Origin of the sequence: Streptomyces massasporeus, from assembly GCF_014648995.1 — a bacterium.
Classification (GTDB): Bacteria; Actinomycetota; Actinomycetes; order Streptomycetales; family Streptomycetaceae; genus Streptomyces; species Streptomyces massasporeus.
The window spans coordinates 1-57,671 of the sequence record NZ_BMSE01000003.1 but is presented as its reverse complement, the minus strand read 5'-3'; the positions used below and the strand labels follow the sequence as shown (position 1 = coordinate 57,671).

Here is a 57,671-nt window from a genome sequence, read left to right as displayed (position 1 = left end):
CGTACAGCGACTTCAGCCGCTGGGTCTGCGACTCGTCGGGCCCGTCGGACGCCGCCGGAGAGCGGTCCCGGCCCTGCCAGGCCGCCGCCGCCATCAGGGTGATGGCGGCGAGCAGCGGTCCGTACGGCACCAGCGCCACGACCAGGATCACGGAGGCCACCAGGAACAGCAGCGCCCCCCGTCTCTCCTTGGGGGTCTCGGCCCATCTGCGCCGCCCGGCCGCTGCCAGCCGGCGCAGACCCCGCGTGATCGTGATCAGCGGGTGGAGGACGTCCGTGGCGCTGTCGGCGGCCGTCCGGGCCAGCTCCCGGCTCCGGGCGAGCTGTGCGCTGCCGTTGCTCAGAATGCGGGGGAGGGGGCGCCGGGCCACTACTGCCTCCAGTGAGTGCGTACGGGCGGGATACGTACGGCGGACGGGGTCGTCAGAACTTGATTCCGCCGAGGAGGCTCGCCAGGCTCTCGCCGCCCGCCTTGATGCTCGGAGCGATGGCCGTACTCGCCAGATAGAAGCCGAACAGCATGGCGACCACGGCATGCGACGCCTTCAGTCCGTCCTTGCGGAAGAAGATGAAGACGACGATGCCGAGCAGGACCACGCCTGAGATGGAGAGGATCATTTGAGTTCTCCTGGTTCGCGGGGACAGTCACCATGAGTACTTCCAGGCTCACAGGATGTATCCATACGATAAAAGGTGCAACTGGGTGAAATTCGGACTATTTCCCCCGTGCGGCGGAGTGGTCCCGGGTCCGGTGCAGCCGGGCTGTTGCGCTTGTCCGGGTCTGTGCTGATCTTTACCTCGGGCACATCGGGTCATGTGCCGCGCGAGCCAGTACCCTGGCGATTCACTCGTACGGCTGCGCCCCTTGCAGGCGTACGCACCGGAGGCGATGCGTAGTGGAGAGGCGGTCCGTCCGATGACCGAAGTCCCCGACCCCGAGGTCGTGGAGCTGGCGACCAAGATCTTCGATCTGGCCCGGCGGGGACAGACCGAGGCGCTCGTGGCGTACGTCGACGCGGGTGTTCCGGCCAACCTCACCAACGACCGGGGCGACTCGCTCGTGATGCTCGCCGCCTACCACGGCCACTCCGACGCGGTGCGCGCTCTGCTGGAGCGCGGTGCCGAGGCCGACCGGATCAACGACCGGGGCCAGACCCCGCTCGCCGGAGCGGTCTTCAAGGGCGAATCGGACGTGATCAAGGCTCTTCTGGAGGGCGGCGCCGACCCGTCCGCCGGCACGCCCTCGGCGGTCGACACCGCCCGGATGTTCGGCCGGACGGAATTGCTCGAACTGTTCGGCGAGCACTGAACCGACAGGTCTGACCAGCAAAGACACAGAAAACGGGGGAGGCGGTACAGGGCCGCCGAAATTTCGGTCGCGGCAGACGAGAGTGCCGAGTCATCATGACGACGTGGTTCACGGACGTGATGGTTGGGCAGGTGTTGCCGCACCGCGCGGGCCGTGACGCGGTCCGCAAGGGCCACCGACGAGAGGCAGAGGAAGATGGTCTACAGCAAGCAGGAAACGGCGGGCACTCCGACGTGTTGTCGCGCGGCCAGGTAGTACACGTCCCCGGTTGCGTCGACGCTTGATGTGAGGCTGTTTCCCATGTTCGATCCGGTCATAGCGCCCAGCGGTACGCTGCTCGGCCTGCTTCAGCGGGGCCGCGGCGACGGCACGCTGCACGCGCTCACCGCCCCGCGCCCCGAGGCGCTGGCGGCGCTGAACCACTGTGTGCTGCGCGATCCCCGCCACGACTGGCAGGTGGAGAACCGCTCCCTCTACTACGCCCGCCTCTTCCTCGACCTGGGCGGCGAGCTGGACGAGGTCGAGGCCCATCTCTTCTGCGCCGAGGACGTCCTCGACGGCGACGAGTCACGCACGGGGCTCGCCCTGGCCGTTCTCGGGCACCTCGCCTCCTACGGCAGGCGGGACGCGCTCGAGCTGCTGCGCAGGTACGCCGCCCACGGCTCCAACTGGGCCTGGGCCCTCGACGAGCTGGCCCTCAGGGACGACGACGCGGGACTGCGCGCCCTCGCCGCACCCGTCCTCGCCCGGTTCCCCGCGGACCCGGAGGGCGATGCCGAGCTGGCCGCCACCGTCCGGGACGCCTTCGAGCCCCGGCCCTGGCGGCTGTGGGCCGAGGATCCGCGCGAATCCGTCGCCGCACGCGTGCGTGCCGCCCACGAGACGGGCTGTTTCGACCGCTGGCAGCGGCAGATGCGACCGTCCGGCCCCCGCCCGGGCTGGAGCGTGCAAGCCGTCTTCGAATGGGCCCAGCAGGGCATCGATCGGGGTGCCGCCCTCCATGTGCCGGCCGCCCGCTGCCTGACCGCCGTGGCGGGCCCCGAGGACCGGGCCGAGATCGTCCGGGCGGCGCGGGACGGCACCGACGGAGCCCGCTGCACGGCCCTCAGGTACCTCGCCGACGGCAACGATCCCGAGGCCCTCGATCTGATCGAGGGCGCCGTGGCCACCGGTTCGACGCTCGTCGTGGACGCCGCCGTCGACGCCTTCGAGCGGATGCGCTCGCTGGCCGCGGTGGACCGGGCGCGCCGCTGGGCCCGGCGGCCCGACGCGCTCGGCGCCGCCGCCGGCCGCGTCCTCGCCTGCCGGGGCGGAGTCCAGGACCGCGACCTGGTCCTCGCGGCGCTACGGGAGGCCGTACGGGGCGAAGGCCCCGATGCACCGACCCTCTGGACCCTCGTGGACGGCACCGGACGGCTCGGCATCGCCTGCGCCGCTCCCGTGCTGCGCCACGTCTACCGCGAGACCGCCTCCTCCCATCTGCGCGGCCGGGCCGCCCGGGCCCTCGCCGCCACCGACCCCTCCTTCGCCACCGGCTTCGCCGTCGAGTGCCTGTGGGACTGCGAGGAGACCACCCGGGAGATCGCCGCCCGGCACGCCGAGACGGGAGACGCCCGCGTCGTCGAGCGCCTGCGCCGGCTCGCCGCCGACCCGGCCGAGGAGGCCGAGGTGCAGACGGCCGTACGCAGCCGGATCGGTCCCGGGGAGACCGCTGTGTGACCCCCAGCCCGAGGGGACGCGGGGGCGGATTCACGCCTCCAGGGTGAACGTGGGGTGACCCGCGGGTCAGGAGGGCATGGCCACCCCCTGACCTGCGCGGGTGCACCTCAGAACGCTCATAGGACGTTCCTCGGCCGGACAGATCCACGTTGACGCGGCCACGTCCGGCCCGGCGACAACACCGGTATGCGTGTCGTCATCGTGACCGAATCCTTTCCCCCCGACGTGAACGGCGTGGCCCACTGCGCGTTCCAGACCGCCCGGCACCTCGTCGAGCGCGGTCACGCCCCCGTCGTCGTCGCCCCGGCCCCGGCGCCCGGGCACAAGCCCGACGCCTTCGCGCCGTGCCCCGTCGTCCACGTCCCCTCCCTCCCGCTCCCCGGCTACCCCCAGGTCCGCGTCGCCCTCCCCAGCCGCCGCCTGGCCGCCACCCTCGTCGAGCACCGTGCCGACGTGGTCCATCTCGCCAGCCCCTTCGTCCTCGGCGTACGCGGCATGGCCGCCGCCGCCCGCCTCGGCATCCCCACCGTCGCCGTCTACCAGACCGATCTGGCCGGCTACGCCCGCACCTACATGGGCGCCGGAGAGGCCGCCGCCTGGCGGCGCATCCGCTCCGTCCACGGCGCCGCCGACCTCACCCTCGCCCCGTCCAGCGCCGCCCTGGACGACCTGGCGACCCACGGAGTGCCCCGGGTCGAGCTGTGGCCGCGCGGCGTGGACACCGAGCGCTTCCGGACCGACCGGCGCGACGAGGCCCTGCGCCGCGAACTCGCCCCGAACGGCGAGCTGATCGTCGGCTACGTCGGCCGGCTCGCCCCCGAGAAGCAGGTCGAACTCCTCGCCGGTGTCTGCGGCCTGGAGGGCGTCCGGGTCGTGATCGTCGGCGACGGCCCCAGCCGGCCCGGCCTGGAACAGGCCCTGCCCGGCGCCGTCTTCCTCGGCCGGCGCACCGGTGACGACCTCGCCCGGGTCTTCGCCTCGTTCGACGTCTTCGCGCACACGGGCCCCTTCGAGACCTTCTGCCAGACGGTCCAGGAGGCCATGGCCAGCGGCCTGCCGGTGGTGGCGCCCGCCGCGGGCGGACCGCTGGACCTGGTCGCCCACGGGCACACCGGGCTGCTCGTGCCGCCGCGTGACGCGACCGCGGTCCGGGACGCGGTGCGGTCCCTGGCCGCCGATCCCGGGCTGCGGGCCGCCTTCGGCGCCGCCGGACGCGCCACGGTCGAGGGCCGCACCTGGGCGGCCGTCGGCGACCGGCTGATCGGGCACTACACGAAGGTGCTCGCCGGGCGCAGGACGGCGGTGGCGGCATGAGCGACGTCCGTCGCGGCAGCGACCGCCAAGCGCTGCGGATCGTCCGGCTCGCCAACTTCGTCGCCCCCTCCTCCGGCGGACTGCGCACCGCGCTGCGCGAACTCGGCAAGGGCTTCAGGGCCGCGGGGCACGAACCCGTCCTCGTGATCCCCGGCGAGCGCATGAGCGACCACGAGACCGAGCAGGGGAGGGTGATCACCCTCCCCGGGCCGCTGCTGCCCGGCACCGGCGGATACCGCGTCCTCGCCGACAAGCGTCGGGTGGCCCGGCTCCTGGAGGAGCTCGGGCCGGACCGGCTGGAGGTGTCCGACCGCACGACCCTGAGGTGGACCGGCAGGTGGGCGCGGCGCGCCCGGGTCCCGTCCGTGATGGTCTCCCACGAGACGGCCGACGGGGTGCTGCGCACCTGGGGCGTGCCCGAGGGAGCCGCCCGGCGCGCCGCCGACGCCCTCAACGTCCGTACGGCCCACACCTACTCGCGCGTGGTGTGCACCACCGAGTTCGCCGAGCGCGAGTTCGTGCGGATCGGCGCCCGCAACGTCGTCCGGGCGCCGCTCGGCGTCGACCTGGTGCAGCGGCACCCGGCGCTGCGCGACCCGCAGGTACGGGCCCGGCACGCGCGCGAGGGCGAGACGCTGCTCGTGATGTGCTCGCGGCTGTCCGTGGAGAAGCGGCCCGGCACGGCGCTGGACGCCCTGGAGGCGTTGCGGCGGCGCGGGCGGCGGGCCGTGCTGGTGGTGGCCGGAGACGGTCCGCTGCGCTCCCGGCTCGAACAGCGGGCGCGCGAGAGCGGCCTGCCGGTGACCTTCCTCGGGCACGTTTCCGACCGGGGACTGCTCGGCGCGCTCCAGGCGTCCGCCGACGTGGCCCTGGCGCCGGGGCCCGCCGAGACCTTCGGGCTCGCCGCGCTGGAGGCCATGGCCTGCGGCACGCCCGTGGTGGCGAGCGCGTCGTCCGCGCTGCCGGAGGTGATCGGCTCCGCCGGGGCCGTCGCCGCGGACCACGGGGAGGCCTTCGCGGACGCCGTGGACCAGCTGCTGGAACGCCTGGAGGCGGACCGGCGCGAGGGGGCACGCGCGCGTGCGGAGTGCTTCGGCTGGGACGCGGCGGTCGACGCGTTTCTCGCCGCGCACGACGCGGCCGTCCCGGTGCGTCCGGCCCGGCCGTTCGTGCCCGGGGGCGTGGCATGAGACCCCCGCGGGTCGAGGGGCCCCCGCGGTACGAGGGATCCTCGCGGTTCCGGCGGCCGCTGCGGTTCGTGGCCCTCGGTGACTCGCTCACCGAGGGCGTGGGGGACCCCGTCGGTGACGGGGTGTGGCGTGGCTGGGCCGCGCTGCTCGCGGACGGGCTCGCCGAGGAGCCGGTCGGGTTCACCAACCTGGCGGTGAGCGGCTCACAGACCCGGGACGTGCTGGAGCGGCAGCTGCCCGCCGCGCTGGCGCTGCGGCCCGGCCTCGTGTCCGTCGTCGTCGGCGTCAACGACACCCTGCGCTGCACCTTCGACATCCGGGCCGTGGCCGCCCGGCTCGACCAGGTGTACGCGGCCTGCACCGAACCGGGGGCGGTCCTGCTCACCGCGTGCCTGCCCGACCCGGGCAGGATGCTCGGCCTTCCGGGGGCCCTCGCCAACCCACTCGCCCGGCGGCAACGGGCCGTGAACACGGTGGTGCACGCCCTGTCCGAGCGGTACGACGCGCTGCACCTGCACGCGTGCGAGGGCGAGTGGACCACCGACCGTGCCCTGTGGAGCGCGGACCGGCTGCACCCCTCAGAACGCGGACACCGGCAACTCGCCCTGCGCTTCCACACGCTGCTCGCCGAGCGCGGCCTCGCCACGGGGCCCGCGCCCTCGCCCGAGCCCGAGTTCCCCGCCCCGACGACCTCGGCGAGCCTGCGGTGGCTGGCCACGGCCGGCACCGGCTGGGTGGCGCGCCGCTGCACCGACCTGCTGCCCCAGCTTCTGACCCTGGCCGCCGACGAACTCCGGCACCGCGCCCGGGGCACGAGCGCCCGGCTCGACCTGAGGGCCTCGGCCGCGGTGTCCGCCGCGCTCGGCGCCCTGCCGGTGCCGGAACAGGCGGACGCGGCCTAGGGTCGATCGTCCGGGTCACCTGCGACCGCGGGGCCTAGCGGCGGCGTACGGCAAGGAAGCGAACCGGTGTGCCCGGGACCGCCTGGGCCGCGGCCGGGAGGTCGGCGGCGCGGACCACGGCGATCACCGGGTAGCCCCCGGTGGTCGGGTGGTCGGCGAGGAAGACCACCGGCCTGCCGTCCGGCGGGACCTGCACGGCACCCAGCACCATGCCCTCACTGGCGAGTTCGCCCGGCCGGGCCCGCTCCAGGGCGGGTCCCTCCGTGCGCAGCCCGATGCGGTTGCTCGCGGAGGACACCCGGTAGGCACGGGAGCGGAAGGTGTCCACGGCCTCCGGCGTGAACCAGCCGTCGCGCGGGCCGAGGGTCACCCGCAGCACCAGCTCGGCCGGTGGCGCCGGCTGCGGGGCGACATCCACACGCGCGTGCACGCCCGACGGCCGTCCCAGGGGCAGCACCGTGCCGACCGTCAGAGGGGCCGGGCCGAGCCCCGACAGCAGGTCCGTCGACCGGCTGCCGAGCACCGCCTCGACCGCGATGCCTCCGGAGACCCCCAGGTAGGCGCGTACGCCCGACTCGGCGGGTCCGACGTCCAGCAGTGCCCCCGCGGGCACGCGCACCGGCGCGCCCCAGGCGACGGGACGTCCGTCCACCGTCACCCGGCAGGGCGCGCCCGCCACCGCCACCGTGACGGCCGAACGGGGGCGTACGGCACAGCCGTCGAGGGTCGTCTCCAGCACGGCCGCCGCGGGCGGATTGCCGACGAGCCGGTTGACGAGGTCCGCGGCGGGCCGGTCCAGCGCTCCGGAGCGGGGTACGCCGAGATGGGCGTGTCCGGGGCGGCCCGCGTCCTGCACGGTGGTGAGGGCACCGGCCCGGACGACGGCGAGGGCGCGGTCCGTCATGACTTCGCCTCGGGGACGAACCGCACGCGCGTGCCCGGCGACAGCAGCGCGGCCGGCACGCGCGCGTGGTCCCACAGCACGGCGTCCGTCGTGCCGATCAGCTGCCAGCCGCCCGGTGACGAGCGCGGATACACGCCCGTGTACGGGCCCGCCAGGGCGACCGACCCCGCCGGGACGGCCGTGCGCGGAGTGGCCCGGCGCGGGACGTCGTAGCGCGCCGGCAGGCCGGTGAGGTAGCCGAATCCGGGTGCGAAGCCGCAGAAGGCGACCCGGAACTCGGTATCGCCGTGGATGCGGGCGACCTCCTTCTGCGGCACGCCCCAGTGGGCGGCGACGTCGGCCAGGTCCGGGCCGTCGTACCGCACCGGGATCTCCACGATGTCACGCGCGCGTGGGGGAGCGGGCGGCAGCTCGGCGGCGGTCAGTTCGGCGGCCAGCCGGGCCGGGGCGTCGAGGCCGTCGAGGAGGACCGTGCGGGCCGCGGGCACGATCTCGCGGGCCGCGAGGGAGCCTTCCGCGCGGCGCCGCAGCAACTCCGCGTGCAGGGCCTGGGCCTCGTCGCCCGAGGAGACCTCGACGAGCAGGGCGTCCTCGCCGACGGACAGCACCTTCATGCGAAGGCCTCCACCCGGACCCCGCAGGCCGCCAGGCGCTCGCGGACCCGGCGGGCCAGGTCCACCGCGCCCGGGGTGTCGCCGTGCAGGCACAGCGACCGCGCGCGTACCTCGATGCGCATCCCCGTGTGGGAGACGACCTCACCGGACCGGGCCAGGCCCAGTGAGCGCTCCACGACGGCGTCCGGGTCGGTGACCACGGCGCCCTCCAGGGTGCGCGGCACCAGGGTGCCCGCGTCGGTGTACGCCCGGTCCGCGAACGCCTCGGTGACGACCGGCAGTCCGGCCTTCCCCGCCAGCTCCAGCAGGCGTGAGCCGGGCAGTCCGAGGACGGGCAGCGCGGTGTCCGCGAGGAGCACGCCGTCGACGACCGCGGCGGCCTGCTCCTCGTCGCGCACGACCCGGTTGTAGAGCGCGCCGTGCGGTTTGACGTAGGCGACGCGGGCACCGGCCGCCCGGGCGAAGACCTCCAGGGCGCCGATCTGGTAGGCCACTTCGGCCGCCAGCTCGGCGGACGGCACGTCCATCGCGCGCCGTCCGAACCCGGCCAGGTCCCGGTAGGACACCTGGGCGCCGATCCGGACGCCGCGCTCGGCCGCCAGCTCGCACACCCGGCGCATCGTGACCGCGTCCCCGGCGTGGAAACCGCAGGCCACGTTGGCGCTGGTGACGACGGACAGCAGCTGTTCGTCGTCGGTGAGCCGCCAGCGGCCGAATCCCTCGCCGAGGTCGGCGTTCAGGTCGATCGAGGTCATGTGCCGTGTCTCCTGTCAGGCCACGCGGTACTGCTCGTCGCGGGCGTCGGTGAGGAACATCTGCCCCGGGGCGTGCGTGAGGGCGAACGGCGGACGCGAGGCCATCACGGCCGCCTGCGGGGTCACTCCACAGGCCCAGAACACCGGGATGTCGTCCGGTTCGGCGTCCACCGGGTCCCCGAAGTCGGGGAGGCCGAGGTCGTCGATGCCGAGGCCCGAGGGATGGCCGCAGTGCACGGGACTGCCGTGCACCGCCGGCATGAGGCTGCTCTCCCGGATCGCCGCCGCCAGCTGCCGGGGCGGCACCGGCCGCATGGACACCACGAGGGGCCCGTGCAGCCGCCCCGCCGGACGGCATTGCCGACTCGTCACGTACATCGGGACGTTGCGGCCCTGCTCGACGTGGCGGATCGGAACACCCGCCTCGCCGAGCGCCCACTCGAAGGTGAAGCTGCACCCGATGAGGAACGACACCAGGTCGTCCCGCCAGTGGGCCCGCACGTCCGTCGGTTCGTCCACCAGCTCGCCGTCCCGCCAGACCCGGTAGCGCGGCAGGTCGGTGCGCAGGTCCGCGCCCTCGGCCAGCACGGTCGTCCAGGAGCCGGCGTCCGTGACGTCGAGGACCGGGCAGGGCTTGGGATTGCGCTGGCAGAACAGCAGCATGTCGTAGGCCCAGTCGGCCGGCACCGAGATCAGGTTGACCTGGGTGTGGCCCGCCGCGACCCCGGCCGTGGGGCCCGTCAGGCCCTCCCGGAAGCGGGAGCGGGCCGTTCCGGGGCTCCACGCGTGCGCGTCCTCGTCGACGAGGACCACCGGACGGTCCTCGGTGCCGGTGCCCGTGCGGTTCACGCGAGTTCCTTTCCGCGCGTCTCCGGCAGCCCGAGCAGGGCCAGGGAGCGCGCCGCCGACGCCCCAGCTGTCGGCCAGGAACCCGACCATCGTGGGGAACACGGCACCCACCGCGCGCCCGGTGTTGTACGTGAAGCCCTGCCCCGTCCCGCGCACCGCCGTCGGGTACAGCTCGCTCAGGTAGGACCCGAAGCCGCTGAAGATCGCCGACATGCAGAACCCGAGCGGGAAACCGAGTACCAGGAGCAGGGTGTTGGCGCCGCTCGGGATGTTCGCGTACGCCAGGATGCAGAGCGCGGAGAGCAGGGCGAAGAGCCAGATGTTGCGCCGCCTGCCCAGCTTGTCGGTGAGGTAGCCGCCGGTCAGATAGCCGATGAAGGCGCCCGATATGAGGAACGTCAGATAGCCGCCGGTGCCGACGACCGACAGGTCGCGCTCGGACTTCAGATACGTCGGCACCCAGGTGGCCAGGGTGTAGTAGCCGCCCTGGACGCCGGTGGAGAGCAGTCCCGCGAAGAGGGTGATCCGCAGCAGGCCGGGCTTGAAGATCGCCGCGAACGAGCCCTTCTCCGCGCTCTGTTCACGTGCCGCGGCCGCCTCGGGGGCGTCGTGCACACTGCGCCGCAGCCAGATGACGAGCAGCGCGGGCAGCGCCCCGGTCCAGAACATGATCCGCCAGGCCAGGTCGTCGCCGGCCACCGAGAAGACCAGGGTGTAGACGATCACGGCGAGGCCCCAGCCCACGGCCCAGGAGCTCTGGATCGCGCCGAGCGTGCGCCCGCGGTTCTTGGCGCTCGCGTACTCGGCGACCAGGATCGCGCCGACGGCCCACTCGCCGCCGAAACCGAGCCCCTGGAGCGCGCGGAAGACCAGCAGCGTCTCGTAGTTGGGCGCGAAACCGCAGGCGACGGTGAACACCGCGTACGTGATCACCGTGACCATCAGTGCCTTCACCCGGCCGACGCGGTCCGCGAGCACGCCCGCCAGGGCGCCGCCGACCGCGGAGACGACCAGCGTGACCGTGGTGAAGAGACCGGTCTGGCCGCTGTTCAGGCCGAAGTAGGCGGACAGCGCGACCATGCTCAGCGGCAGCGTGAAGTAGTCGTAGGAGTCCAGGGCATAGCCGCCGAAGGCACCCGTGAAGGCGCGGCGGCCACGCGGGCCCAGGGCGCGCAGCCAGCCGAACGCCCCGTCGTCCGAGGTGCGTTCGGTGGTCGCGGGGCGTGGGTCGTCGATCTGGGCCTGCGGTGGAGGGGTCGTGCTCATGGGCACCTCGCAGAGGGAGGACGGAGGGTGCTTCGGGGTGAGCCGTGCCGTACGGAGGCGTTCGGCGCCGCGGTGGGGAAAGCGGTGGGGAAAGCGGCCCCGCCGCCGCGACGCTGTGCGTAGCACCGTAGAGGATTGTTCAACGATCCCTCAATACCCATGTTGGTTCGTTCTTGGGATCTGCGATTGAATTCCGGCATGGCAGAGCAGCTGAAGGACCTCGCCGACGACCGGGCCCTCCTCGGGCGCACCAGCACCGCGGAGCGGGTCTCGGACATCCTCAGGAGCCGGATCGCCGAGGGCTACTTCCCGCCCGGCACGCGCCTGTCGGAGGACAGCATCGGCGGCGCGCTCGGCGTCTCCCGCAACACGCTGCGCGAGGCGTTCCGGCTGCTCACGCACGAGCGTCTGCTCGTCCACGAGCTGAACCGGGGCGTCTTCGTCCGGGTCCTGACCGTGGAGGACGTCGAGGACATCTACCGCACCCGGCGGCTCGTCGAGTGCGCCGTGGTCCGCGGTCTCGGTGAGCCGCCCTACGGCCTGGACGGGCTCGCCGGAGCGGTCGAGGAGGGGCGGACCGCGGCCCGGGAGGGTGACTGGAAGGCGGTGGGTACCGCGAACATCCACTTTCACCGGGAGCTGGTCGCTCTCGCCGCGAGCGAGCGCACCGCCGAGCTGATGCGGAGCGTTTTCGCCGAACTGCGGCTGGCGTTCCATGTGGTGGACGAGCCGCAGCGGCTGCACGAGCCGTACATCGCGCGAAATGTCGCGATTCTTGAGGCTCTTCAGGGTGGGGACCGCGAGAAGGCCGAGGGCCTGCTCGCCGGATACCTCGACGACTCGCTGGAGCGCGTGGTCGAGGTGTACCGGCGGCGGGTGGGCGAGGACGGCTGAGGGCGCCTTAGGGCGGCGGCTCAAGGGGTCGGCGAGGGGGGCGGCTCCGGAGGTCGGCGAGGGCGGCCGAGGCCGACGGCCCAGGGGGCGTACCGCGTCGTTTGGGTTGTTGTCAGACCCAGGACCTAGTCTGTGCACCGTGACTTCGCCTGCATCGACGGACAGCGTTCCGCCCCAGCTCAGCGCGGGGCCGCGCCCCGCCCCGGGGCCGGCCGCCGACGAGGGCCTGGCGCGGCGCCTGCGCGCGCTCGCCTGCACCGCGCCGTTGCACGACCTGGACGCGCGCAAGGCGAACCTGGCCGGCGCGTACTCGGTGTACGGCATGGCGGAGGTCGCCCTCGCGGCGATCGACCTGGTCACCCTCAACATGGACTTCGACACGGGCGCGGACCACGACCAGATCGTCGCCCGGCTCATCCCGCGCATCGCCGCCCAGGCCCCGCAGCGCCCCACCGCCGAGCACGAGCGGGTGGCCCGCTGGGTCCTGGAGAACCTGATCAACGTCGGCAGCGTCGACCGCGGCTTCCGCGCCGTGTACGGCACGTTCGGGGCGGACGGCACCTACGTGCGCCGGGACTACGACTTCAAGCTGATCGAGGAGGTCCCCGGCCCCGGCGGCACGGTCTACCTCCGTACGACGGACGAGGCGGTCAACGTCCTCGTCGGCGCCCTCGACACGGACGTCACCAGCGCGCAGATCGCCGCAGAGGTCAAGCTGGAGGTGCTGATCAGCCGCGGCCGGCTCGCCGACGCCCAGCTCGCGGCCGAACAGGCCCGCTACCGGACCGTGCAGTACTCGGAGACCCTGCGCCGCGCCCTGGACGCCACCCGGCGCAACGTGCGTGCGGTGGACTGGCTCTCCACCGTGCCCGACATGATCGCCGAGGCGCTGGAGCACGTCGCCGACCGCTACCGCCACGAGAACGCGATCCTCACCAACATCCGCAAGGCGCGGGACGAGTCCGAGGACCCGGAGCACAAGCGCCGCGCCGCCGAGCTCGTCGACATCGTCAAGGACTGCATCCGCCGGCACACGCAGTTGCAGTCCCGGCTGCTGGAGGCCGGACCGCTGTTCCGTGCCGAGCAGGACAGGCAGGCCTTCGCCACACCGATGACGACGTCGGGCATAGACCTCTACGGGCATCTCGTCTCACCCGTGCTCCCGCTGCCTCTGGAGCAGGCCGTCCGCGTCACCGACGCCTTCTTCGGCCGCGGCACCGGGCTGCGCACGCCGGTGTCCGTCCGGGTCGGCGACCTGGTCGACATACTGCTGACGCCGCCGGTGGAGCGGGAGCACCTGGGTGCGGAGATGCCCGAGCCGGACCTGATCGCCACGCCGGACGACAGCCGGTTCAGCGAGGAGCAGATGGCGGCGGCGCAGGAGCTGCTCGACCTGCCGGCGGACGCGCCGCGCCGGTTGTCGGGGCTGCTGGCGCAGGCCCGGAGGCAGGACCCCGAGCTGCCGTACCTGGTCGCCCTGCTGGCGGTGCACGCCGCCAGCCCGCCGGTCGGCACGGCCTATCGCCAGGGCGAGCAGAAGCTGCTGTTCGCCGTGGACGACGGGACAGAACTCGACGACCCGGAGTTCGGCGGGGCCGACCTGATCGTCGGCACCGCACTGCTGGACGCGGCGGGGATGGCGGCGGACCGGACGGAAGCAGCATGAGTCAGTACGAGTGGCACAAGGAGTCCCGACCGTGAGCGAGCATGTCGAGTGGAGCGAGCCGGACGGACCGGCGCCCGCGGCCGGCGCCGCCGTCACTCCCGCCGACGCCGCCGACGCGGCCCGGCTCGTGTCGTTCGGGCTGCAGCCCAAGCTGCAGCCCGCCCGCGACCAGGAGTACGCGGACCTGCTGCGGCGCTACCGCGAGGACCCGCCCTTCGCGCGGCTCGCCGACGCCGTGGCGACCGGGCTCGGCCTGATCGTGCTGGAGGTGTCCCCCCGCGCGGGCATGGCCGTGACCGCCGCCGAGGACTCGGTGTTCGCCGTCCGCATGGGCGACTACGCGCGTCGTACGTCCGCCGACGGCGGCGACCGGTTCCTGCACGGGCTCGCCCATCTCGCCGTCGCCGCCATGGCGTTCCCGCGCCCCGAGGACCTCGCCGACGACGGCTACATCGGCCGCGTCTCGGTCAACGGCGTCGACGCCTTCGTGCGCCAGGCCTGCCGCCGCCTGGAGGAGCGCGCCGACGAGCAGGGCGAGAACACCGACCCGGCGACCGACGCGCCCGGTCTGGAGGCCGCCTGGCGGATCTGGGTGCGGCGCAGCGCGACCGGTGCCACCAAGGACGCCCGCCGCCTGGCCGGTTCGACCACCGGCATCGTCGCCAAGGCCGTCGCCTTCCTCACCGACTCCGGATTCCTGCAGCGCACCGGCGACGACCACGGCGGCACCTACCGCACCACCGCCCGCTACCAGCTCCAGGTCCGCGACATGGCCGGCAGCGCCGCCATGGCCGAGCTGCTGGAGCTGGGCGTCGTCCCGGTCACCGACGGCACGCCGACTCTGCTGCCCGCCGAGGAGAGCGACGACCTGGAGCTGGTCGCCGACGCCGGGCTGCCGTTCCACTCCTCCTGAACTCCCCATCTCACGAAGACTTACGAGAGTCCGCCATGTACGAGCTGTCCCGGGTCCGCCTCTACTCGATCGGGCCCGCCGGTGCGCGCTACGCCGACACCGTGCTTGACCTGCGGGGGGTCGGCGAGATCGTGCCCGACCCCGCGCCCACACAGGCGGAGTTCTTCGAGGACGAGCCGGTCGGCCCGCCGCGCCGGCCCGCGCCCGCCGGTGTGCTCTTCCTGGAGAACGGCGGCGGCAAGTCGGTGCTGCTCAAGCTGATCTTCTCCGTGATGCTGCCGGGCCACCGCAACACCCTCGGCGGCGCCAGCTCCGGCGTGCTGCGCAAGTTCCTCCTCGCCGACGACTGCGGGCACGTGGCGCTGGAGTGGCAGCACGTGCTGACCGGCGAGTGCGTCGTCGTCGGCAAGGTCAGCGAGTGGCGCGGGCGGCAGGTCTCCAACGACCCGCGGAAGTTCGCCGAGGCCTGGTACTCCTTCCGGCCCGGGCCCGGACTGAGCCTGGACGGTCTCCCCGTGGCGGAATCCACCGCCGTACGGGCCCCGGTCGAGGGCCAGTCCAGTGCGCGCGGGCGACGCCGCACCATGAAGGGCTTCCGCGACGCCCTCACCGAGGCGGGCAAGAACTACCCGCACCTGGAGGTGCACTGGGAGGAGACCCACGACCGCTGGATCGAGCACCTCGGCGACCTCGGCCTCGACCCCGAACTCTTCCGCTACCAGCGCGAGATGAACGCCGACGAAGGAGAGGCCGCCGGTCTCTTCGCGGTCAAGAAGGACGCCGACTTCACCGACCTGCTGCTGCGCGCCGTCACCGACACCCGCGACACCGACGGGCTCGCCGACCTGGTCAGCGGCTTCGGCAACAAGCTGGGCCGACGCGCCGAGCTGATCGCCGAACGCGACTTCACCGCCGGGTCCGTCGACCTCCTCGGCCGGATCGTCGAGGCCGCCGAGGCCCGATCCCGCGCGCGTGACATCCACGCCGGAGCCGAGCGCCGCACCCGGACCCTGGCCCGCAGACTGTCCGCGCGTGGCGTGCGGGAGCGGGTCCGGGCCGCCGACCTGGCCCAGCGGGTCACCGCCGCCGCGTACGCCGTCACGCACGCCGAGGCGGCCCGCGAGCGCAGTGCGCTGATCTCCGCCGAACTCGCCTACCGGCACGCCTCGCTCGCCCTCGCCGGGGCCGAGAAGTCCGCCGCCGCGCAGAAGCGCGAGCTCGCCGACGCCCGCACGCTGTACTCGGCGTGGCAGGCCGCCGAGGTCGTGCTGCGCCACCGCGCCGCCTCCGACCGCGTCACCCGCGTGTCCGCCGCCATCCAGGAGGCCGAGCGGGACGCCGCCCCCGCCCTGGCCGCCCGCTCCAAGGCCGCCGTCGACCTCGTACGGGCCCTGCACGCCGCCGCGGAGAAGGCGGAGAGCCACGCCAACGAGGAGGAGGAGCGCTCCGCCGCCCTCCAGGAGGTCAGCGACGCGGCCTACCGCGACTCCACCGCGGCCGCCACCCAGGCCCAGCGCGCCCGCAGCGAGATCGGTCACCTCAAGCAGCGCCTCGCCGAGGTCGAACAGGAGACCGCCGAGGCGGTCCGGGCCGGCTGGCTCGACGACTCAGCGCCCGACGCCGACCCGGCCCGCGCGGCCCTGGCCGCCAGCGACGCGGAGAAGAGCGCCGTCGCGGCCTGGGACACCGCCCGCGAGGCGTCCCGCCGGGCCTCGGAGCACGCACGCGAGGCCGCTTCCACCGAGTCCCGCGCCGAACTGACCGCGGCCCGCGCCGCCGACGCGGCCACGGCGGCGGAGCGCTCGTACGAGGCCGAGCGCCGCACCGCCGAGGCACTGGCGGGCGAGGAACGGCTGGCGGAACTGCTCAGCCTGACCCCGCAGACCCGCCCGGGCATCCCGCAACCCCGCCACGGCACGGACGGTGAGCCCGTCGCGCACCCGGCCGCCGGCGAACAGGGCCTCACACCGGAGGAACTCGACCGCTTCGCCGACGACCTGCGCGACCTGCTCGACGACGCCGTCTCCTCGGCCGAGCGGCAGCTGTTCGACCTGCGCACGGCCGCCGCCGACGACTCCCGCATCCTCGGCGCGCTCGGCGACGGCGGGCTGCTGCCGCCCGGCCCGGACGTGCTGGCCACGGTCGAGTTCCTCGGCGAGCACGGCATCCCCGCGCTGCCCGGCTGGCGCTATCTGGCCCAGGCCGTCGACCCGGCGGACCACGCGCGCGTGCTGGCCGCCCGGCCCGAACTCGTGGACGGCGTGATCATCACCGACCCCGACTCCCACGCACGCGCCCGGGAGGCGCTGGGCGACGCGGCGCTGCTGCCCCGTTCGGCCGTGGCGGTCGGCACCGCAGCCGCCCTGCTGGCCCCGACGCCCGCCCCGGATTCCGACAGCGGCGACGTGTTCCTCGTGCCGCCGAACCCGGCCATGCACGACGAGCACGCCGCCGACGAGGAGCGGCAGGCGCTGCGCGCGCGGGCCACCGAGCGGGACGAGGAGATCCGCACCCTCGCCGCCCGGCTCGGCAAGGACCGCGAACTGGCCGCCCGGCTCGCCTCCTGGCGCACCGGCTGCCCCGCCGGCCGGCTGACCGAACTGGCCCGGGCGGCCCACGACAGCCGCGCGTTCGCCGAGGAGTCGGAGGCCGAACTGGCCGAGGCCCGGACCGTGCGGGCCGAGGCCGACGAGGTCGCCGCCGAGGCCGCGCGCGTCCGGGACGAGCGGCAGGAGGCCGCCCAGAAGGCCCGCCGCTCCGCCGACGCCCTCGCCGGGCTCGCCTTCCGGCTGCGCGAACGGGCGGGCTGGCAGGTCAAACTGCGCGAACTGGCCGACGAGGCGGCCGAGTCCGAGGCGAGCGCCCAGTCCTGCCTGGAGCGGGCCCGGGCCGCCGACGAGGACCGGCGGGCCGCCCAGCGCGCCGCCGACGACACCCGCCGTACCGCCCGCGCGCTGCGCGCCGAGCGTTCCGAGATCGCGGGCGCACCCGACGACGTGCCCGCGGACGAGGACCAGACGCCCAAGGCCTCCCTGCCTGCCCTGCGCGAGGCCTACCGGGCCGCGTCCCAGGTGTACGAGAAGGTCGGCGTGGGCGCCGACCTGCGAGCCGAGCAGGCCCGTGCCGAGAGCGACGAGAGCGCGGCCCGCGCGGAGCTGGACCGGCTGAGCAACAAGGTCCGCACACGCGCGGAGCAGCTCCTCGAATCCCCCGACGGCTCCGACGGACCCAGCCGCCAGGCCGCCGCCGCCCGCGCCGAGGAGCTGGTGCAGCTCCTGGAGACCCGGATGTCGACCGCGAGCGAGCAGCTGGGGCGGCTGCGCGGCGAGGCCGAGCGCCTCGCCCCCGCCGACGACGGCGAGACGCACACCGAGCTGCCCGAGGAGCTTCAGCCGCGCGACGCCGAGCACGCGCAGACCCTGCTGCGCACCGCCACGGCCGAACTCGCCTCCCACACCGAGGCGCTGAACCAGGCACGCGAGGCACACGCCGAACTCCTCGACGCCCACCGCGCCGCCGAGGACGCGGCGAGCGGCTTCGACGAGATCGCCGCCATGCTCCGGGACCTGCTGCGCGAACACGCCACGGACGAGGAGCACGAGGAGCCCGAGCCCTACCCCGGCAGCCCCGAGGAGGCCCGGCAGTCGGCCGCGGAGGCCCGTCGCTCCCTGCGCGGCTGCGCCGCCGACCTGTCCGCCGCCGAAAGCGCCGTCCGTGAGGCGAGCGACATCCTCGTCCGGCACGCCAACTCCACGCGCTACGAGCAGGTCCGCACCCCCGCCCGCCAGCAGATCCGTGAACTGCCCGCCTCCGCGCTGCCCGAGCACGCCCAGAAGTGGGCGGACGCCTTCGCGCCCCGGCTCCGCGTCCTCACCGACGAACTGGAGCAGCTGGAGCGCAACCGCGACTCGATCGTGGACCGCCTGCGCGGCCTGGTCGAGTCGGCCCTGGCCACCCTGCGCTCCGCGCAGCGGCTCTCCCGGCTCCCGGAGGGCCTCGGGGAGTGGTCCGGGCAGGAGTTCCTCCGCATCCGCTTCGAGGAGCCCGACCAGGTCACCCTCACCGAGCGGCTCGGCGAGGTCATCGACGAGGCGACCCGCGCCGCCGTCAAGAAGAACTCCGACCTGCGGCGTGACGGCATGTCCCTGCTGCTTCGGGGTGTCGCGGCGGCGCTGGAGCCCAAGGGTGTCGCCGTCGAGATCCTCAAGCCCGACGCCGTGCTGCGCGCCGAGCGCGTCCCCGTCGGGCAGATGGGCGACGTCTTCTCCGGCGGCCAGCTCCTCACCGCCGCCATCGCCCTCTACTGCACGATGGCCGCGCTGCGGTCCAACGACCGGGGCCGCGACAAGCACCGGCACGCCGGCACGCTGTTCCTCGACAACCCCATCGGCCGCGCCAACGCCACGTACCTGCTGGAACTCCAGCGGGCGGTGTCGGACGCCCTGGGCGTGCAGCTCCTGTACACCACGGGCCTGTTCGACACCACCGCGCTGGCCGAGTTCCCCCTGGTCATCCGCATGCGCAACGACGCCGACCTGAGGGCCGGCCTCAAGTACATCAGCGTCGAGGAACACCTCCGCCCGGGCCTGCCGCAGCAGGCCCGGGCGGGGGAGGCGGTCCACAGCGAGATCACGGCGACCAGGATGTACAAACGCCCCGTGTCATGAGCGTGAGGCGTCCTCCCTCAGGAGATCCGCGCACTTCTCGCCGATCATCATGGTCGTGATGCACGGGTTGACGGTGACGAGGTCGGGCATGACCGACCCGTCGGCGACCCTCAGACCCTCGACCCCCTTGACCCGCAGCCGCGCGTCCAGAGGGGCCGACGGATCGTCGTCCGCCCCCATCTTCACGGTGCAGGACGGGTGATAGACGGTGTTGTGCGTCTTGTGGATGTAGTCGAGCAGCTCGTCGTCCGTGCGCACCTCGGGCCCGGGCGCCAGCTCGGCCCCCGTCCAGCCGCCCAGCGCGGGCTGCCCGGCGATCCGCCGGGCCAGCTTCAGGCCGTACGTCATCACCCGCACGTCGTGCTCGTGCGTGAAGTACCGCGGATCGACCTTCGGCTTGTCCCGGTAGTCCCGGGTCCGCAGCCGTACCGTCCCCCGGGACCTCGCCCGCGTCACGTTGGGCGTGAGGCAGAACGCGTTCTCCGAAGTGGGATAGCCGTGCCGGGCGGTGTTCATGTCGAACGGCACGGACCCGTAGTGGAACATCAGGTCCGGCCGGTCGAGCCCGGGCTCGGTGTCGTAGAAGATGCCCGCCTCCCACCACTGGCTGGACGTGGTGGTCATGGGCTGCCGGGCCTCCCACATGATGACGCCCTCGGGGTGGTCCTGGAGGTTCTCGCCGACGCCCGGGGCGTCCACGACGACGTCGACGCCGACCTCGCGCAGATGCCCGCCCGGCCCGATGCCCGACAGCATCAGCAGTTTCGGTGAGTCGATCGCCCCGCAGGACACGATCACCTCGCGCCGCGCCCGTACGGTCCGGGTGTGGATCAGATCCGGGTCGAGGTACTCGGCGCCCACACAGCGCCGCCCGTCGAGCAGCAGCTTCTTGGCGCGTACGCCCGTGCGCACCTCCAGGTTGGGGCGTTTGCCGAGGATGGGGTGGAGATAGGCGACCGAGGAGGACTGGCGGATGTTGTTCTCGTCGGAGTTGATCTGGAACCAGTTGGCGCCCCGGACCACCGTGCGGCCGGTGTTGAAGGCGACCGTGGGGATGCCCACCTGCTCGCACGCCTGGAGCAGGGCCGTGCCGCACGGGTCGTCGCTCTTCAGCGTGCGCAGCTTCACCGGGCCGGTACGGCCGTGGTGGTCACCCGGGGCGTCGTTGTTCTCCAGCCGGCGGTACAGCGGGAACACGTCGGCAGCGCCCCAGCCCGTACAGCCGCGTGCCGCCCAGTCGTCGAGGTCCTCGGCGGGGGCCCAGAAGGCGATGCAGGAGTTGTGGGAGGAGCAGCCGCCGAGCACCTTCGCCCGGGCGTGCCGCATGAAGCTGTTGCCGCTGGCCTGCGGCTCGACCGGGTAGTCCCAGTCGTAGCCGGACTCCAGCAGGCCCATCCAGCGCTCCAGCCGCAGGACGTCGTCGTCGCCGACATCGCTCGGGCCGGCCTCCAGGACGCACACCGTGACGGAGGGGTCCTCGGAGAGCCGGGCCGCCACCACGTTGCCCGCGGTGCCGCCGCCGACGACGACGTAGTCGAACTCATGCGTACTCATGGGTCCTCCTTCAGCCTTCATTCGGCCGCCGGGGTGGCGACGGGAGCGGGGTCCGTGGCCTGCGAACGGTGCTCGGCGAGCACGCCGGTGCGGTGCCGCTGCACGAACCAGTAGTAGGCGAAGCCGCCGCCGGCGATGACGGCGACGAACAGCACCGCGCCCCAGCGCAGGTACCAGTGGTAGGGAGCGGCGGCGTTGTAGACCGCGGCCCGGGGCCAGATCAGGTTGAGCGTCATGGCCGCGCCCCACACGACGGCCAGGATGTTGACCGGCAGGCCCCAGCGGCCCAGGGAGAAGCGGCCCTCGCCCGCGGGCTGCCACGTGCCGCGCAGGCGGGCGACCAGCAGCGGCACCGTGACGCCCAGGTAGGCGAGGTAGATCATGATGATGCCGATGCTGGTGACGACCGTGAAGATCTGCGGCTGGCGGATGTTGACCACCAGGATCGCCAGCGCCAGGATCCCGATGATCACGGTCGGCAGGACCGGCGTCTGGAACTTCGGGTGGCACTTGGCCAGCTTCGCGGACGCGGGCAGGTTGTTGTCGCGGGCCATCGCGAACGCCAGCCGGACCGCCGCCGTGTGCACGGCCAGGGCGCACACCGTCACCGCGATCAGCACGCACCACAGCATGGCCTTGCCGGCCGTCGGGCCGAGCACGTCCAGCACGATGTACTGCAGGCCGTCCGTGGACAGCTTCTCGCCCTTCAGGCTGGACACGCTCATCAGCGCGAGCAGCAGGATCAGGCCGCCCAGCACGAAGGACGCGACGATCGCCCGGATGATCGCGCGCGGCGCGTTCCTGGTCGGGTCCAGGGACTCCTCGCCGAGCGAGGCGGCGGTGTCGAAGCCGTACATGACGTACGCCGAGGCCAGCGAGGCCACCAGGAAGGCGCCCAGGTAGCCGTTTCCGTAGCCCGCGCCGGTGCCGTGCGTCTCCATGACGACCTGCGGGCCACGCGTGATGTGGACCGCGAACAGGACGATGAGTACGACGGTGGCGATCAACTCGATGAACACGCCCGCCGTGTTGATCCGTGCCATCAGCTTGACGCCGAAGGCGTTCACGAGGGTCGTGAACAGGATCAGCACCGCGGCCAGGATGACCGCGTTGGTCGCCACGTCGTAGGTGCCGGTGCCGTCCCCCACGAACTGGAAGAACGACGAGATCTGCGGCAGCGTCAGCTGGTAGGCCAGTGCGACGGCCGATATGGAGACGATCGAGGCGATCAGCATCATCCAGCCGGCGAGCCAGCCCAGATGCGGATTGCCGATCTTCTTCGACCAGTTGTAGACGGAGCCCGCCACGGGGTAGCGGGCGGCGAGCTCCGCGAAGCACAGGGCGACCATGAACTGGCCGACGAAGACCATCGGCCACGACCACCAGTACGCGGGGCCGCCGCTGCCGTAGCCGAAGTAGAACAGCTGGAAGGTGCCGGTGAGGATCGAGATGTAGCTGATCCCGGCGGCGAAGGTGTGGAAGTTGCCGAGGGTGCGCTTGAGCTCGGGTCTGTAGCCGAACTCGGTGAGTTCGGCGTCGTCCCGGCCGTGTGGGTCGGTCGACTCTGCAGTTGTTTTCATGGGCGGTTCCTCAATCGGTGTGCCTCAGGGCGGCGTGGATCAGTCGAACCAACCCTGGGGGGTGGGACGGGTGTTGCGCCAGATGTGCTTCGTCTCGCGATATTCGGCCAGCCCCGCGGGCCCCAGTTCGCGTCCGAAACCGGACTGCTTGAATCCGCCCCACTCCGCCTGCGGGACGTAGGGGTGGTAGTCGTTGATCCACACCGTGCCGAGCCGCAGCCGGGCCGAGACCCGGGCCGCGCGTGCCTCGTCGCTCGTCCACACCGCGCCGGCGAGGCCGTAGACCGTGTCGTTGGCGAGGCGTACGGCCTCCTCCTCGCTCGTGAACCGCTCGACGGTGAGGACGGGTCCGAAGGATTCCTCCCGGACCACCGACATCCCCGCGGCGCACTCGTCCAGCACGGTGGGCAGGTAGTAGAAGCCGTCGGCCAGATCCGGCCGGTCCGGGCGGGATCCGCCGCAGCGCAGCACCGCGCCCTCCGCCACGCCCCGCGCCACGTACGCCTCGACCTTGGCCCGGTGGGCGGCCGAGATCAGCGGCCCGGTCTGCGCACGGTCGTCGAACGGACCGCCCAGCCGGATGGCCTTCGCCCGTCGCACCACCTCGTCGACGAACCGGTCGTGCAGACGGTCCTCGACGAGCAGCCGCGCCCCCGCCGAGCACACCTGCCCCGAGTGCAGGAACACGGCGGTCAGCGCCATGTCGACGGCCGTCTCGAAGTCGGCGTCGGCGAAGACGACGTTCGGGTTCTTGCCGCCGAGTTCGAGGGCCACCTTCTTGACCGTCGCGGCGGCGGTCGCCATCAGGCGGCGGCCGGTCTCCAGGCCGCCGGTGAAGGAGACCAGGTCCACGTCCGGATGGTCGGCGAGCGGGGCGCCCGCCTCCGGTCCCGCGCCCAGGACCAGATTGCCCACGCCCGGCGGAAGTCCGGCCTCCGCCAGTAGGCGCAGGAGGTGGATCGCGGTGTGCGGGGTGAGTTCACTCGGCTTGAGCACGAAGGTGTTGCCCGCCGCGAGGGCGGGGGCGACCTTCCACGCCGTCTGTAGGAGCGGGTAGTTCCAGGGGGTGATCAGCCCGCACACGCCGACCGGCTCGTGCACCACCCGGCTGTCCACGTCGTCCCGGCCGGTGTCCACGACCCGGCCGTGCTCGCTCGCCACCAGCCGCCCGAAGTAGCGGAAGCAGTTCGCGATGTCGTCGATGTCGTACGCACTCTCCACGAGCCGCTTGCCCGTGTCCAGGGACTCCGCGCGGGCGAGGGCGTCCTTGTCCCGCACCAGGAGGTCGGCGACGCGCAGCAGCAGATCGCCGCGCTCCTGCGCCGGGGTCCGGGGCCAGGGCCCCTCGTCGAAGGCCCGGCGGGCCGCGGCGATCGCCTCCGCCGTGTCCTTGCCGCCGGCCTCGTCCACGACCCCGACCAGGGAGCCGTCGGCCGGGCAGCGGATCTCACGGGTGCGCTCGTCGAGGGCACCCCGCCACTCACCGTCAATGAACAGGTCCGGCATGCGCGCCTCCCAGCCGCTCGACGAGCCATTCGTGGAAGATCTGGATGTGGTGCTCGTTGGGGACCAGCACACCGCCCTTGCGGTAGGCACGGGAAGCCATCGCCGGCTGCGTCCGTTCACAGGCTTCGAAGTCCTGGACGTTGACGCGGTGAAAGAGCTCCACGGACTTCGCCACGTCCGCCCCGGACTCCACCACCTCGGGCGCGTACAGCCAGTCGCACTCGACGACCGTGCGGTCCTCGGCGAGCGGGAACATGCGGTGCAGGATGACGTGGTCCGGGACGAGGTTGACGAAGACGGTCGGCTTGACCGTGATGGCGTAGTAGCGGCGGTCCTGCTCGGCGCTCACCTCGGGCAGCCTGCCGAAGCCCTCGCTGCCGTCGACCGTGAAGCCCTTGACCTCGTCGGCGAACTCCGCGCCGTGGCCCACGAAGTACTGGGCGGCGTATCCGTCGGCGAACTCCGGCAGCACCTCGGTCAGTTCGGGGTGGATCGTCGCACAGTGGTAGCACTCCATGAAGTTCTCGACGATCAGTTTCCAGTTCGCCTTCACGTCATAGGTGATGCGTTTGCCGAGTGCGAGGTTCTCCGTGCCGTAATGATCGATCGCGGCGACGTCGCCGAGCCGCTCGACGGCCGCGTGCAGGACCGTCTCCTCGAAGGAGGGCGGCTCGTCCGCCAGGCACACCCAGGCGTAGCCCAGCCACTCGCGCAGGGCGACATTGATCAACCCGTACGCGACACGGTCGACGTCCGGCATCTTGATCAGGTTGGGAGCGGCGATCAGCTTGCCGTCGAGGTCGTACGTCCAGGCGTGGTAGGGGCACTGGAGCGTGCGGCGGATCTCGCCCGACTCCTCCATGCACAGCCGGGCCCCACGGTGCCGGCAGACGTTCAGGAAGGCGCGCAGTTCGCCCTTGCGGGTCCGGGTGACGATGACGTTCTCGCGACCGACCTGGACGGTGCGGAAGGCGCCGGGGCGGTCCAGGTCGGCACTGCGGACCGCGCAGAACCACACCGCCTCGAAGACGCGTTCCTGCTCCTGCCGGAAGACGTCCGGGTCGGTGTAGTAGTGCCCGGGGAGGGTGGCGATCAGGCTCGGGGTACTCGGGGTACTCGGGGTGCTCGGGGTGCTCGGGGTGCTCGGGGTGCTCGGGGTGCTCGGGGTGCCCGAGGTGGTCGGGGTGGTCGTCACGTGCGTGCTCCTCAGAGAGGCCAAGGCATGCCCCCTAGCGGCGGATGCGCGTCATCTTCGGGTCGAACAGCGGCTCGTCGGCGACCGTGGCCGGGACCTTCTCGCCGACGTACTCGATGTGCACGCCCGTGCCCGTGGGAAGACCGGCGGGCAGCCAGGCGTACGCGACGCAACGGCCGAGCGTGTAGCCGTACGACGCGCTGGTGACGTAGCCGGCCGGGAGGCCGTCGACGTAGACGGGCTCCTTGCCGAGGACCACGGCGGCGGGGTCGTCGAGGAGCAGCGGGGTGAGGCGCCGGGTGGCCTCGCCCTTCCCGGCGAGCGCGGCCTTGCCGACGAAGTCGTCCCGGTCCATGCGGACCGCGAAGCCGACACCGGCCTCGAGCGGGTCGTGCTCGTCGGTCATGTCGACGCCCCAGGCGCGGTAGCCCTTCTCCAGGCGCAGGGAGTTGAACGCCGACCGGCCCGCCGCGATCACGCCGAGCTCCCGGCCCGCCTCCCACAGCGTGTCCCAGAGCCGGAGCCCCAGGTCGGCGGTGGTGTACAGCTCCCAGCCGAGCTCGCCGACGTAACTCAGCCGCATGGCCGTCACCGGGACGTGCCCGATGTACGTCTCCTTGGCCCGGAAGTAGCCGAAGGCCTCGTGGGAGAAGTCGTCGGGGGTGAGCGGCTGGACGAGGTCGCGGGCGAGCGGCCCCCAGACCCCGACGCAGCACGTGCCGGAGGTGATGTCCCGGATGTGAATGTCCGCGGGCGCGTGACGCAGCAGCCAGTCCAGGTCGGCGGGGGAGTTGGCGCCGACCTGGAAGCGGTCGGGGGCGAGGCGGGCCACGGTGAGGTCGGAGCGGATGCCGCCCGAGGCGTCGAGGAGCAGGCTGTAGGTGACCGCGCCGGGCTTCTTGCGGAGGTTGTTGCTGGTCATGCGGTCGAGGAAGTCGAGAGAGCCGGGGCCGGTGACCTCCAGGCGGCGCAGCGGCGTCATGTCGTAGAGGGCGACGCCCTCGCGGGTCGCCTTCGCCTCGGCAGCCGCGACGGGGGACCAGTGGCGGGCCGACCAGGAGTCACGCGCGGGCAACGACCCGAGAGCTTCCACGAGCGGGGCGTTCGCCTCGTACCAGTGCGGGCGCTCCCAGCCGCCGCCCTCCAGGAAGTACGCGCCGAGCTGCTGCTGTCGGGCGTGGAAGGGGCTGACGCGCAGGGGCCGGGGCCGCTCCATGGGCTGGAGCGGGTGGATCACGTCGTACACCTCGACGAACTGCTGCGCACCGCGTTCGAGGACGTACGACGGTGAGCGCTGCGCCTCCTCGAACCGTGTGAGGTCGCACTCGTGCAGGTCGATCGAGGGCCGCCCGTCCACCATCCACTCGGCGACGGCCTTGGCGACGCCGGCGGAGTGCGTGACCCAGACGGCCTCGGCCAGCCAGAAGCCGCGCAGCCGCCGGGACTCGCCGAGGACCGGCATGCCGTCGGGGGTGAAGGAGAAGACCCCGTTGAAGCCCGCCTCGATCTCGGCGTCGCGCAGGGTGGGCATCAGCTGCCGGCAGTCGGCCCAGCTGGGGGCCCAGTCCTCCTCCGTGAAGGGGTAGGAGGACGGCATGTCCATGTTCCGGGCCCGGGCCTCGTCGTACGGCAGCACCGCGAACGGGTCGACGGGCAGGGGCCGGTGGGCGTAGGAGCCGATGCCGATGCGGTCGGTGTGCTCGCGGAAGTACAGGTCGCGGTCCTGGAAGCGGAGGATCGGCTTCGAGGCCTCCGCGGTGGCGCCGCTCAGCTCGGGGAGCGGCCCGGTCCTGGCGTACTGGTGGGCCAGCGGCTGGAGCGGGACGTCGATGCCGGCCATGCGGCCGATGACCGGCCCCCAGAAGCCGGCCGCCGAGACGACGTGGTCGGCCGGGAAGGTGCCCCGGTCGGTGACGACGCCGGTGACCCGGCCGTCCTCCCGCTCGATGCCGGTGACCGTGTGCCGTTCCAGGAAGCGGGCGCCCCGCGCGCAGGCCCGGGCCATCTGCGCTCGGGAGGCGAGCAGGGCCCGGGCGAGACCGTCGTCCGGAGTGTAGAAGCCGCCGAGGACCAGCGACTCGTCGATCAGCGGCCACAGTTCCTTGCAGCGTGCGGCACTCACGATTTCGCCGCGCACGCCCCAGGAGGCGGCGTAGCCGGCCCTGCGGTGCAGTTCGGCGAGGCGTTCGGGGATGGTGGCGAGCTCCAGACCGCCGACCTGGTGGAAGCAGGAGACGCCGTCGACGTCGAGCGAGGTGAACTTCTCCACGGTGTAGCGGGCGAGGGCGGTGAGGGTCTTCGACGAGTTGGTCTGGAAGACGAGGCCGGGGGCGTGCGAGGTGGAGCCGCCGGGGGCGGGCAGGGGCCCCTGTTCGAGGACGGTGATGTCGGTCCAGCCGCGGGCGGTCAGTTCGTCGGCGAGGGAGCAGCCGACGATGCCGGCGCCGATGACGACCACGCGGGGGATTTCGGGTGTGCTGGACATGCCCCTCCTTGCCGGGACGGGTGCGCGTTGCCAGGACGGGTGCGCGTTGCCGGGACGGGTGCGCGTTGGGGGAGTGGGGCGTTGGGGCTGAGCGGGTACTGGGGTGGGGCCTCGGGGCTGCGGACCTGCGTGGGATCCGGAGGCTCAGGGAGCGGGGGGTGTGCTCACAGCACGACCACCGAACGCAGCACCTCACCCCGGTGCATCTTCGCGAACGCCGCCTCCACCTGGTCCAGGGCGATGGTCTCGCTGACGAAGGCGTTGAGGTCCAGCAACCCGTAGAGGTACTGGTCGATGAGGTATGGGAAATCGCGGCTCGGCAGGCAGTCGCCGTACCAGGACGACTTGATCGCGCCGCCCCGCGAGAACACGTCGATCAGCGGCAGTTCGACCTTCATCTCGGGGGACGGCACCCCGACCTGGACCAGCAGACCGGCGTGGTCGCGCATGTAGAAGGCCTGCCGGAAGGTCTCGGGGCGGCCCACGGCGTCGATCGCGATGTCGACGCCGAAGCCACCGGTGAGCTCCCGCACCGCCTCGACCGGGTCCGTGCCCCGTGAGTTGACGGTGTGCGTGGCACCGAACTTCTCGGCCTGGTCGAGCTTCCTGTCGTCGATGTCCACGGCGATGACCTTCATGGCCCCGTTGAGACAGGCGCCCGCGATCGCCGCGTTGCCCACCCCGCCACAGCCGATCACGGCGACCGAGTCACCCCGGCCGACGTTGCCGGTGTTGACCGCCGCGCCGTAGCCGGCCATCACGCCGCAGCCGATGAGCCCGGCCGCCTCCGGGCGCGCCGCCGGGTCGATCTTCACTGCCTGTCCCGCCGCGACCAGCGTCTTCTCGGCGAACGCCCCGATGCCGAGGGCGTTGGAGAGCGGCATGCCGTCCAGCAGGGTCATCGGCTGGGTGGCGTTGCGGGAGTCGAAGCAGTACCAGGGACGGCCCCGGCGACAGGAACGGCAACTGCCGCAGGGGGCCCGCCAGGCCAGCACCACGTAGTCGCCGGGCTTGAGCTCGGTGACCCCCTCGCCGACCGCCTCGATCGTGCCGGCCGCCTCATGGCCCAGCAGGAACGGGAAGTCGTCGTTGATCGCGCCCTCCCGGTAGTGCAGATCCGTGTGGCAGACCCCGCAGGCCTGTACGCCGACGAGGACCTCCCCGGGCCCGGGATCGGGAACCACGATCGTCTGCACCTCGACGGGTGCGCCCTTCTCGACAGCGACTACGGCACGGACCTCGTGTGGCACGACCAAGCTCCTCTGCTGTTGCGCAGTGCACGATGGGTTGCGCGATGAGGAACATAGTGGGAATGCCATGGAGGGGCCGTCAAGAGGTGCGAGCCATGGTTCGGGTCAACCCTTGGAAAACGGAACGGGACGTGCGAAACCCGCCGGACACACAACAGCGCGGGACCAGGGATTTCACCTGATCCCGCGCTGTACTCCCGCGGCGCCGGCGCCGGGCCGCGGCTACGCCGGAGGTCGTAGCCCCCTCCGCCGACCGGCCGTGGCCACGTCAGAAGCCGTAACCCATACGACGGGACAGCTCGATCGCCGCCGCCTCCGTCCGCTTGGCCACCTCGGGCAGCCGCTCCTGGGTCAGCCGGTACACCGGCCCCGAGACGCTGAGCGACGCGATGACCTTGCCGTCGTGCGCCCGCACGGGAGACGCCGCTGCCGCCAGCCCGATCTCCAGCTCCTCCACCGTGATCGCGTACCCCTGCTGCACCACCGTGTCCAACTCGCCGCGCAGCATGGACGCGACGGTCGCCGTGCGCTCCGTGAAGCGGTGCAGCGGGCGCGCCAGGAGACCCTCGCGCAGGGTCGGCGGCAGATGGGCGAGCAGCACCTTTCCGCTGGCCGTGGCATGCAGCGGGGTGCGTCGGCCGAGCCAGTTCTGCGCGGTGACGGACGCGGTGCCGCGGGCCTGCATGATGTTGACCGCCGCGTCGTCGTCCAGGACCGCGATGTTGACCGTCTCGCCCAGCTCGTCGGCGAGTTCCCGGCACACCGGGACGCCTTCCTGGGAGACATCCAGCCGTACTGCCGCCGCCCCCGCGAGGCGCAGTACGCCGGCGCCCAGGTAGTACTTGCCTCGGTCCTTCGCCTGGGCCACCAGGCCGCGGTTCTCCAGAACGCCGAGCAGCCGGAACGCCGTGGACTTGTGCACGTCCAGCTCGTCGGCGATCTCGGTCACCCCCGCCTCGCCGTGCCGCGCGAGGATCTCCAGCACACTCACGGCGCGGTCCACCGACTGGACGGCACTCGCCGCGCCTCTGCCGCTCTGCTTGGCTCCGCTCTCCGTGCGGTTCTCCTCCTGGCCGGACTGCTTCTGCGTGCGGGTCATGGCTGAACTCTCACCACCTGTCGGCCCTGTTTGGGCCGCATCTGCGGGAACCCCTTGACGCGACGGTCGCCCCGCCCGGATTCTGTTGCGTATAGCGCTTGCTCGTGCGCCATGTGAAACATCATGTTACCGAAGAGTCCGGATCTCGGTAGGGGACGAGCTCCTGGCAGGGAGCCCGCCCCGGGGCGGGACCGGATGACGTGCACCAACACCTTCCCGTGCCCGGAACCGCCCCGGTCCGGCACTCCTGAACTGCCTACAGTCTGGCCGAACTGGTCCGGACCATGCGTCCCGGACCGAGAGGGGGGCCCATGATTCCCGTCTGCCACCTCGAAGACCTCCCCAAGGGTGAGTCATTCCGCGTCGAGACGACCCCGCCCGTCGCCGTGTTCCACACGGACGACGGCGACCTCTACGCCATCGACGACACCTGCACCCACCAGGACGCCTCCCTCTCCGAGGGCTGGCTGGAGGGCTGCCTCGTCGAATGCCCGCTGCACGCAGCCTCGTTCGACCTGCGCACGGGCGTCCCCACCTGCCTCCCGGCCCGCCGCCCCGTCCGCACCCACCGCGTCACCGTCGACGACGGCGTCATCCACCTCCACCTCGCTGCGGAGGAGGGGACGGCGGCGTGAACACCCAGCGCACGGGTGGCGCGAGCGGGCGGGTCGCTGCCGCGGTGTGCGACGCCGCAGGCGGTCGAGCCCAGGACCCCGGGGTCGGCGCGCGCCACGCCAGGGCCGGTGACACCCACCCGCCGAGGGCCCGCGCGTGCCGCATCGCGGCCGGTGAGGCCGACGCGCCGGGCACCCGCAGCGGCACCCCGGCGGGTGCGGTCGGCGGCGTTCCCGGCGCCGCGAGGAGGCACCCCGCATGCGAACCGTGACCATCGTCGGCGCCTCGCTCTCCGGCCTCTACGCCGCCCGGGAACTGCGCGCCCAGGGCTACGACGGGCGTCTCGTGATCGTCGGCGACGAACCCCACGAGCCCTACGACCGGCCACCCCTGTCCAAGGACTTCCTCACCGGCCGATCCGGCGAGACCCACCTCGCGCTCACCGACGCCGAGGAGACCGCCGAGCTCGACGCCGAGTGGATCCTCGGCGTCCGCGCCCGCGCCCTCGACGCCCGAGGCCGCACCGTGCTGCTGGACGACGGCCGTACCGTCTCCACCGACGGCGTCGTCATCGCCACCGGCGCCTCGGCCCGCCGTCTGCCCGGCGACACCCTGGCCGGAGTCCACACGCTGCGCACCCTCGACGACGCACGGGCCCTGCGCGAGGAACTCACCCGGGGCCCGTGCCGGGTCGTCGTCATCGGCGGCGGCTTCATCGGCGCCGAGACCGCGTCCTCGTGCTCCTCTCTCGGCCACAGCGTCACCGTCGTCGAGGCCGCCCCGCTCCCGCTCGTGCCCCAACTGGGCGCCGAGATGGCCGCCGTCTGTGCCGCACTGCACCGCCGCGCCGGCGTGGACCTGGTCACCGGCACCGGCGTGGCCGGGCTGCGAGGTACCGCCGCCGTCACCGGAGTGGACCTCACCGACGGCCGCACCGTCCCGGCGGACGTCGTGATCGTCGGCATCGGCGCTGTCCCCAACACCGCCTGGCTCGTCGGCTCAACCCTGACTCTCCGGGACGGCGTCCTGTGCGACGACGGCTGCGTGACGGCCCTGCCGCAGGTCGTCGCCGTCGGCGATGTCGCCAGCGTCGGCGGTCACCGCGCCGAACACTGGACCTCCGCCACCCAGCAGCCGAAGGTCGCGGTGACCAACCTGCTCGCCGGCCGCACCGCCGAGACCGCCGAGGCGGTGCCCTACTTCTGGTCCGACCAGTACGGCGCCCGCATCCAGTTCGCCGGCCGGTACCGGGACGGCGACACCGTCCGCATCACCGAGGGCGAACTCTCCGACGGCGCACCGGCCGAGGGCGGCTTCCTCGCCCGGTACGAGCGGGACGGCCGTACGACGGCCGTACTCGCCGTGGACCGCCCGCGTCCGTTCATGCGCGCCAGACGCGAACTCGCGCGGGGTGCGGGGGAGGGGCGGGCACAGTCGGCCCTACGGTGAGCACGCGCCGGGCTCAACGGTGGGCACGGCCCGGGCTCAACGGTGAGCACGTCGCCGGCTCAACGGTGAGCACGGGCCGGGGCCTGGTCTCGGCCCGGCGGCCGCACTCGCATCCGGTGGCCTCGTCCCGGCTTCCTCTCGCCATGCCTCACGAGTGGGACAGCTGCCCGGCTCCACCCCGCCGGCGTATCCGATCCTGCGCCCGCTCGGCGGCCCTCTCCTGCCGCCGGGTCCGGCGCCGCTCGCGCCGCAGGGCCCGCGCCGTGCTGCTCGGCACGGACACCACGCCGTTGCGCTGGTTCCAGACCTGGCGCGTCACCCACACGTCGAGGGCTCCCCAAGTGGCCGCGATCGTGCTGACCACGCTGCTGATCACCATGGGGAACGCCAGCCAGGACCCGGCCATCGTGCACAGGAAGGCCACCATCGCCTGAATCAGCGTCACGGCTATGAGGAGGACCGCCCGCACCGCCGCCGTCCGCACCGGATCCGGGAGGCGACGCCGTCGTGCGGGCTCCTCGACCCACAGGGGCCGGTAGTACTGCTCGCGGGTGCCACGACGCGCCTCGCGAACCGGAACCCCCGTCTCTCGGTCCAAGGGCTCCGCCGCGCCCCCGGAAATGTCGCGATCGGTCGCCTCGGGACCCCGATGCCCCGTCAGCTGCGCCCCATCCGCCCTGGGCGCACCGCGCCGTTCCGCCGTGCCCATCACCGTGTCACTCCCCACCGCCGGCAGACCGCTCGCTCGCATCGGAAGACCCGTGCTCCCCAGTGGCTGCCCGGCTTGCGCTGTTTTACGCCGCCCGGGTGCGGGACGCGGCTCCTGTGGCCGATTCCGCCCCCGTTCCCCATGGAGAAGGACGAACAACTCCTCACGAAGATTCCCGAGAACCGAAAAATTTCAGCCAACCGCCCTGGCGGAGTCGGATGGTTGGCCCGCACCGCGACCACCGGTTTCGGGGAGACAACTCCCGCAATGCCGGGACAACTCGCCATGCCGCGTGGCTGGCGCGGAACTTCAGGTTCCGGACCGGCCTTCGAGTTCCCTGTGGGTCGGTAGTAGGCTCGCGCCGTTTGTTGACGCACATGTGTACCCCCGGTAGCCGGGGGCCCGAGCTGGGGGAGGCCATGCGCTTTCGCGGGAAGTCCATCCGCCGGAAGATCGTGGCGCTTCTCCTCGTGCCGCTGGTGTCCCTGACCGCGATCTGGGCCTTCGCCACGGTGCTCACGGGACGTGAGGCCAGCGACCTCTTCAACGTGTCGTCCGTGGTGGAGAAGATCGGCTACCCCATCGAGGACACCGTCCGCGTCCTCCAGGAGGAACGCCGCCAGACCCTCGTCTACCTCGCCGACCCCCGAGCGTCCGACGGCCTCGCCGCACTCCGGCGCAGCCGGAACGCCACCGACAAGGCCGTCGGCAGCATCCGCGAGAACGCACGGAACCCCGATGTGCGCGACGCGATGGGCGCGGACACCGACGAGCGGCTGACCGCCGTCCTGGACGCCTTCGACGGCATCGAATCGCTGCGCCGCAGTGTCGAGGACGGCACGGTCAACCGCACCCAGGCCCTCGACCTCTACAACCGGCTGGTCGACCCCTCCTACGTGCTCCTCGCCAACCTGCACGTGGTGGACAACATCGAGCTGGACAAGCAGTACCGCGCGCTGGTCAACCTCGCCCGCGCCCGCGAGCTGCTCTCCCGCGAGGACGCCCTCCTCGGCTCCGCCCTGATCGTCGGCAGGATCTCGCACTCCGAGGAGCGGGACATCTCCGACCTCGTGGCCCAGCGCACCCTGATGTACGACGTCAACCTGCCGCTGCTGCCCGTGGCGGAACGCGACCGCTACCAGACCTTCTGGAAGAACGCCTCCTCCGCTCCCTTGCGCGTGGCCGAGGAAGCCGCCGTCTCCTCCGGGGCCGGCAGCCCCCGCGGCGTCTCCGCCAAGAGCTGGGACAGCGCCGCCGGAAACGTGCTCGACGAACTCGGCACCCTCAACGACCAGGCCAACGACCGCTACCAGGACCGCGTCCACCCCGTGGCCGTCGGCGTCATCGCCAAGGCCGTCATCGCCGGTGCGCTGGGCCTGATCGCGCTCCTGGTCTCCCTCTTCCTGTCCGTGCGCGTCGGCCGCACCCTCATTCGCGATCTGCGGCAACTGCGCCTGGAGGCCCACGAAGCGTCCGGAGTGCGGCTGCCCAGTGTCATGCGCCGCCTCTCCGCGGGCGAGCAGGTCGACGTCGAGACCGAGGTCCCGCGCCTCGAATACGACAAGAACGAGATGGGCGAGGTCGGCCAAGCCCTCAACACCCTGCAGCGTGCCGCAGTCGAAGCCGCCGTCAAGCAGGCCGAACTGCGCGCCGGCGTCTCCGAGGTCTTCGTCAACCTCGCGCGCCGCAGCCAGGTCCTGCTCCACAAGCAGCTCACCCTCCTCGACGCCATGGAGCGCCGGACCGAGGACACCGAGGAACTCGCCGACCTGTTCCGCCTCGACCACCTGACCACCCGTATGCGCCGGCACGCCGAAGGCCTGGTGATCCTCTCCGGCGCCGCGCCCTCCCGGCAGTGGCGCAAGCCCGTCCAGCTGATGGACGTCGTGCGCGCCGCCGTCGCCGAGGTCGAGGACTACGAACGCATCGAGGTCCGCCGGCTTCCGCGGATCGCCATCAGCGGCCCGGCCGTCGCCGACCTCACGCACCTCGTGGCCGAACTGCTGGAGAACGCCACGGTCTTCTCGCCGCCGCACACCGCCGTCCAGGTCCTGGGCGAACGCGTCGCCAACGGCTTCACCCTGGAGATTCACGACCGCGGCCTCGGCATGGCGGCCGAAGCGCTCCTGGACGCCAACCTCCGGCTCGCCGAGACGCCGGAGTTCGAGCTCTCCGACACCGACCGGCTCGGCCTGTTCGTGGTCAGCCGGCTCGCCCAGCGCCAGAACGTCCGGGTCTCCCTGCAGCCCTCCCCGTACGGCGGCACGACCGCCGTGGTCTTCATCCCCGACGCGCTGCTGACCGACGACGTGCCGGACACCAACGGCATCGGGTTCCGGCTCGACCGTCCCCAGCTGGCCCCGGAGAGCGAACCGCAGGACAGCCGCCGCGCCGCGCTCTCCCAGGCATCCGCGCAACGCCCCGGCCTGCCCGCCTCCCTGCTGGACGGACCGGTCGAGCTGGAGGCACCCGTCGACCTGGACGCCATCGGGGACCTCCCCGGAGCCGTCGAGGACGAGGACGGCGAACACGGCGGTCTGTTCCGCCCCCGCCACTCCCTCACCCGCGCCCCGGACGAGGCCGCGGCTCGCCGCACCGATCCGCGGCGGACCGCCGACGCCCGGGGTACGGGGGACGGGACCGACGCCGACGACGAGCTGAGTGCTCCGGTCCCGCCCCGCCGCCACACCCCCAAGCTCGTCAGCTCGCACGGGCGCCCGGTCACCGAGCGCACCCGGCGGGGCAAGACGGACGAGGAATCCACCACGGCCCTCGGCCGAACGGAGTCGGGCCCCGCCTCCGCGCTCCCGTCACGCCGCCGGAGCGAGGAGCCCACGGGCAGCGGGGCCACCGGCCGGCCCGGACCCGAACCCGCGTCCGCCCTTCCGGCCCGGCGCCGCACCGAGAACTCCTCGTCCGGCAGCGGTCGGGGCGACGCCCTGCCGGACGCACCGCCACCGCTGCCGGCCCGTCGTCGCGGGACGGACTCCGCCCGCCGTGGCATCGGCGCAGCCGGCCGCAACGAGGACCAGACCGCATCCCCAACCTCGCCCGGCAGCGCCATGGGCGACCGGTCGGAGTCCCCCGTCCTCCCGAGGCGGAGCCGCCGCACGGAGATCGCCTCGAGCGGCCCCGAGGCACCCGGCCACCGCTCCGGCTCCTCGGAGACCACCGCCGGACCCTCGCACCACGAGACAGGCCCCGGCGCCATACCCCAGGGGACCGGCTCCGCATCCCAGGGGACCGGCTCCGCAGCACAGCCCGGTTCCGGCACGGCCCCGCTGCCCCGGCGCGTCCGGCAGGCGAACCTGGCCCCGCAGCTGAAACGAGGCTCGGAGCCGCGTACCGATGACGGGGCCGAGCCCGTCGAACGCGACGCCGAGGAAGTACGCAGCCGCATGGCATCGCTCCAGCGGGGCTGGCAGCGTGGCCGTGAGGAGAACGCCGGGGGCGATACCGCCCACAGCGGCGCAGCACCACAAGGAACGACAGAGGGGGACGGTCGATGACCGCACCGAAGGCGACCGGCCACACCGCGACGATCAAGGGGGAGCTGAACTGGCTCCTCGACGACCTGGTGGACCGAGTCGCGAGCATCCGCAAAGCCCTCGTGCTCTCCGGCGACGGTTTGCCGACGGGCGTGTCCAAGGACCTGACCAGGGAGGACAGCGAGCATCTGGCCGCCGTGGCCTCCGGGTTCCACAGCCTCGCCAAGGGCGTGGGGCGTCACTTCGAGGCCGGCAACGTCCGCCAGACGGTCGTCGAGCTCGACGACGCCTTCCTCTTCGTGACGGCAGCCGGTGACGGCAGCTGCCTCGCCGTCCTCTCGGACGCCGACTCGGACGTCGGCCAGGTCGCCTACGAGATGACGCTGCTCGTGAAGCGGGTGGGCGTGCATCTGGCCGCCGCTCCGCGCACCGATCTGCCCGCAGGCGGGTAGTGGGATGACATGAGCGCTGACGGTCAGGGAAGAAGCCACTGGTTCGACGACGACGCCGGACCGGTCGTCCGCCCGTACGCCATGACCCGCGGCCGCACCAGCAGCCAGGGCCAGCACCGTCTGGACCTGATCGCGGTCGTGGTCGCGGAGCCGCACGCGGACGATCCGGAAGCGGATCACATGCTCTCCCCCGAGCACGTGGACATCGTCGAACTGTGCCGTGACATCCCGCAGTCGGTCGCCGAACTCGCAGCGGAACTCGACCTGCCGATCGGAGTGGTACGGGTCCTCGTCGGAGATCTCGTGGATGGAGAATTCGTCCATGTGAACCGGCCCGTACCCCCTGCCGAGCTGCCGGACGAGAGTATTCTGCGCGACGTGATCAACGGCCTCCGGGCGCTGTGAGCAGCGCGGAAGCGGGGTACTGACGTGACTGGCTGGCAGTTCTGGGTGGACCGCGGCGGCACCTTCACCGACGTCGTCGCCCGGCGCCCGGACGGCCGGCTGCTCACGCACAAGCTGCTCTCGGACAACCCCGCCCGCTACGCCGACGCCGCGGTCGAGGGTGTCCGCACCCTGCTGGACGGCTCCGACGACCCCGTCGACAGCGTGCGCATGGGGACCACCGTCGCCACCAACGCCCTCCTGGAGCGCAAGGGCGAGCGCACGCTGCTGGTCATCACGCGCGGCTTCCGCGACGCCCTGCGCATCGCCTACCAGAACCGCCCGAACATCTTCGCCCGCCGCATCGACCTGCCCGAGCTGCTGTACGAACGGGTCGTCGAGGTCGACGAGCGCATCGCCGCCGACGGCACCGTCCTGCGCCCCCCCGCCCTGGACGCCCTCGCCGGGCCGCTCCAGGCGGCGTACGACGACGGGATCCGCGCCGTCGCGGTGGTCTGCATGCACAGCCACCTCCACCCGGCCCACGAACAGGCCGTCGGAGAGCTCGCCGCCCGCATCGGCTTTCCGCAGATCTCGCTCTCCGGCGAGGCCAGCCCCCTGATGAAGCTCGTCCCCCGCGGAGACACCGCCGTGGTCGACGCCTACCTCTCGCCCGTACTGCGCCGCTACGTCCGGCACGTCGCCGACGAGCTCGAAGGCGTACGGCTGATGTTCATGCAGTCCAACGGCGGCCTCACCGAGGCCGGGCAGTTCCGCGGGAAGGACGCCATCCTGTCCGGGCCGGCCGGCGGCATCGTCGGCATGGCCCGGATGTCGCAGCTCGCCGGCTTCGACCGCGTGATCGGCTTCGACATGGGCGGCACCTCCACCGACGTCTCCCACTTCGCCGGCGCGTACGAGCGCGTCTTCACCAGCCGGATCGGCGGCGTACGGCTGCGCGCCCCGATGCTGGACATCCACACCGTCGCCGCCGGTGGCGGTTCCGTCCTGCACTTCGACGGCTCCCGCTACCGCGTAGGGCCGGACTCGGCGGGCGCGGACCCCGGACCTGCCTGCTACCGGGGCGGTGGGCCGCTCGCCGTCACCGACGCCAACGTCATGCTCGGCCGGATCCAGCCCGCCCACTTCCCGAAGGTGTTCGGACCAGGCGGCGACGAGGCCCTCGACGAGGTGCTCGTCCGGGACCGCTTCACCGCCCTCGCCCGCGAGATCGGCGAGCAGACCGGCGACGACCGCACGCCGGAACAGGTCGCCGAGGGGTACCTGCAGATCGCCGTGGCCAACATCGCGTCCGCGGTGAAGCGGATCTCCGTCCAGAAGGGCCACGACGTCACCCGTTACGCCCTCACCACGTTCGGCGGCGCCGGTGGCCAGCACGCCTGCAAGGTCGCCGACTCCCTCGGCATCCGCACCGTCCTCGTACCACCCATGGCCGGCGTTCTCTCCGCACTCGGCATCGGCCTCGCCGACACCACCGCCATGCGCGAGCAGTCCGTCGAGGCACCCCTGGAAGCCGCCTCGATGCCCGGTGTCCTCAAGACCGCCGAAGACCTGGAGGCGGCGGCCCGCGCCGAACTCCTCGCCGAGGACGTCCCCGAGGAGCACATCGAGGTCACCCGACGCGCGGAACTGCGCTACGACGGCACGGACACCACCCTCACCGTCGAGCTGACCGAGCCCGGCACGATGCGACACGCCTTCGAAGAACGTCATCGCGCCACGTACTCCTTCACGCTCGACCGCCCGATCGTCGTCGAAGCCCTCTCCGTCGAAGCCACCGGCATCACCGAACCCCCCGATCTCTCTGCCCTCGCCCCTTGGCGAGCCGCCCCCGACGGCAGCCCCGCCCGCGGCTCCGCAGCGCCCGGGACCGTCCGCCTCCACACGGACGGCGCCTGGCGCGACGTACCCCTCCACCGCCGCGAGGACCTTCCTCCCGGCGACACCGTCACCGGCCCGGGGATCATCACCGAAGCCAGCTCCACGACCGTCGTCGACCACGGCTGGCGGGCCACGGCGACCGACGACGGGCATCTGGTCATGGAACGCGCCGCGATTACACAGAGTTCCGATCTCGACACGAAAGTCGACCCGGTTCTGCTTGAGGTCTTCAACAACCTGTTCATGTCGATCGCCGAGCAGATGGGCGCCAGGCTCGAATCAACCGCCCAGTCCGTCAACATCAAGGAGCGCCTGGACTTCTCCTGCGCCCTCTTCGACCCGGACGGAAACCTGGTGGCCAACGCCCCGCACATCCCCGTCCACCTGGGTTCGATGGGCACGAGCGTCAAAGAGGTCATCCGGCGGCGCGGCCCTCGCATGCGCCCGGGCGACACCTACGCCGTCAACGACCCGTACCACGGCGGCACCCACCTGCCCGACGTCACCGTGATCACGCCGGTCTTCGGCACCACACCACCACCCGGCACGGAGAGTGACGCGAGGAGCGGCTCGGAGGGTGCTCCGGACAGTGATCCGCAGATCCTCTTCTACGTCGCCTCACGCGGCCATCACGCCGAGATCGGCGGCATCGCCCCCGGCTCCATGCCCGCGGGCAGCCGCACCATCGAGGAGGAGGGCGTCCTCTTCGACAACTGGCTGCTCGCCGAGAACGGCCGCTTCCGCGAGGCCGAGACCCTCCGCCTCCTCACCGAGGCGCGCCACCCCTCCCGCAACCCGAAGACCAACCTCGCCGACCTGCGCGCCCAGATCGCCGCCAACCGCAAGGGCGTCGACGAGGTCGGCCGCATGATCGAGGACTACGGCCTCGACGTCGTCCAGGCCTACATGAGGCACGTCCAGGACAATGCCGAAGAGGCCGTACGCCGGGTCATCGACGCCCTCGACGACGGCGACTACGCCTACGAGACCGACGCGGGCGCCGTCATTCGCGTGGCCGTGCGCGTGGACCGCGAGAACCGGGCCGCGACCATCGACTTCACCGGCACGTCCGCCCAGCTGCCCACCAACTTCAACGCCCCCTTCTCGGTCGTCAACGCGGCCGTCCTGTACGTCTTCCGCACCCTCGTCGCCGACGACATCCCCCTCAACGACGGCTGTCTGCGCCCCCTGACCATCGTCGTCCCGCCGGGCTCCCTGCTCGCCCCCGAGCCGCCCGCCGCGGTCGTCGCGGGCAACGTGGAGACCTCCCAGGCCGTCACCGGCGCCCTCTACGCGGCGCTCGGCGTCCAGGCCGAGGGCTCCGGGACCATGAACAACGTCACCTTCGGCAACGAACGCCACCAGTACTACGAAACCGTTGCCTCAGGCTCCGGCGCGGGGGAAGGCTTTCCCGGCGCACCCGTCGTCCAGACCCACATGACCAACTCCCGCCTCACCGACCCCGAGGTTCTGGAGTGGCGACTGCCTGTACGCCTCGAGGAGTTCGCCGTCCGGCGCGGCAGTGGCGGCGCCGGCCGGTGGCACGGCGGGGACGGCGCCGTACGCCGCATCCGCTTCCTCGAACCCATGACCGTCTCCACCCTGTCCCAGCACCGCCGGGTCCCGCCCTACGGCATGGCGGGCGGCGAGCCGGGTGCTCTCGGCGCCAACCGGGTGGAGCACGCGGACGGCACGGTGACCGCACTCGGCGGCAGCGACTCCGCGGACCTCGTCACCGGCGATGTACTCGTCATCGAAACCCCAGGCGGCGGAGGCTATGGCCCGCCGTCGCCCGACCCCCATCAAGCAGGAGAAGAGATCGATGATCTTCGGGCGTTCTGAGCGCGGCAAGCCTCCGGTCGAGCCCGTCACGCTCAAGATCCTGGTGGCCGGCGGCTTCGGCGTGGGCAAGACCACGCTCGTCGGCGCGGTCAGCGAGATCAGGCCGCTGCGCACCGAGGAGCTGCTCACGGAGGCCGGGCGCCCGGTCGACGACACCAGCGGCGTGGAAGGCAAGAACACCACGACCGTGGCCATGGACTTCGGCCGCATCACCCTCCGCGAGGACCTCGTGCTGTACCTCTTCGGCACGCCCGGGCAGGAGCGGTTCTGGTTCATGTGGGACGAGCTCTCCGAGGGCGCGCTCGGTGCCGTCGTGCTCGCCGACACCCGCCGCCTGGAGGACTGCTTCGCCGCCGTCGACTACTTCGAACGGCGCTCGATCCCCTTCCTCGTCGGCGTCAACTGCTTCGAGGGCGCTCCCCGTTACCCGATCGAGGACGTCCGTCAGGCCCTCGACCTCGACGAGGGCGTGCCGCTCCTGATGTGCGACGCCCGGGACCGCGAATCGGTCAAGGAAGCACTCATAGGCGTGGTCCAGCACGCCATGGCGTACGCGGCCGACCGCCGCGAGGCCGTGTCCGGCTGACACAGAGGATCTACGCGTACGGCCCGTACTCGAAGACCGGCACACATGGCCCTGCAAACGAGACCCACCGCGCATGGCCCCCTGGCTGAGGACCGACGCGCACGGGGCCGCTGCACTCCCCGACCGGATCTCGGCCCCGTAACCGAGTACCGATGAGCACGGCCCGTACCCTCGCCGACCGGGGTACGGGCCGCAGCCGTGGCGACGCTCCACGCGCGCGTGGTCAGCTGTCGCCTTCCTCCTCCCAGCCGAAGCTCTTCTCCACGGCCTTGCGCCAGTTGTGGTACTCGCGATCCCGCACCGACGCCTCCATGTTCGGCGTCCACTCGACGTCCTTCTGCCAGTGCGCCTTGAGCTCGTCCAGGTCGTTCCACACACCGGTGGCCAGACCGGCCGCGTACGCGGCACCCAGGCAGGTCGTCTCGGAGACCTTGGGCCGCACCACCGGCACGTCGAGCACGTCCGACTGGTGCTGCATGAGCAGGTTGTTCTTCGTCATGCCGCCGTCGACCTTGAGGGTCGTGATGTGCACCCCGGAGTCCTGGTACATGGCGTCCACGACCTCGCGGGTCTGCCAGCTCGTCGCCTCCAGCACCGCGCGCGCGAGGTGTGCCTTCGTGACGTACCTGGTGAGTCCGGTGATCACGCCACGCGCGTCGGAGCGCCAGTACGGCGCGAACAGGCCGGAGAACGCCGGCACGATGTACGAGCCGCCGTTGTCCTCGACGCTCGCCGCCAGGGGCTCGATCTCGTCGGCCGTCCGGATGATGCCGAGCTGGTCCCGGAACCACTGGACGAGCGCGCCCGTGATGGCGATCGCGCCCTCCAGGCAGTAGACCGGCGCTTCAGTGCCGATCTTGTACCCCATGGTCGTCAGCAGGCCGCTCTTCGACGGCACCGGGCGGCTGCCTGTGTTGAGCAGCAGGAAGCTGCCCGTGCCGTACGTGTTCTTCGCGGTGCCCACGTCGTAGCAGGCCTGGCCGAACACGGCGGCCTGCTGGTCGCCCAGCGCGGAGGCCACGGGGACCCCGGCGAGCTGGCCCACGGCGGTGCCGTACACCTCGGAGGAGGACCGGATCTCGGGCAGCATGGCCTCGGGGACGTTCATCGCCGAGAGGATCGAGGGGTCCCACTGGAGGGTCTCCAGGTTCATCAGCATGGTGCGCCCGGCGTTGGTCACGTCGGTGACGTGCTGCCCGCCGTCCGTGCCGCCCGTGAGGTTCCAGATCAGCCAGGAGTCCATCGTGCCGAAGGCGATCTCGCCGCGTTCGGCCCGCGCCCGGAGGTCGGGCACGTTGTCGAGCAGCCAGGCCGCCTTGGGCCCGGAGAAGTAGGTGGCCAGCGGCAGACCCGTCTGCTCACGGAAGCGGTCCTGCCCGTCCGAGCCGCCCAGCTGGTTGCAGAGCGCCGCCGTCCGCGTGTCCTGCCAGACGATCGCGTTGTGCACCGGCTTGCCGGTCGCCCGGTCCCACAGGAGGGTCGTCTCGCGCTGGTTGGTGATCCCCATCGCGCTCAGCTGGTCGGCCCTCAGACCGGCCTTGGCGAGCGCTCCCGCCACCACCGCCTGCACCTTCGACCAGATCTCGGTGGCGTCGTGCTCCACCCAGCCGGGCTTCGGGAAGATCTGGCGGTGCTCGCGCTGGTCCACGGCGACGATCGCGCCGTCCTGGCTGAAGACGATGCAGCGGCTCGACGTGGTGCCCTGGTCGATGGCTGCGACGTACTTCGCGGAGTTGTCCGTCATGGCTACCCCTTCGGCTGGATCAGAAGGCTGCGTTGTAGATGACGCCACCGAGCAGGCCGCCGATCAGTGGACCGACGACGGGGATCCACGAGTAGCCCCAGTCGGACGTGCCCTTGTTCGGGATCGGCAGGATGGCGTGGACGATGCGCGGACCGAGGTCGCGCGCCGGGTTGATGGCATAGCCGGTGGGACCACCCAGGGACAGGCCGATGCCGACGACCAGCAGAGACACCAGCAGGATCGCGATACCGGACCCGTAGATGCCGCCGCCCCCGGGAATCAGGCCGATGCCGACGCCCTCCACGTGCCTGTCCTGCCCGACCAGGGCCAGGATGGGCAACACCAGCGCAATGGTGGCGAGGATCTCCGTCATCAGGTTGGCGATCGGGTTCCGGATCTCAGGGATGGTCGAGAAGATCCCGAGCGTCGGAACCGGTTCGTCCGCCGTGCCCTCCGTGGTGCCCGTCTTCCGCACGTTGGCCGCGAACTGGGCGTAGTACACGAGGTAGCACAGGACGGCCCCGATCATGGCGCCGGTGATCTGGCCCAGCAGGTAGACCCAGACCTTGCTCCACACGCCGGTGTCGACGGCCAGGCCGAAGGTGACGGCGGGGTTGATGACCCCTCCGGAAAGGGGAGCGGCGGTGTACGCGCCGGCCAGCACGGCGAAGCCCCAGCCGAACGCGATCACGATCCACCCGGAGGCCCGTGCTTTCGAGAATCTGAGGGTGACGGCGGCACACACGCCGGCACCGAACATGATCAGAATCGCCGTGCCGATCATCTCGCCGAAGAAAATGTCTCCGTTAGTCATGGCTGCTCCTCAGCCTTGGCCCGGGACGATCGGCCCCGGTCCTCACCTGCAGGGTGCGTTTTCCCGTGGCTACTTCAGCCGAAGGCAGGGAGATCCCGCGCCCCGCCCGGCATCCGTGACGAGCGTGCCGTCGCAGCCGAATCGCCCGTGGGGGAACGGGCCTTGGCGTAGGCGCGCCCACGCGCCGCAGTGCCGGAATACGCCGACTATGTACGGCGATGTCGACTGACACCGGAAGTGTTCACCGGCACCCAAAGGGCGTCAAGGTCGCCGACCGCAACGGTTGACGGCCATCCGACGGCCACCGGGATCGCGCCTGGCCGACGGGCCGGTTGCTCGGCCATGGCGGCGCCCGGTCGGGTCGTTGTTCAGATTTCAGATCTGTTCCGGACCCGCGCGGGCCTCGGTGCGCCGCGCGAGGCTTGGCTGATGGTGTCCGGCCTCCGCCGGGCTCCGCCAGGGGCGAAAGCCCAGCCGCACCTGACTCCTCGCTTGCTAGTGTCCAGGATCCACCTGACCTGGAGGTTTCTCAACCGCAGGAGTTCCGCGGGGCCCTGGCCTCCGCGGAGGGGGCCCGGTGACCGGTCACGGCGGGGCCTGGCGACCGGTCACCGCCGCGCCCGTGCACGACCTCGTCAGCGCCGCAACTCCACGGCCCACGCGCCGGCTCGCTGCCGAACGGGGCGAGCACCGGCGCCCGACCACGTCGAGCGGGGAACGGCCGAACAGGGGCTGGCGCCAGCGCCTCAGACGCCTTGGGAGCCGCTCTCGACCGCCATACCGCACCTCGCAGACGCAGACGCAGACGCAGGCGCCACGGCCGACGCCGGCTCATGCCCAGGCTCCGGCGTCGTTTGCGAGCCCCGGCGGGTCTCATGGCCCGCCACGCCCGCCCGGCCCAGCACCCAACTCGCCCCGCGCAGCGCCTTCGCCGCCCTCTTCAACGGGGCCAGGCAGGCCGCGGCCTGCCGGTGGTCGCTCACGCTGCCCGGCGCGCACAGCACCGTCGCGAGCGACAGACTGACCGGTCGGCCCCCGGCCGACCAGGGAGCGTCCAGCACCGAGGCGGCCAGCGGATCAAGACCGTCCGGATCGGCGAGCACCAGGAAGTCGTCCCCGCCGATGTGCCCCACCCGCGCGCCCTCCGTCGCGGCCTGCTGCAACGCCCGTCCCACCGCCTTGATCAGTTCGTCTCCCGCCGCGAATCCGGCCCCGTCGTTGACCTGCTTGAAGTGGTCGACGTCCAGCCAGCTCAACGCGAACGCCCGCCCGGCCGCGATCCGACGGTCGACCTCGCCGGTGATCGCGTCCGAGCCGGGCAGACGCGTCAGCGGATTGAGTCCCGCCGCCTCCTCCACCCGTGTCTCGGCCAGGGCTCGCACGAGGTCGGCGAGCCGCACGACCCCCACGCACCGTCCGTACTCGTCCACCACAGCCACGTCGTCCGAGGTGCGGTCCCGCTCACCGACCGCCACCACGTCCAGCACCTCCCAGGCCGTGGCGTCGACGCCCACCGTCCGCGGCTGGTCACCGAGCTTGACCGCGGGGCGGTCGGCGTACAGGGCGTGCCCGTAGCGCCCCGACATCGACAGCAGGAAGCGGGAGCGGTGCACCGACCGGACCGGAACGCCCCTGGTGTCCACGAGCAGCACCCCGGACACATCCGGTGACCCGGTCAACAGGGCTCGTACCTGCCCCGCGGACGCCGTGGCGGGCAGCAGGGCGGCGGGCCGGACGAACTCGCGCACCGGCGGCCCGGACCCCGGAGTCGGCGCCTCGGCGGGGGAGCGGGGCGGGACGTAGACGTCCGCGGCGGGCAGGCGGGCCGGCGGCGCGAACAGCTCGCCCTGCGCCAGCTGGGCCCCGGACGCCAGCGCCGCCGCGCACTGCCCTTCGGTCTCCACCCCCTCCACGGCCAGAAGCGCCCTCATCTCGTCGCACAGCGTCCGCATCGACCGCACCACGGCCGGTCGTGTCAGCAGCGACGCGTCCAGCTTGACCAGGCCGGGCGCGAGGTCCGAGAGCAGCCGCAACGGCACATCCCCGTCCCCGACACCGTCCGCGCAGATCCGGAAGCCCTGCCCGCGCAGCGCGGCCACCGCCTCCAGCAGAGCCTGCTGCGGCACATGCGTGTACGGCGGGCAGATGTCGAGCGTCACCTCCCAGGGGAGGCGCCCGGCCTCACGCACAGCGTCGTGCAGGGAAGGGAGCCCTCCGAGGTCGGCGAGGGTCCCGGCGTACACGTTGACGAACAGCGGGAGCAGGGTCTCCTTCCGTGCCGCCGCGCGGATCGCCGCCACCGCCAGCCGGCAGTCGAGCTCCGGGTCCCGGCGGGCCTCGGCCAGGACGTCGCCGGTCTCCGGTCGGGCGAGTATCTCCAGCCCCGCGACCGCTCCGGTCGTCAGATTGACCACCGGTTGGAAGGCGAAGCGGAGAGTGTCCGTCCAGGAGTGCACGGCAGCATGATTGACGCCACCGGCGCACACCCAAGCGCAGTTCATGAGACGTTCACGCAGGATTCCGGCGCGATCACACAGCGTATGCGTCATGCGGGATCAATGGAACGGAAGGACCGGCGTCAGCAGCAGCGCCGCCGCCCGGTCCAGGGCCGCTGAAGGCTCACCGCACCGCGATCACCGCCGACCCGTGGCCGAACAGCCCCTGGTTCGCGGTGATGCCGACGCGCGCTCCCGGGACCTGCCGGTCACCCGCCACGCCCCTCAACTGCAGGGTCAGCTCGCAGACCTGGGCTATCGCCTGCGCCGGAACGGCCTCCCCGAAGGACGCCAGTCCGCCGCTGACATTCACCGGTATACGCCCTCCCAGGGCTGTCGCCCCGTCCCTCAGCAGCTTCACGCCCTCGCCCTCCCCGCACAGCCCCAGGTCCTCGTACCACTGCAACTCGAGGGCGGTGGACAGGTCGTAGACCTCGGCGAGCGACAGGTCCTCCGGCCCGAGACCCGCCTCCTCGTAGGCTGCCCGGGCGATCGATCTGCGGAACGTCTCGCCCGGTGGCTCCACCGCCCGCGCGGAGTCCGTGGCGATGTCCGGCAGGTCCAGCACGGTGTTCGGGTAGCGCGGGGTCACCGTGGACACCGCGCGGATCCGCACCGGCTCCGCCCGCCCGTGCCGATGCGCGTACTCCATGCTCGAGAGCACGACCGCCGCACCGCCGTCGGAGGTCGCGCAGATGTCGAGCAGTCGCAGCGGGTCGGCGACCACTGCGGAGGCGGCGACTTCATCGGCGGTCACGCGGCTGCGGTAGCGTGCGTGGGGATTCAGCGCTCCCATCGCCGAGTTCTTCACCTTGACCTGTGCGAAGTCGTCCGGCGTGTCACCGTGCCGAGCCATGCGTCTGCGGGCGTACAGCCCGAAGTACACGGGGTTGGTGGCCCCGAGAATCCGGAACCGCAGCCAGTCGGGATCGTCCGGCCGGTCCCCGCCCGCAGGGCGGAAAAACCCCTTGGGAGCGGCATCGGCACCCACGACGAGCACCACATCGGCGAGCCCGGCGAGGATCTGCGCCCGCGCGGCGTCGATGGCCTGCGCCCCGGACGCGCACGCGGCATACACGCTGGTGACCCGGGCCCCTTGCCAGCCCAGTGCCTTCGCGAACGTAGCCCCGGCGACATGGCCGGGATAACCGCCCCGCACCGTGTCCGCACCGACGATCGCGCCGATGTCCCGCCACTCCAGCCCGGCATCGGCGAGCGCCTCGCGGGCCGCCGCGACGCCGTACTCCACGAAGTTGCGCCCCCACTTGCCCCACGGGTGCATGCCCGCGCCGAGCACCGCCACCTCTTCCGTCATGCCGTCACCCCCGTCGGCCGCCAGTGCCACGTCGTCCAGGTCGTCTCCGCGTCCTCATGGAGCACACCGGGTACGACCTCCACCTCCAGGCCCACCGCCAGGTCGGCGACGGTGATCCCGGGAGCCGCCTGTCCCAGCACCACCATCCGCTCGGCCTCCAGCTCCACAGCGATGAACGCGCACGGCTCCCACGAAAGTTCCGGATCGGTCACGTAGGGTGACGGAGGGGGATACCGGCTGTCCGTGAACGACCAGACACGCCCTCGCCGCGACAGCGGAACCTCCGTCAACTCGCCGCCCGCGCAGGCGGGGTTGCGGCAGTGATGGTCCTCGCGGGGGAAGAAGACCGAGGCGCACGCCGAACAACGCGTGCCGAGCAGCCGGAAATCGTCCCCCTCCCCGGTGAACCACCCCGCCACCACAGGTGTTCGCGCACGCGCCACAGCACCCTCCCTGCACATGAAATCTGACGGAACGTCAGAAGTGTGTCACGGTCGGTCGGAGATCGGCAGTCCACGAGCCCGAAGCCAACGGACGGTCGCGGACTCCGCATGCGGCCCCTTTTCACGACGCCACCAGTCCTGGTAGACGCAGGGGCATGACACGACTCACCACCGTGGCGCGTGCCCTCATCACCACGTTCGCCGCCCTGCTGGCATCGACCGCACCCAGCACGACCGCCCAGGCCGGCACCGACCCGAAAGCACCGAAGGACTTCGTGGCGCTGAGAAGCGTGGATCCGACCATCCTCCAGGAGATGCGCTACGTCACCCCGCACAACTTCGTGGGTGAGCGCATCGACGGCTACCGGCAGCCCATCTGCATCCTCACCCGCCCCGCCGCGGAAGCCCTCCACAAGGCCCAACGCAAGCTCCTGCGCCAGGGCTACACCCTCAAGGTGTACGACTGCTACCGGCCGCAGCGCGCGGTGGACCACTTCGTCCGCTGGGCCGAAGACCTCGACGACGAGGCGATGAAGGGCGAGTTCTACCCGAACGTCGACAAGACCCGGCTGTTCGCCGACGGCTACATCGCGGCGAAATCCGGCCACAGCCGTGGTTCGACCCTGGACGTCACGCTTGTCAGGCTCCCGGCGAAGCCGACCCGGCCCTACCACCCCGGAGAGCCCCTGGTGCCCTGCTTCGCACCCCAGGGCGCGCGGTTCCCCGACAACTCCATCGACATGGGGACCGGCTTCGACTGCTTCGACCCCCTCTCACACACCCTCGACCCACGCATCCAGGGCCGACAGCGCGCCAACCGACTACTGCTCAAGGACACCCTCGAAGGCCTCGGCTTCGTGAACCTGGCAGAGGAGTGGTGGCACTACACCTTCAAGCCCGAGACCCATCCGGACACGTACTTCGACTTCCCCGTGGCCAGGAAGTCCCTCACCAGCGCTCACTGAGCAGCCTGCTCGAAGCGCCCTCTCCGTGATCGGCTACAGTCCGCGCGTGTCCGAATCTCAGCACTCCGCTTCCAACTCCGCGCCGAACTCCCACTGTTCGAGCTGCGGCGCGCCCTACGGAGAGGGCGTCACCGGCTGGCCCCGCACCTGCCCGGTGTGCGGGGCCGTGGCCTACCGCAATCCGCTCCCGGTCGCGGTCGCCCTCCAGCCCGTGTACGACACCAAGGGCACCGCCCTGGTCGTCATCACCCGAACCATCGCCCCCGCGCGCGGGGGCATCGCCCTGCCCGGCGGCTACATCGACGACCGGGAGGACTGGCGGCAGGCCGTCATACGCGAACTCCGGGAGGAGACCGGCATCGACGCGGCCGGCCGTGACGTACGGCTCGCCGACGCGATGAGCTCTCCCGACGGACACCTGCTGCTCTTCGGCCTCCTCCCGGAGCGCCCGGCCGAGGGCCTGCCCTCCTCCGCCGCCACGGACGAGACGGAGGGCTGGCACCTCCTGCGCAGGCCCGAGGAACTCGCCTTCCCCCTGCACACGCTGGCCGTGCGGGCCTGGTTCGAGGGCCGGTACATCTGAGCTCAGCGCTCTGCGGCCCCGCGGACGCGCACCGGGTAGGACGGTGCGCCGCCGCCGTCCTCGCCCTCCCGCTCGACGACCACCCGGGAGCCCGTCCACCGAGCGGTGTAGCGCTCGATCTCCGGCTCCTCCCATCCGTCGCCCCCGTCCGGCACGACCAGCCCGCCCCCGGTCCGCCCCCGGGCGGGCGCCCACACCTCCAGCTCCAGCCCGCCGTCCTCCCCGCGTACCGGAAGCACGGCACCCGCGCGCGCGAACACCGGAATCCGCGCCAGGGGAGCGTCGACGAGCACCTGCCCCGGCCCCTCGTACGCCCGCCCTGTCGCGGTGTCGTACCAGCGCCCCCACGGGAGCTGCACGGCACGCCGGTCGGCGTCCGGGGCCAGCACCGGCGCCACCAACAGGCTGTCACCCAGCAGGAAGGCGTCGTCGCAGTCGCGCAGCGCCCGCTCCTCCGGCGCCGCCCACCACAGCGGCCGCACGAAGGGCGCTCCAGTACGCCTCGCCAGATGCGCCAGCGTCATGAAGTACGGCAGCAGCCGACGGCGTTCGACGAGCGCCACGCGCGCGTGCTCCAGCACCTCGCCACCGAACTCCCACGGCTCCCTGCGCCCCGCCCGCAGACTCGCGTGCGTACGGAACAGCGGCAGATACGCGCCCAGCTGGAACCACCGCAGATACAGCTCGGGCGACGGATCCCCGTCGAAGCCCCCGACGTCAGGCCCCGAGTACGGGACGCCGCACAGCCCCAGCCCCATCACCAGCGCCAACGACGCCCGCAGCCCCGGCCACCCGGTGGCCACGTCCCCCGACCACGTCCCCCCGTAGCGCTGCATGCCGGCCCACCCGGAGCGGGAGAACAGGAACGGCCGCACCTCGGGCGCGAGCTTCCGCAGCCCTTCGTAGCCTGCCCTGGCCATGCACAGCGCGTACACGTTGTGCGCCTCACGATGGTCACCGCCGCGTCCCTCCAGGGAGTGACGAGCGGAGCGCGGCAGTGTCGACTCGCCGAACGCGGTGAACGACGTGGGCTCGTTCATGTCGTGCCAGAACCCCGAGAAACCCTGCGCGAGCCGCTCCTCGTAGAGGCCGCCCCACCACTCACGCACGCGCGCGTGCGTGAAATCGGGAAACACGGCCTCCCCGGGCCACGCGACACCCTCCACGACCTCCCCCGAGGCATCCCGCACGAACGCTTCCCCGGCCACACCGCCGTCGTACACCGCGTTGCCGGGAAGAACCTTCACAGCAGGGTCGACGATCGACACCAGCCGGATGCCGTCCCGCCGGAGTTCCTCGGCCAGCACGGGCAACTTGGGGAAGCGGTCCTGGTCGACGGTGAACACCTGATGAGCGTCGAGGTGGTCGATGTCCAGGTGCACGGCGTCCAGAGGCAGACCATGTTCCAGGTAGCCGGCGACGATCCGCCGCACCTCCTGCTCACCGCCGAACCCCCACCGCGCGTGATGGTGGCCGAGCGCCCACGCGGGCGGCAGCGCGGGCGCCCCGGTGAGCGACGCCCAGGCGAGCAGCACGCGCGCGGGGGTGCCCACCATCACCCAGCACCGCAGCGGCCCGCCGTCCATCCGCAGCTCGCACGTCCCGGCACGGTCGTGCCCGGAACCCGCGCCCTCCTCGCCCTCCCGCAGCGTCACCGTGCCGTCCCACGAGCTGTCGTGGAACGCCAGATGCGTACCGCCGTCGGACACCACCAGCTGCACCGGCATCGTGATGTACAGCGGGTCCTCTCCGGGCGCGAAGGCACGGCCGGGATCGCTGTTCCACAGCCGGTAGGTGCCGTCCGGCAGCCGAGGACCCGAGCTACGCCCCCCGAGGCCGAAGAACCGCGCGTCGGCGCCCACCTCCGACCGCTGCATCCACCGCGCCGGACCGCCGCCGACCGGCTCCCACCACCGCGGCGGCAGAACACGCCGCAGGGGCACACCACCCGGGGTACGCACCTCCACCGCTCCGTACCGCGAGACCACCACCGTCACCCGCTCGGCCACCACACGCCAGCCGCCGTCCTTGTCCGGCTCCAGGACCGCCCGAGGATCCGGCTCGGGACAACGGCCGGCCAGCGCGTACGACGGTTCCGGCTCCGCCCCGTCCCAGCCCCAGAACACGGCCCCGTTCACGGCGACCAGAATCCGCAGCTCCGACCGGCTGAACCGGACGACACCGCCGCCCGGCCCCGGCTCCGCTCCCGCCACGGGCCCGGGCACCCGCGCACGCTCCGGCCCCCGCGCCGGCAGCCCGGTGGCGTCGGTCCGCCGCCTGCGCCACGCTGCTCGTACGGTACGCACACCTTGCGCCGCCCCCACCGAAGCCACCGCTTTCACCGAACGCACCAGGTCACGACCGTTCATGCTGCTCACCCTGCCACCGACCGCCCCGCACACGTGTGTCGTTCAACTGCCGTTCACCCGTGCCAGGACCACATCTTCACGACGCGGACTATGTGGGGCGCACCCTGGTGCCGAAGTCGATCACATGGCATTGTCCGTGCCAGCCGCTCACGCGCACACCCCAGCCCGTGCGCGGAGGACGCACACGACGCGCACAGTCCGGGAGCCGACCATGTCCACCGACAGTTTCCAGCCGCTCTGGCAGCCCGACCCCGAGCGCATCGCCCGCGCACGGATCACCAGGTTCCAGGCCTGGGCCGCCGAACACCACGGCGCCCCCGCCGACGGCGGCTACGCGGCGCTGCAGCGCTGGTCCGTCGACGAGCTGGACACCTTCTGGAGAGCCGTCACGGAATGGTTCGACGTCCGCTTCTCGCACCCCTACGCGCGCGTGCTCGGCGACCGCTCCATGCCGGGCGCCCAGTGGTTCCCCGAAGCGACTCTCAACTACGCCGAACACGCCCTGCGCGCGGCGGCCACCCGCGCGGACGAACCGGCCCTTCTGCACGTCGACGAGACACACGAACCACGCCCCGTCACCTGGGCCGAGCTGCGCCGCCAGGTCGGCTCCCTGGCCGCCGAACTGCGCGCCCTCGGCGTACGCCCCGGCGACCGCGTCAGCGGCTACCTCCCGAACGTCCCCCAGGCGGTGGTGGCCCTCCTCGCCACAGCCGCCGTCGGCGCGGTCTGGACGTCCTGCGCACCCGATTTCGGCGCCCGCAGCGTCCTCGATCGCTTCCAGCAGGTCGAACCCGTGGTGCTCTTCACGGTCGACGGCTACCGCTACGGCGGCAAGGAGCACGACCGGCGCGACGTCGTCACCGAACTGCGCCGCGAACTGCCCACCCTGCGCGCAGTGATCCACATCCCGCTCCTCGGCACCGAGGCACCCGAGGACGCCCTGGACTGGTCGGCCCTCACCTCGGCCGACACCGACCCCGTCTTCGAGCAGGTGCCCTTCGACCACCCCCTGTGGGTGCTCTACTCCTCCGGCACGACCGGTCTGCCCAAGGCCATCGTCCAGTCCCAGGGCGGCATCCTGGTCGAGCACCTCAAGCAACTCGGCCTGCACTGCGACCTCGGCCCCGAGGACCGCTTCTTCTGGTACACCTCGACCGGCTGGATGATGTGGAACTTCCTCGTCTCCGGCCTGCTCACCGGCACCACGATCGTCCTCTACGACGGCAGCCCCGGCTATCCCGACACCGGCGCCCAGTGGCGGATCGCCGAACGCACGAAAGCCACCCTCTACGGCACCTCGGCCGCCTACGTCATGGCGTGCCGAAAGGCCGACGTGCACCCCTCCCGCGACTTCGACCTGTCCTCCGTGCAGTGCGTCGCCACCACCGGGTCGCCCCTCCCGCCCGACGGCTTCCGCTGGCTCCACGACGAGGTCCGCGACGACCTGTGGATCGCCTCCGTCAGCGGCGGCACCGACGTGTGCTCCTGCTTCGCCGGAGCCGTACCGACCCTTCCCGTCCACGTCGGCGAGCTCCAGGCCCCGTGCCTCGGCACCGACCTGCAGTCCTGGGACCCGAGCGGCAACCCCCTCGTCGACGAGGTCGGCGAACTCGTCGTCACCAACCCCATGCCGTCGATGCCCATCCACTTCTGGAACGACCCCGATGGCGGCCGCTACCACGACAGCTACTTCGACACGTACCCCGGCGTGTGGCGGCACGGCGACTGGATCACCCTCACCTCCCGCGGATCGGTCGTCATCCACGGCCGCTCCGACTCCACGCTCAACCGCCAAGGCGTCCGCATGGGATCCGCCGACATCTACGAAGCCGTCGAGCGGCTCCCCGAGATCAGGGAATCCCTCGTCATCGGCATCGAGCAGCCCGACGGCGGCTACTGGATGCCCCTGTTCGTCCACCTGGCCCCCGGGGCGGTCCTCGACGAAGCCCTGCTGAACCGCATCAAACAGACGATCCGGGAGCAGCTGTCACCGCGCCACGTCCCCGACGAGATCATCGAAGTACCCGGCGTCCCGCACACCCTCACCGGCAAGCGCATCGAGGTCCCCGTCAAGCGCCTCCTGCAAGGCACCCCGCTGGAGAAGGCGGTCAACCCGGGCTCCATCGACAACCTCGACCTGCTGAACTTCTACGAGGACCTGGCCCGCAAGCGCGCCTGACCCCTGTCGCGCAACTCCCCGTCACCATGACTCACGGCGCAGATCACCACGCATACCCCCTGTGACCTGCGCCTCCAGGTTTCGATTGCGTGCACGCTCATCACGCCCGGATCGATTGTCAGTGCTGCCGGTTACTGTAAGTGAGCATTGATCGACCGTGCACAGGGGGAAACAATGGCGCACACCGACAACCGCACCATGCGACGCGTCCTGCACCGCGAGATCGCCGGCACCATCGGCCTGCTCACCGACGAACACGACTTCAGGGCCATGCGGCGCTACCGCACCTTCACCTTCGCCGACCACGCGACCTACCTGAAACAGGTCGAGTCCCTCCTCAAAACCCGAGCCCTGCAGGGCAGCCACACCACAGTGGCCCTCTTCGACCCCGAGGAATACGCCGAGTTCTGCACGCAAAAGGGTGTGGACCCCGACAACCCATCGAGCCGCACCCGCTTCACGGCACAGATCGCGGCCACCGGCCCGACCCTTCCCTACGACGGCCGGCCGCTGGCCGACCTCGTCCCGGCCCTCGTCGACGAGGCCGTCCGGCAGGCCACCTGGGAGTACGCGACCACCCTCCTCGCCCGACTGGGCGCCTGCACCTCCTGCGGCGAAGACATCGGACGCGCCGCCTTCACCCGAGCCGCAGGCCTCCTCGTCCGCATCCTCGACACGGCCCCGCCCGGCAACCGCCACCTCGTCTGCAGCGTCACCGGACCGCCGGAAACCCTCATCGCCGCCCTCCACATCGCCGACGACGGATCCGCCCTGGAACTGGACGAGACCGAAGCCCTCGAGTTCACCACGGTCCTGGCCCTCGGCCTGGCCACCGAAAGTCCCGGAGGACTCGTCGTCCGTGTGAGCGCCCCGGACACACCCGACCGCGTCTACGGCTGGCGCATGCGCGCATACGGACTCGAACCCCTCACCGCGGGAGAGGTCTTCGACGCCTACTGCACCGACATCGAATCCGGAGACCTGATCTCCCCGGAATCCAACGTCGACTACTGCGCACCGCCCGACCTCGGCGAGGAGAAACCCGCCCAGGGCCACCAGCACTGAGAACGCCGGAGGGGCGCCCCACCTCAGTGGAGCGCCCCTCCCGGGAAGCCGTCGGCAGCAAGGCCGGAGCTACTCGCCCGACAACACCGCCTGCGCGGCGCTGCGCGCGTCCTCGGCGCTGTCCGTGGCCCGCGCCGCCGCGGCGGCCCGCTCGCACTGCGCCAGCGTGTACTTCGCCAGCGTCGCCCGGACATAGGGAATCGACGCGGCACCCATCGAGAGAGAGGTGACACCCAGACCGGTCAGCACGCACGCGAGCAGCGGGTCGGACGCGGCCTCACCGCACACACCACAGCTCTTCCCCTCGGCCTTCGCCGCCTCGGCGGACAGCTCCACCAGGTCGAGAAGCGCGGGCTGCCACGGGTCCTGCAGACGGGAGACCGCACCCACCTGACGGTCGGCGGCGAAGGTGTACTGAGCGAGGTCGTTCGTCCCCAGCGACAGGAACTCGACCTCCTGCAGGATCGAGCGAGCCCGCAGAGCGGCCGACGGGATCTCGACCATCGCGCCGAACTTCGCCCGCAGCCCAGCCTCACGGCACGCGGCCGCGAAAGCCCGGGCATCCGTACGGTCCGCCACCATCGGGGCCATGACCTCGAGGTAGACCGGCAGCCCCTCGGCGGCCTTCGCCAGCGCGGTCAGCTGGGTACGCAGGACGTCCGGGTGATCCAGCAGCGTCCGCAGCCCCCGCACGCCGAGCGCCGGGTTCGGCTCGTCCGCCGGGGTGAGGAAGTCCAACGGCTTGTCCGCACCCGCGTCCAGCACGCGCACCACGACACGCCCCTCGGGGAACGCCTCGAGCACCTGCCGGTACGCAGCGACCTGCTTCTCCTCGGACGGCGCCTGCTTGCTGTCGTCCAGGAAGAGGAACTCGGTACGGAAGAGACCGACGCCCTCGGCACCGGCCTCGACGGCGGCCTCCACATCAGCGGGGCCACCGATGTTCGCGAGCAGCGGCACCTTGTGACCGTCAGCGGTGGCACCGGGGCCGGTAGAGGCCGCCAACGCGGCCTTCCGCTGGGCGGCCGCGGCCTCGAGCTGGGCCTTCTTCTCGTCGCTCGGATCCACGAAGATCTCTCCCGTGCTGCCGTCGACGGCGATCATCGTGCCCTCGGCGAGCTCACCGGCCCCCGGCAGCGCCACCACGGCCGGCACACCGAGCGCCCGGGCCAGAATCGCGCTGTGGCTGGTCGGACCACCCTCCTCGGTGACGAAGCCGAGCACCAGAGTGGGGTCCAGCAGCGCGGTGTCCGCAGGCGCGAGGTCACGGGCCACCAGCACGTAGGGCTCGTCGCTGTCGGGGACGCCCGGCATCGGCACCCCCAGCAGACGGGCGACAATACGATTCCGCACGTCGTCGAGGTCGGCCACGCGACCAGCGAGGTACTCACCGGCTCCCGCCAGCAGTTCGCGGTACGAGGCGAACGCGTCGTACACCCCGCGCTCCGCCGTGCTGCCGACGGCGATCCGACGCTCCACATCGGCCATCAGCTCGGGATCCTGGGCCATCATGGCCTGCGCCTCGAGCACCGCCTGGGCTTCGCCGCCGGCCAGGTTGCCGCGCGCCATCAGGTCTGCCGCCACCGCCTCCACGGCCTTGCGGGCGCGCCCCTGTTCACGCTCCGCCTCTTCCGCCGGGATCTGCTTCGCGGGCGGCTCGAGCACCGCCGTTCCCATGTGCCGTACCTCGCCGATGGCCACACCGTGGCTCACGCCGACGCCTCGCAGCGTTGTCTCCATCTCACCCGTCTCCGATAGAGCGGCGGGCCCCGCCGCCGCGTTGGTTGTCGTACTCGCCGTCATATGACGGCACGGACGTCACTTCCAGAGGAAGAGACTGTCGCCGGCCTTCACTTCGCCGTCGATGCGAAGATCGGAGAGAGCTTCGGCCGTGGCCTCCAGCGCCACGACCGGGCAGATCGCGGACTTCCCGGCGGCCTCGACGGCGGCCGGGTTCCAGCGCACGACAGCTTGGCCGCGCCGGACGGTGTCGCCCTTGTTCACGAGCAGGTCGAAACCCTCGCCGTTGAGCTGCACGGTGTCGATACCGAGGTGGGTGAGCACACCGTGGCCGCTCTCGTCGACCACGACGAAGGCGTGCGGATGCAGGGAGACGATGACGCCATCCACGGGGGAGACGGCCTCGGAGGGCTCTCGTACGGGGTCGATCGCTGTGCCCGGGCCGACCATGGCCCCGGAGAAGACGGGATCCGGCACGGCTGCCAGTCCGATGGCGCGTCCTGCGAGCGGGGACGTCACGGTGGTCATGGGAAGCCTCCCAGGGATGGAGATCGATATGGCCGTCCCTGTAGGTACCGGGCGGCACACTGTTGAGCAGCGTATGTCACCTGAAGTGCCGGTTCCGCGTGCGCACTCCGAAGTGGTCTAGACCATACCTCAAATCGATTTGCATCGGCTCCGCGGCCGCGTGTACAGTCGTACTCCTGCTTGGGGCTGAGCGACGCAACCTTGCGCCCTGGCCGAGCAGCAACCAACTTGTCAGATCCTATCTCTGGGTCCCCTTCTGCATGCCTGCAGGACGGTGGTCAGAGGGCCGGAAAAACACTGATAGAGTTTGGAACACCGAAGGGAAGCCCGGAGGAAAGCCCGAGAGGGTGAGTACAAAGGAAGCGACCGTTCCT

Annotated in this window: 43 protein-coding genes and 1 pseudogene (1 of these 44 running past the window's edge); 21 read left to right on the top strand and 23 right to left on the bottom strand. The window is 72.1% G+C overall.

From position 1 onward, the window contains the following. Nucleotides 1–370 carry the 5' end (the start) of a hypothetical protein gene (locus IE153_RS09510; protein WP_189589324.1) on the bottom strand. It extends 1,328 nt beyond the left edge of the window, so only the first 370 of its 1,698 coding nucleotides appear in the window; the start codon lies at nt 368–370; the stop codon falls past the left edge of the window. A 52-nt stretch (nt 371–422) separates the two neighbouring features. Beyond that, the gene (locus IE153_RS09505; protein WP_030843336.1) at nt 423–617 is read right to left on the bottom strand and encodes a hypothetical protein; all 195 of its coding nucleotides are present in this window, start codon (nt 615–617) and stop codon (nt 423–425) included. 298 nt (nt 618–915) lie between these two features. Between IE153_RS09505 and IE153_RS09500 the strand changes: the two genes are divergently transcribed. From IE153_RS09500 to IE153_RS09480, 5 genes are all read left to right on the top strand, one after another. Continuing rightward, nucleotides 916–1,308 (top strand): ankyrin repeat domain-containing protein, encoded by a 393-nt coding sequence (locus tag IE153_RS09500; protein WP_062925708.1) that lies wholly within the window; start codon nt 916–918, stop codon nt 1,306–1,308. A gap of 300 nt (nt 1,309–1,608) precedes the next feature. After that, on the top strand, nt 1,609–3,027 hold the full coding sequence (locus tag IE153_RS09495) for a HEAT repeat domain-containing protein (RefSeq protein WP_189589323.1): 1,419 nt from the start codon (nt 1,609–1,611) through the stop codon (nt 3,025–3,027). Nucleotides 3,028–3,213: 186 nt separating this feature from the next. Then, entirely contained in the window at nt 3,214–4,341 is a 1,128-nt protein-coding gene (locus IE153_RS09490) for a glycosyltransferase family 4 protein (protein WP_189589322.1), read from the top strand. Beyond that, nucleotides 4,338–5,531, top strand: a complete 1,194-nt coding sequence (locus tag IE153_RS09485) for a glycosyltransferase (RefSeq protein WP_189589321.1) — start codon at nt 4,338–4,340, stop codon at nt 5,529–5,531. The genes IE153_RS09490 and IE153_RS09485 overlap by 4 nt, the downstream gene beginning before the upstream one ends. After that, nucleotides 5,528–6,433 carry an SGNH/GDSL hydrolase family protein gene (locus IE153_RS09480; protein ID WP_189589320.1) on the top strand — a complete coding sequence of 302 codons (906 nt, stop codon included), beginning with the start codon at nt 5,528–5,530 and terminating at the stop codon, nt 6,431–6,433. Before IE153_RS09485 ends, IE153_RS09480 begins: the two co-directional genes overlap by 4 nt. A 34-nt stretch (nt 6,434–6,467) precedes the next feature. On the opposite strand, the gene IE153_RS09475 is transcribed toward IE153_RS09480, so the two are convergent. The 5 genes and pseudogenes from IE153_RS09475 to IE153_RS09455 all read right to left on the bottom strand — a co-directional run bounded on the left by IE153_RS09475 (nt 6,468) and on the right by IE153_RS09455 (nt 10,821). Then, nucleotides 6,468–7,337 (bottom strand): 5-oxoprolinase subunit C family protein, encoded by an 870-nt coding sequence (locus IE153_RS09475; protein WP_189589319.1) that lies wholly within the window; start codon nt 7,335–7,337, stop codon nt 6,468–6,470. Further along, nucleotides 7,334–7,951 carry a 5-oxoprolinase subunit PxpB gene (gene pxpB / locus IE153_RS09470; protein ID WP_189589318.1) on the bottom strand — a complete coding sequence of 206 codons (618 nt, stop codon included), beginning with the start codon at nt 7,949–7,951 and terminating at the stop codon, nt 7,334–7,336. The genes IE153_RS09475 and pxpB overlap by 4 nt, the downstream gene beginning before the upstream one ends. Continuing rightward, nucleotides 7,948–8,706 (bottom strand): LamB/YcsF family protein, encoded by a 759-nt coding sequence (locus IE153_RS09465; protein ID WP_189589317.1) that lies wholly within the window; start codon nt 8,704–8,706, stop codon nt 7,948–7,950. The genes pxpB and IE153_RS09465 overlap by 4 nt, the downstream gene beginning before the upstream one ends. A gap of 15 nt (nt 8,707–8,721) precedes the next feature. After that, nucleotides 8,722–9,555, bottom strand: a complete 834-nt coding sequence (locus tag IE153_RS09460; RefSeq protein ID WP_189589316.1) for a putative hydro-lyase — start codon at nt 9,553–9,555, stop codon at nt 8,722–8,724. Continuing rightward, nucleotides 9,552–10,821: pseudogene (locus tag IE153_RS09455) on the bottom strand (MFS transporter). Before IE153_RS09455 ends, IE153_RS09460 begins: the two are co-directional and overlap by 4 nt. A gap of 198 nt (nt 10,822–11,019) precedes the next feature. Here IE153_RS09455 and IE153_RS09450 point away from each other — a divergent pair. From IE153_RS09450 to IE153_RS09435, 4 genes are all read left to right on the top strand, one after another. After that, nucleotides 11,020–11,715, top strand: coding sequence for a GntR family transcriptional regulator (locus IE153_RS09450; protein ID WP_189589315.1), 696 nt, complete (start codon nt 11,020–11,022; stop codon nt 11,713–11,715). Nucleotides 11,716–11,854: 139 nt separating this feature from the next. Beyond that, the gene (locus IE153_RS09445) at nt 11,855–13,381 is read left to right on the top strand and encodes a hypothetical protein (protein ID WP_189589314.1); all 1,527 of its coding nucleotides are present in this window, start codon (nt 11,855–11,857) and stop codon (nt 13,379–13,381) included. Between the two features lie 31 nt (nt 13,382–13,412). Continuing rightward, entirely contained in the window at nt 13,413–14,294 is an 882-nt protein-coding gene (locus tag IE153_RS09440; protein WP_189589313.1) for a hypothetical protein, read from the top strand. Nucleotides 14,295–14,329: 35 nt separating this feature from the next. Further along, nucleotides 14,330–18,961, top strand: coding sequence for a coiled-coil domain-containing protein (locus tag IE153_RS09435; RefSeq protein ID WP_189589312.1), 4,632 nt, complete (start codon nt 14,330–14,332; stop codon nt 18,959–18,961). On the opposite strand, the gene IE153_RS09430 is transcribed toward IE153_RS09435, so the two are convergent. From IE153_RS09430 to IE153_RS09400, 7 genes are all read right to left on the bottom strand, one after another. After that, the gene (locus IE153_RS09430; protein ID WP_189589311.1) at nt 18,956–20,515 is read right to left on the bottom strand and encodes a GMC family oxidoreductase; all 1,560 of its coding nucleotides are present in this window, start codon (nt 20,513–20,515) and stop codon (nt 18,956–18,958) included. The genes IE153_RS09435 and IE153_RS09430 overlap by 6 nt on opposite strands. A gap of 17 nt (nt 20,516–20,532) precedes the next feature. Then, a complete protein-coding gene (locus IE153_RS09425; RefSeq protein WP_189589310.1) occupies nt 20,533–22,095 on the bottom strand; it encodes an APC family permease in 1,563 nt (520 codons plus the stop codon). 39 nt (nt 22,096–22,134) lie between these two features. After that, entirely contained in the window at nt 22,135–23,601 is a 1,467-nt protein-coding gene (locus IE153_RS09420) for an aldehyde dehydrogenase family protein (RefSeq protein ID WP_189589309.1), read from the bottom strand. After that, nucleotides 23,582–24,697, bottom strand: a complete 1,116-nt coding sequence (locus tag IE153_RS09415) for an aromatic ring-hydroxylating oxygenase subunit alpha (protein WP_229828966.1) — start codon at nt 24,695–24,697, stop codon at nt 23,582–23,584. Before IE153_RS09415 ends, IE153_RS09420 begins: the two co-directional genes overlap by 20 nt. 133 nt (nt 24,698–24,830) lie before the next feature. After that, a complete protein-coding gene (locus tag IE153_RS09410) occupies nt 24,831–27,281 on the bottom strand; it encodes a GcvT family protein (RefSeq protein ID WP_189589307.1) in 2,451 nt (816 codons plus the stop codon). A 164-nt stretch (nt 27,282–27,445) separates the two neighbouring features. Beyond that, the gene (locus tag IE153_RS09405) at nt 27,446–28,531 is read right to left on the bottom strand and encodes an S-(hydroxymethyl)mycothiol dehydrogenase (RefSeq protein ID WP_189589306.1); all 1,086 of its coding nucleotides are present in this window, start codon (nt 28,529–28,531) and stop codon (nt 27,446–27,448) included. Nucleotides 28,532–28,799: 268 nt separating this feature from the next. Next, nucleotides 28,800–29,630 (bottom strand): IclR family transcriptional regulator, encoded by an 831-nt coding sequence (locus IE153_RS09400; RefSeq protein ID WP_189589305.1) that lies wholly within the window; start codon nt 29,628–29,630, stop codon nt 28,800–28,802. 311 nt (nt 29,631–29,941) lie between these two features. Between IE153_RS09400 and IE153_RS09395 the strand changes: the two genes are divergently transcribed. Genes IE153_RS09395 through IE153_RS09385 form a run of 3 tightly spaced genes read left to right on the top strand, consistent with a single transcriptional unit; the run spans nt 29,942 to nt 31,694 of the window. Continuing rightward, entirely contained in the window at nt 29,942–30,265 is a 324-nt protein-coding gene (locus tag IE153_RS09395; RefSeq protein ID WP_031107233.1) for a bifunctional 3-phenylpropionate/cinnamic acid dioxygenase ferredoxin subunit, read from the top strand. After that, a complete protein-coding gene (locus IE153_RS09390) occupies nt 30,262–30,516 on the top strand; it encodes a hypothetical protein (RefSeq protein WP_189589304.1) in 255 nt (84 codons plus the stop codon). The genes IE153_RS09395 and IE153_RS09390 overlap by 4 nt, the downstream gene beginning before the upstream one ends. Beyond that, on the top strand, nt 30,504–31,694 hold the full coding sequence (locus tag IE153_RS09385; RefSeq protein WP_189589303.1) for an NAD(P)/FAD-dependent oxidoreductase: 1,191 nt from the start codon (nt 30,504–30,506) through the stop codon (nt 31,692–31,694). Before IE153_RS09390 ends, IE153_RS09385 begins: the two co-directional genes overlap by 13 nt. Before the next feature lie 148 nt (nt 31,695–31,842). Here the strand turns inward: IE153_RS09385 and IE153_RS09380 are convergent, their stop codons facing one another. Next, the gene (locus tag IE153_RS09380; RefSeq protein ID WP_308432151.1) at nt 31,843–32,403 is read right to left on the bottom strand and encodes a hypothetical protein; all 561 of its coding nucleotides are present in this window, start codon (nt 32,401–32,403) and stop codon (nt 31,843–31,845) included. A gap of 419 nt (nt 32,404–32,822) precedes the next feature. Here IE153_RS09380 and IE153_RS09375 point away from each other — a divergent pair, with 419 nt between their 5' ends. From IE153_RS09375 to IE153_RS09355, 5 genes are read left to right on the top strand one after another with little or no spacing between them, the layout of a single operon-like run. Then, complete coding sequence (locus tag IE153_RS09375; protein WP_189589301.1) at nt 32,823–35,912, top strand: sensor histidine kinase; 3,090 nt, start codon at nt 32,823–32,825, stop codon at nt 35,910–35,912. Then, nucleotides 35,909–36,343, top strand: a complete 435-nt coding sequence (locus IE153_RS09370) for a roadblock/LC7 domain-containing protein (protein WP_031109090.1) — start codon at nt 35,909–35,911, stop codon at nt 36,341–36,343. The genes IE153_RS09375 and IE153_RS09370 overlap by 4 nt, the downstream gene beginning before the upstream one ends. A gap of 9 nt (nt 36,344–36,352) precedes the next feature. Continuing rightward, complete coding sequence (locus tag IE153_RS09365; RefSeq protein WP_031109092.1) at nt 36,353–36,748, top strand: DUF742 domain-containing protein; 396 nt, start codon at nt 36,353–36,355, stop codon at nt 36,746–36,748. A 24-nt stretch (nt 36,749–36,772) separates the two neighbouring features. Beyond that, a complete protein-coding gene (locus tag IE153_RS09360) occupies nt 36,773–40,471 on the top strand; it encodes a hydantoinase B/oxoprolinase family protein (protein ID WP_189589300.1) in 3,699 nt (1,232 codons plus the stop codon). Continuing rightward, nucleotides 40,452–41,057, top strand: coding sequence for a GTP-binding protein (locus IE153_RS09355; RefSeq protein ID WP_184913705.1), 606 nt, complete (start codon nt 40,452–40,454; stop codon nt 41,055–41,057). The genes IE153_RS09360 and IE153_RS09355 overlap by 20 nt, the downstream gene beginning before the upstream one ends. Before the next feature lie 223 nt (nt 41,058–41,280). Here the strand turns inward: IE153_RS09355 and glpK are convergent, their stop codons facing one another. The 5 genes from glpK to IE153_RS09330 form a co-directional block, all read right to left on the bottom strand. After that, nucleotides 41,281–42,801 carry a glycerol kinase GlpK gene (glpK, locus tag IE153_RS09350; RefSeq protein WP_189589299.1) on the bottom strand — a complete coding sequence of 507 codons (1,521 nt, stop codon included), beginning with the start codon at nt 42,799–42,801 and terminating at the stop codon, nt 41,281–41,283. Nucleotides 42,802–42,820: 19 nt separating this feature from the next. Beyond that, the gene (locus IE153_RS09345; RefSeq protein WP_189589298.1) at nt 42,821–43,615 is read right to left on the bottom strand and encodes an MIP/aquaporin family protein; all 795 of its coding nucleotides are present in this window, start codon (nt 43,613–43,615) and stop codon (nt 42,821–42,823) included. Nucleotides 43,616–44,361: 746 nt separating this feature from the next. Continuing rightward, nucleotides 44,362–46,071, bottom strand: coding sequence for a GGDEF domain-containing protein (locus tag IE153_RS09340; RefSeq protein WP_229828955.1), 1,710 nt, complete (start codon nt 46,069–46,071; stop codon nt 44,362–44,364). A gap of 163 nt (nt 46,072–46,234) precedes the next feature. Beyond that, nucleotides 46,235–47,425 carry a lipid-transfer protein gene (locus tag IE153_RS09335; RefSeq protein WP_189589296.1) on the bottom strand — a complete coding sequence of 397 codons (1,191 nt, stop codon included), beginning with the start codon at nt 47,423–47,425 and terminating at the stop codon, nt 46,235–46,237. Next, nucleotides 47,422–47,847: a Zn-ribbon domain-containing OB-fold protein gene (locus IE153_RS09330; RefSeq protein WP_189589614.1), complete on the bottom strand. Its 426-nt coding sequence runs from the start codon at nt 47,845–47,847 to the stop codon at nt 47,422–47,424. The genes IE153_RS09335 and IE153_RS09330 overlap by 4 nt, the downstream gene beginning before the upstream one ends. 176 nt (nt 47,848–48,023) lie before the next feature. On the opposite strand from IE153_RS09330, the gene IE153_RS09325 reads away from it, so the two are divergent. Together IE153_RS09325 and IE153_RS09320 are read left to right on the top strand one after the other, a co-directional pair. Continuing rightward, nucleotides 48,024–48,833, top strand: coding sequence for a M15 family metallopeptidase (locus IE153_RS09325; RefSeq protein ID WP_189589295.1), 810 nt, complete (start codon nt 48,024–48,026; stop codon nt 48,831–48,833). Nucleotides 48,834–48,879: 46 nt separating this feature from the next. After that, the gene (locus tag IE153_RS09320; RefSeq protein WP_189589294.1) at nt 48,880–49,416 is read left to right on the top strand and encodes an NUDIX domain-containing protein; all 537 of its coding nucleotides are present in this window, start codon (nt 48,880–48,882) and stop codon (nt 49,414–49,416) included. Nucleotides 49,417–49,418: 2 nt separating this feature from the next. On the opposite strand, the gene IE153_RS09315 is transcribed toward IE153_RS09320, so the two are convergent. Beyond that, nucleotides 49,419–51,785: a glycoside hydrolase family 31 protein gene (locus IE153_RS09315; protein ID WP_189589293.1), complete on the bottom strand. Its 2,367-nt coding sequence runs from the start codon at nt 51,783–51,785 to the stop codon at nt 49,419–49,421. 211 nt (nt 51,786–51,996) lie between these two features. Between IE153_RS09315 and IE153_RS09310 the strand changes: the two genes are divergently transcribed. Continuing rightward, nucleotides 51,997–53,964, top strand: coding sequence for an acetoacetate--CoA ligase (locus IE153_RS09310; protein ID WP_189589292.1), 1,968 nt, complete (start codon nt 51,997–51,999; stop codon nt 53,962–53,964). A 174-nt stretch (nt 53,965–54,138) separates the two neighbouring features. Continuing rightward, nucleotides 54,139–55,029 (top strand): DUF8829 domain-containing protein, encoded by an 891-nt coding sequence (locus tag IE153_RS09305; RefSeq protein WP_189589291.1) that lies wholly within the window; start codon nt 54,139–54,141, stop codon nt 55,027–55,029. Nucleotides 55,030–55,098: 69 nt separating this feature from the next. Here IE153_RS09305 and ptsP read toward each other — a convergent pair whose 3' ends face one another. Both ptsP and IE153_RS09295 read right to left on the bottom strand, forming a co-directional pair. Continuing rightward, nucleotides 55,099–56,769: a phosphoenolpyruvate--protein phosphotransferase gene (gene ptsP, locus IE153_RS09300; protein ID WP_189589290.1), complete on the bottom strand. Its 1,671-nt coding sequence runs from the start codon at nt 56,767–56,769 to the stop codon at nt 55,099–55,101. Between the two features lie 78 nt (nt 56,770–56,847). Continuing rightward, the gene (locus tag IE153_RS09295) at nt 56,848–57,297 is read right to left on the bottom strand and encodes a PTS sugar transporter subunit IIA (protein WP_189589289.1); all 450 of its coding nucleotides are present in this window, start codon (nt 57,295–57,297) and stop codon (nt 56,848–56,850) included. Nucleotides 57,298–57,671: the final 374 nt, after the last annotated feature.

What these genes read in the sequence shown, in the direction of transcription:
- IE153_RS09485 (WP_189589321.1), top strand. Translation starts at nt 4,338, where the DNA reads ATGAGCGACGTCCGTCGCGGCAGCGACCGCCAAGCGCTGCGGATCGTC.
- IE153_RS09480 (WP_189589320.1), top strand. Translation starts at nt 5,528, where the DNA reads ATGAGACCCCCGCGGGTCGAGGGGCCCCCGCGGTACGAGGGATCCTCG.
- IE153_RS09395 (WP_031107233.1), top strand. Translation starts at nt 29,942, where the DNA reads ATGATTCCCGTCTGCCACCTCGAAGACCTCCCCAAGGGTGAGTCATTC.
- IE153_RS09305 (WP_189589291.1), top strand. Translation starts at nt 54,139, where the DNA reads ATGGCGCACACCGACAACCGCACCATGCGACGCGTCCTGCACCGCGAG.
- IE153_RS09420 (WP_189589309.1), bottom strand. Translation starts at nt 23,601, where the DNA reads ATGCCGGACCTGTTCATTGACGGTGAGTGGCGGGGTGCCCTCGACGAG.
- IE153_RS09325 (WP_189589295.1), top strand. Translation starts at nt 48,024, where the DNA reads ATGACACGACTCACCACCGTGGCGCGTGCCCTCATCACCACGTTCGCC.
- IE153_RS09375 (WP_189589301.1), top strand. Translation starts at nt 32,823, where the DNA reads ATGCGCTTTCGCGGGAAGTCCATCCGCCGGAAGATCGTGGCGCTTCTC.
- IE153_RS09295 (WP_189589289.1), bottom strand. Translation starts at nt 57,297, where the DNA reads ATGACCACCGTGACGTCCCCGCTCGCAGGACGCGCCATCGGACTGGCA.
- IE153_RS09450 (WP_189589315.1), top strand. Translation starts at nt 11,020, where the DNA reads ATGGCAGAGCAGCTGAAGGACCTCGCCGACGACCGGGCCCTCCTCGGG.
- ptsP (WP_189589290.1), bottom strand. Translation starts at nt 56,769, where the DNA reads ATGGAGACAACGCTGCGAGGCGTCGGCGTGAGCCACGGTGTGGCCATC.
- IE153_RS09355 (WP_184913705.1), top strand. Translation starts at nt 40,452, where the DNA reads ATGATCTTCGGGCGTTCTGAGCGCGGCAAGCCTCCGGTCGAGCCCGTC.
- IE153_RS09505 (WP_030843336.1), bottom strand. Translation starts at nt 617, where the DNA reads ATGATCCTCTCCATCTCAGGCGTGGTCCTGCTCGGCATCGTCGTCTTC.
- IE153_RS09435 (WP_189589312.1), top strand. Translation starts at nt 14,330, where the DNA reads ATGTACGAGCTGTCCCGGGTCCGCCTCTACTCGATCGGGCCCGCCGGT.
- IE153_RS09465 (WP_189589317.1), bottom strand. Translation starts at nt 8,706, where the DNA reads ATGACCTCGATCGACCTGAACGCCGACCTCGGCGAGGGATTCGGCCGC.
- IE153_RS09335 (WP_189589296.1), bottom strand. Translation starts at nt 47,425, where the DNA reads ATGACGGAAGAGGTGGCGGTGCTCGGCGCGGGCATGCACCCGTGGGGC.
- IE153_RS09495 (WP_189589323.1), top strand. Translation starts at nt 1,609, where the DNA reads ATGTTCGATCCGGTCATAGCGCCCAGCGGTACGCTGCTCGGCCTGCTT.
- IE153_RS09370 (WP_031109090.1), top strand. Translation starts at nt 35,909, where the DNA reads ATGACCGCACCGAAGGCGACCGGCCACACCGCGACGATCAAGGGGGAG.
- IE153_RS09475 (WP_189589319.1), bottom strand. Translation starts at nt 7,337, where the DNA reads ATGACGGACCGCGCCCTCGCCGTCGTCCGGGCCGGTGCCCTCACCACC.
- IE153_RS09380 (WP_308432151.1), bottom strand. Translation starts at nt 32,403, where the DNA reads ATGGGCACGGCGGAACGGCGCGGTGCGCCCAGGGCGGATGGGGCGCAG.
- IE153_RS09345 (WP_189589298.1), bottom strand. Translation starts at nt 43,615, where the DNA reads ATGACTAACGGAGACATTTTCTTCGGCGAGATGATCGGCACGGCGATT.
- IE153_RS09430 (WP_189589311.1), bottom strand. Translation starts at nt 20,515, where the DNA reads ATGAGTACGCATGAGTTCGACTACGTCGTCGTCGGCGGCGGCACCGCG.
- IE153_RS09425 (WP_189589310.1), bottom strand. Translation starts at nt 22,095, where the DNA reads ATGAAAACAACTGCAGAGTCGACCGACCCACACGGCCGGGACGACGCC.
- IE153_RS09310 (WP_189589292.1), top strand. Translation starts at nt 51,997, where the DNA reads ATGTCCACCGACAGTTTCCAGCCGCTCTGGCAGCCCGACCCCGAGCGC.
- IE153_RS09490 (WP_189589322.1), top strand. Translation starts at nt 3,214, where the DNA reads ATGCGTGTCGTCATCGTGACCGAATCCTTTCCCCCCGACGTGAACGGC.
- IE153_RS09385 (WP_189589303.1), top strand. Translation starts at nt 30,504, where the DNA reads ATGCGAACCGTGACCATCGTCGGCGCCTCGCTCTCCGGCCTCTACGCC.
- IE153_RS09410 (WP_189589307.1), bottom strand. Translation starts at nt 27,281, where the DNA reads ATGTCCAGCACACCCGAAATCCCCCGCGTGGTCGTCATCGGCGCCGGC.
- IE153_RS09315 (WP_189589293.1), bottom strand. Translation starts at nt 51,785, where the DNA reads ATGAACGGTCGTGACCTGGTGCGTTCGGTGAAAGCGGTGGCTTCGGTG.
- glpK (WP_189589299.1), bottom strand. Translation starts at nt 42,801, where the DNA reads ATGACGGACAACTCCGCGAAGTACGTCGCAGCCATCGACCAGGGCACC.
- pxpB (WP_189589318.1), bottom strand. Translation starts at nt 7,951, where the DNA reads ATGAAGGTGCTGTCCGTCGGCGAGGACGCCCTGCTCGTCGAGGTCTCC.
- IE153_RS09500 (WP_062925708.1), top strand. Translation starts at nt 916, where the DNA reads ATGACCGAAGTCCCCGACCCCGAGGTCGTGGAGCTGGCGACCAAGATC.
- IE153_RS09400 (WP_189589305.1), bottom strand. Translation starts at nt 29,630, where the DNA reads ATGACCCGCACGCAGAAGCAGTCCGGCCAGGAGGAGAACCGCACGGAG.
- IE153_RS09365 (WP_031109092.1), top strand. Translation starts at nt 36,353, where the DNA reads ATGAGCGCTGACGGTCAGGGAAGAAGCCACTGGTTCGACGACGACGCC.